General features: G+C 66.4%; 58 protein-coding genes (1 of these 58 only partly in view). 26 read left to right on the forward strand and 32 right to left on the reverse strand.

Annotated elements, in window-relative coordinates; genetic code table 11:
* Positions 1–299 precede the first annotated feature (299 nt).
* The gene (locus ACPYN4_RS13010; protein WP_424446582.1) at positions 300–869 is read left to right on the forward strand and encodes a hypothetical protein; all 570 of its coding nucleotides are present in this window, start codon (positions 300–302) and stop codon (positions 867–869) included.
* A 9-nt stretch (positions 870–878) separates the two neighbouring features.
* Positions 879–1280, forward strand: a complete 402-nt coding sequence (locus tag ACPYN4_RS13015; protein WP_424446583.1) for a hypothetical protein — start codon at positions 879–881, stop codon at positions 1278–1280.
* A 10-nt stretch (positions 1281–1290) separates the two neighbouring features.
* Here ACPYN4_RS13015 and ACPYN4_RS13020 read toward each other — a convergent pair whose 3' ends face one another.
* The 7 genes from ACPYN4_RS13020 to ACPYN4_RS13050 all read right to left on the reverse strand — a co-directional run bounded on the left by ACPYN4_RS13020 (position 1291) and on the right by ACPYN4_RS13050 (position 8157).
* Positions 1291–1689 carry a hypothetical protein gene (locus ACPYN4_RS13020; protein ID WP_424446584.1) on the reverse strand — a complete coding sequence of 133 codons (399 nt, stop codon included), beginning with the start codon at positions 1687–1689 and terminating at the stop codon, positions 1291–1293.
* Between the two features lie 6 nt (positions 1690–1695).
* Complete coding sequence (locus ACPYN4_RS13025; RefSeq protein ID WP_424446585.1) at positions 1696–3189, reverse strand: type IV secretory system conjugative DNA transfer family protein; 1494 nt, start codon at positions 3187–3189, stop codon at positions 1696–1698.
* A gap of 2 nt (positions 3190–3191) precedes the next feature.
* Positions 3192–3722, reverse strand: a complete 531-nt coding sequence (locus ACPYN4_RS13030) for a hypothetical protein (RefSeq protein ID WP_424446586.1) — start codon at positions 3720–3722, stop codon at positions 3192–3194.
* Positions 3723–3760: 38 nt separating this feature from the next.
* Positions 3761–4816, reverse strand: coding sequence for a PP2C family serine/threonine-protein phosphatase (locus ACPYN4_RS13035; protein WP_424446587.1), 1056 nt, complete (start codon positions 4814–4816; stop codon positions 3761–3763).
* The gene (locus ACPYN4_RS13040; protein ID WP_424446588.1) at positions 4746–5444 is read right to left on the reverse strand and encodes a vWA domain-containing protein; all 699 of its coding nucleotides are present in this window, start codon (positions 5442–5444) and stop codon (positions 4746–4748) included. Before ACPYN4_RS13040 ends, ACPYN4_RS13035 begins: the two co-directional genes overlap by 71 nt.
* Before the next feature lie 110 nt (positions 5445–5554).
* Positions 5555–6562 carry a hypothetical protein gene (locus tag ACPYN4_RS13045; protein WP_424446589.1) on the reverse strand — a complete coding sequence of 336 codons (1008 nt, stop codon included), beginning with the start codon at positions 6560–6562 and terminating at the stop codon, positions 5555–5557.
* A gap of 575 nt (positions 6563–7137) precedes the next feature.
* On the reverse strand, positions 7138–8157 hold the full coding sequence (locus tag ACPYN4_RS13050) for a hypothetical protein (protein WP_424446590.1): 1020 nt from the start codon (positions 8155–8157) through the stop codon (positions 7138–7140).
* Positions 8158–8537: 380 nt separating this feature from the next.
* On the opposite strand from ACPYN4_RS13050, the gene ACPYN4_RS13055 reads away from it, so the two are divergent.
* Positions 8538–9455 carry a hypothetical protein gene (locus ACPYN4_RS13055; RefSeq protein ID WP_424446591.1) on the forward strand — a complete coding sequence of 306 codons (918 nt, stop codon included), beginning with the start codon at positions 8538–8540 and terminating at the stop codon, positions 9453–9455.
* Between the two features lie 81 nt (positions 9456–9536).
* Positions 9537–10541, forward strand: a complete 1005-nt coding sequence (locus tag ACPYN4_RS13060; RefSeq protein WP_424446592.1) for a hypothetical protein — start codon at positions 9537–9539, stop codon at positions 10539–10541.
* Positions 10542–10576: 35 nt separating this feature from the next.
* Here ACPYN4_RS13060 and ACPYN4_RS13065 read toward each other — a convergent pair whose 3' ends face one another.
* The 5 genes from ACPYN4_RS13065 to ACPYN4_RS13085 form a co-directional block, all read right to left on the reverse strand.
* Positions 10577–11824, reverse strand: a complete 1248-nt coding sequence (locus ACPYN4_RS13065; protein WP_424446593.1) for a DUF2201 family putative metallopeptidase — start codon at positions 11822–11824, stop codon at positions 10577–10579.
* Positions 11821–12954: an AAA family ATPase gene (locus ACPYN4_RS13070; protein ID WP_424446594.1), complete on the reverse strand. Its 1134-nt coding sequence runs from the start codon at positions 12952–12954 to the stop codon at positions 11821–11823. Before ACPYN4_RS13070 ends, ACPYN4_RS13065 begins: the two co-directional genes overlap by 4 nt.
* 28 nt (positions 12955–12982) lie before the next feature.
* A complete protein-coding gene (locus ACPYN4_RS13075; protein WP_424446595.1) occupies positions 12983–13669 on the reverse strand; it encodes a hypothetical protein in 687 nt (228 codons plus the stop codon).
* 403 nt (positions 13670–14072) lie between these two features.
* Positions 14073–15038: a hypothetical protein gene (locus tag ACPYN4_RS13080; protein WP_424446596.1), complete on the reverse strand. Its 966-nt coding sequence runs from the start codon at positions 15036–15038 to the stop codon at positions 14073–14075.
* A gap of 275 nt (positions 15039–15313) precedes the next feature.
* Complete coding sequence (locus ACPYN4_RS13085) at positions 15314–15769, reverse strand: hypothetical protein (RefSeq protein ID WP_424446597.1); 456 nt, start codon at positions 15767–15769, stop codon at positions 15314–15316.
* A gap of 129 nt (positions 15770–15898) precedes the next feature.
* Here ACPYN4_RS13085 and ACPYN4_RS13090 point away from each other — a divergent pair, with 129 nt between their 5' ends.
* From ACPYN4_RS13090 to ACPYN4_RS13100, 3 genes are all read left to right on the forward strand, one after another.
* On the forward strand, positions 15899–16195 hold the full coding sequence (locus ACPYN4_RS13090; RefSeq protein WP_424446598.1) for a hypothetical protein: 297 nt from the start codon (positions 15899–15901) through the stop codon (positions 16193–16195).
* A 96-nt stretch (positions 16196–16291) separates the two neighbouring features.
* On the forward strand, positions 16292–16747 hold the full coding sequence (locus ACPYN4_RS13095; RefSeq protein ID WP_424446599.1) for a hypothetical protein: 456 nt from the start codon (positions 16292–16294) through the stop codon (positions 16745–16747).
* 10 nt (positions 16748–16757) lie between these two features.
* Entirely contained in the window at positions 16758–16943 is a 186-nt protein-coding gene (locus tag ACPYN4_RS13100) for a DUF4177 domain-containing protein (protein ID WP_424446600.1), read from the forward strand.
* A gap of 58 nt (positions 16944–17001) precedes the next feature.
* On the opposite strand, the gene ACPYN4_RS13105 is transcribed toward ACPYN4_RS13100, so the two are convergent.
* The 19 genes from ACPYN4_RS13105 to ACPYN4_RS13195 all read right to left on the reverse strand — a co-directional run bounded on the left by ACPYN4_RS13105 (position 17002) and on the right by ACPYN4_RS13195 (position 34439).
* On the reverse strand, positions 17002–17565 hold the full coding sequence (locus ACPYN4_RS13105; protein WP_424446601.1) for a hypothetical protein: 564 nt from the start codon (positions 17563–17565) through the stop codon (positions 17002–17004).
* 377 nt (positions 17566–17942) lie between these two features.
* The gene (locus ACPYN4_RS13110; protein WP_424446602.1) at positions 17943–18494 is read right to left on the reverse strand and encodes a hypothetical protein; all 552 of its coding nucleotides are present in this window, start codon (positions 18492–18494) and stop codon (positions 17943–17945) included.
* 216 nt (positions 18495–18710) lie between these two features.
* Positions 18711–19268, reverse strand: a complete 558-nt coding sequence (locus ACPYN4_RS13115) for a hypothetical protein (protein WP_424446603.1) — start codon at positions 19266–19268, stop codon at positions 18711–18713.
* An 11-nt stretch (positions 19269–19279) separates the two neighbouring features.
* On the reverse strand, positions 19280–19705 hold the full coding sequence (locus ACPYN4_RS13120; protein ID WP_424446604.1) for a single-stranded DNA-binding protein: 426 nt from the start codon (positions 19703–19705) through the stop codon (positions 19280–19282).
* 55 nt (positions 19706–19760) lie between these two features.
* Entirely contained in the window at positions 19761–21533 is a 1773-nt protein-coding gene (locus ACPYN4_RS13125) for a type IV secretory system conjugative DNA transfer family protein (protein ID WP_424446605.1), read from the reverse strand.
* Positions 21530–22105 carry a hypothetical protein gene (locus tag ACPYN4_RS13130; RefSeq protein ID WP_424446606.1) on the reverse strand — a complete coding sequence of 192 codons (576 nt, stop codon included), beginning with the start codon at positions 22103–22105 and terminating at the stop codon, positions 21530–21532. Before ACPYN4_RS13130 ends, ACPYN4_RS13125 begins: the two co-directional genes overlap by 4 nt.
* Positions 22102–23595 (reverse strand): ATP-binding protein, encoded by a 1494-nt coding sequence (locus ACPYN4_RS13135; RefSeq protein WP_424446607.1) that lies wholly within the window; start codon positions 23593–23595, stop codon positions 22102–22104. The genes ACPYN4_RS13130 and ACPYN4_RS13135 overlap by 4 nt, the downstream gene beginning before the upstream one ends.
* 566 nt (positions 23596–24161) lie before the next feature.
* The gene (locus ACPYN4_RS13140) at positions 24162–25622 is read right to left on the reverse strand and encodes an SCO6880 family protein (RefSeq protein WP_424446609.1); all 1461 of its coding nucleotides are present in this window, start codon (positions 25620–25622) and stop codon (positions 24162–24164) included.
* Positions 25619–26986, reverse strand: a complete 1368-nt coding sequence (locus tag ACPYN4_RS13145) for a conjugal transfer protein TrbL (protein ID WP_424446610.1) — start codon at positions 26984–26986, stop codon at positions 25619–25621. The genes ACPYN4_RS13140 and ACPYN4_RS13145 overlap by 4 nt, the downstream gene beginning before the upstream one ends.
* Before the next feature lie 32 nt (positions 26987–27018).
* Complete coding sequence (locus tag ACPYN4_RS13150; protein ID WP_116193375.1) at positions 27019–27288, reverse strand: DUF6112 family protein; 270 nt, start codon at positions 27286–27288, stop codon at positions 27019–27021.
* Positions 27289–27365: 77 nt separating this feature from the next.
* Positions 27366–27632: a DUF6112 family protein gene (locus ACPYN4_RS13155; protein ID WP_424446665.1), complete on the reverse strand. Its 267-nt coding sequence runs from the start codon at positions 27630–27632 to the stop codon at positions 27366–27368.
* A gap of 5 nt (positions 27633–27637) precedes the next feature.
* A complete protein-coding gene (locus tag ACPYN4_RS13160; RefSeq protein ID WP_424446611.1) occupies positions 27638–28813 on the reverse strand; it encodes a M23 family metallopeptidase in 1176 nt (391 codons plus the stop codon).
* Between the two features lie 12 nt (positions 28814–28825).
* Positions 28826–29455: a hypothetical protein gene (locus ACPYN4_RS13165; protein ID WP_424446612.1), complete on the reverse strand. Its 630-nt coding sequence runs from the start codon at positions 29453–29455 to the stop codon at positions 28826–28828.
* Positions 29456–29505: 50 nt separating this feature from the next.
* Positions 29506–30507 carry a ParB N-terminal domain-containing protein gene (locus ACPYN4_RS13170; protein ID WP_424446613.1) on the reverse strand — a complete coding sequence of 334 codons (1002 nt, stop codon included), beginning with the start codon at positions 30505–30507 and terminating at the stop codon, positions 29506–29508.
* A 2-nt stretch (positions 30508–30509) separates the two neighbouring features.
* Positions 30510–31334 carry a hypothetical protein gene (locus ACPYN4_RS13175; RefSeq protein ID WP_424446614.1) on the reverse strand — a complete coding sequence of 275 codons (825 nt, stop codon included), beginning with the start codon at positions 31332–31334 and terminating at the stop codon, positions 30510–30512.
* A 78-nt stretch (positions 31335–31412) separates the two neighbouring features.
* The gene (locus tag ACPYN4_RS13180) at positions 31413–31823 is read right to left on the reverse strand and encodes a hypothetical protein (protein ID WP_424446615.1); all 411 of its coding nucleotides are present in this window, start codon (positions 31821–31823) and stop codon (positions 31413–31415) included.
* Entirely contained in the window at positions 31820–32455 is a 636-nt protein-coding gene (locus ACPYN4_RS13185) for a DUF2637 domain-containing protein (RefSeq protein ID WP_424446616.1), read from the reverse strand. Before ACPYN4_RS13185 ends, ACPYN4_RS13180 begins: the two co-directional genes overlap by 4 nt.
* Before the next feature lie 17 nt (positions 32456–32472).
* Complete coding sequence (locus tag ACPYN4_RS13190) at positions 32473–33354, reverse strand: bifunctional DNA primase/polymerase (protein WP_424446618.1); 882 nt, start codon at positions 33352–33354, stop codon at positions 32473–32475.
* Positions 33354–34439, reverse strand: a complete 1086-nt coding sequence (locus ACPYN4_RS13195; protein WP_424446619.1) for an ArdC-like ssDNA-binding domain-containing protein — start codon at positions 34437–34439, stop codon at positions 33354–33356. Before ACPYN4_RS13195 ends, ACPYN4_RS13190 begins: the two co-directional genes overlap by 1 nt.
* Before the next feature lie 238 nt (positions 34440–34677).
* Between ACPYN4_RS13195 and ACPYN4_RS13200 the strand changes: the two genes are divergently transcribed.
* The 15 genes from ACPYN4_RS13200 (at position 34678) to ACPYN4_RS13270 (ending at position 52588) form a co-directional block, all read left to right on the forward strand.
* Positions 34678–35313 (forward strand): helix-turn-helix domain-containing protein, encoded by a 636-nt coding sequence (locus ACPYN4_RS13200; protein WP_424446620.1) that lies wholly within the window; start codon positions 34678–34680, stop codon positions 35311–35313.
* A gap of 91 nt (positions 35314–35404) precedes the next feature.
* Complete coding sequence (locus ACPYN4_RS13205; RefSeq protein WP_424446621.1) at positions 35405–35920, forward strand: hypothetical protein; 516 nt, start codon at positions 35405–35407, stop codon at positions 35918–35920.
* The gene (locus tag ACPYN4_RS13210) at positions 35920–36876 is read left to right on the forward strand and encodes a hypothetical protein (RefSeq protein ID WP_424446622.1); all 957 of its coding nucleotides are present in this window, start codon (positions 35920–35922) and stop codon (positions 36874–36876) included. The genes ACPYN4_RS13205 and ACPYN4_RS13210 overlap by 1 nt, the downstream gene beginning before the upstream one ends.
* Complete coding sequence (locus tag ACPYN4_RS13215) at positions 36873–38006, forward strand: alpha/beta hydrolase family protein (RefSeq protein WP_424446623.1); 1134 nt, start codon at positions 36873–36875, stop codon at positions 38004–38006. Before ACPYN4_RS13210 ends, ACPYN4_RS13215 begins: the two co-directional genes overlap by 4 nt.
* A gap of 194 nt (positions 38007–38200) precedes the next feature.
* On the forward strand, positions 38201–39346 hold the full coding sequence (locus ACPYN4_RS13220) for a hypothetical protein (RefSeq protein WP_424446624.1): 1146 nt from the start codon (positions 38201–38203) through the stop codon (positions 39344–39346).
* Positions 39343–41298 (forward strand): AAA family ATPase, encoded by a 1956-nt coding sequence (locus tag ACPYN4_RS13225; protein ID WP_424446625.1) that lies wholly within the window; start codon positions 39343–39345, stop codon positions 41296–41298. The genes ACPYN4_RS13220 and ACPYN4_RS13225 overlap by 4 nt, the downstream gene beginning before the upstream one ends.
* Entirely contained in the window at positions 41295–41939 is a 645-nt protein-coding gene (locus ACPYN4_RS13230) for a 4Fe-4S cluster-binding domain-containing protein (protein WP_424446626.1), read from the forward strand. Before ACPYN4_RS13225 ends, ACPYN4_RS13230 begins: the two co-directional genes overlap by 4 nt.
* 53 nt (positions 41940–41992) lie before the next feature.
* Positions 41993–42514 (forward strand): FHA domain-containing protein, encoded by a 522-nt coding sequence (locus ACPYN4_RS13235; protein ID WP_424446627.1) that lies wholly within the window; start codon positions 41993–41995, stop codon positions 42512–42514.
* Entirely contained in the window at positions 42511–43362 is an 852-nt protein-coding gene (locus ACPYN4_RS13240; protein ID WP_424446628.1) for a PP2C family protein-serine/threonine phosphatase, read from the forward strand. The genes ACPYN4_RS13235 and ACPYN4_RS13240 overlap by 4 nt, the downstream gene beginning before the upstream one ends.
* Before the next feature lie 308 nt (positions 43363–43670).
* The gene (locus tag ACPYN4_RS13245; RefSeq protein WP_424446629.1) at positions 43671–45647 is read left to right on the forward strand and encodes a protein kinase domain-containing protein; all 1977 of its coding nucleotides are present in this window, start codon (positions 43671–43673) and stop codon (positions 45645–45647) included.
* A gap of 2 nt (positions 45648–45649) precedes the next feature.
* A complete protein-coding gene (locus tag ACPYN4_RS13250; protein WP_424446630.1) occupies positions 45650–46471 on the forward strand; it encodes a hypothetical protein in 822 nt (273 codons plus the stop codon).
* Positions 46472–46483: 12 nt separating this feature from the next.
* Positions 46484–47464 carry a KH domain-containing protein gene (locus ACPYN4_RS13255; protein WP_424446631.1) on the forward strand — a complete coding sequence of 327 codons (981 nt, stop codon included), beginning with the start codon at positions 46484–46486 and terminating at the stop codon, positions 47462–47464.
* A gap of 144 nt (positions 47465–47608) precedes the next feature.
* On the forward strand, positions 47609–51085 hold the full coding sequence (mobF, locus tag ACPYN4_RS13260; RefSeq protein ID WP_424446632.1) for a MobF family relaxase: 3477 nt from the start codon (positions 47609–47611) through the stop codon (positions 51083–51085).
* Positions 51086–51167: 82 nt separating this feature from the next.
* Positions 51168–51524: a sulfate permease gene (locus tag ACPYN4_RS13265; RefSeq protein ID WP_424446633.1), complete on the forward strand. Its 357-nt coding sequence runs from the start codon at positions 51168–51170 to the stop codon at positions 51522–51524.
* A gap of 140 nt (positions 51525–51664) precedes the next feature.
* Positions 51665–52588 carry a hypothetical protein gene (locus ACPYN4_RS13270; RefSeq protein WP_424446634.1) on the forward strand — a complete coding sequence of 308 codons (924 nt, stop codon included), beginning with the start codon at positions 51665–51667 and terminating at the stop codon, positions 52586–52588.
* 420 nt (positions 52589–53008) lie between these two features.
* Here ACPYN4_RS13270 and ACPYN4_RS13275 read toward each other — a convergent pair whose 3' ends face one another.
* A complete protein-coding gene (locus ACPYN4_RS13275; RefSeq protein ID WP_424446635.1) occupies positions 53009–54160 on the reverse strand; it encodes an ATP/GTP-binding protein in 1152 nt (383 codons plus the stop codon).
* A 279-nt stretch (positions 54161–54439) separates the two neighbouring features.
* On the opposite strand from ACPYN4_RS13275, the gene ACPYN4_RS13280 reads away from it, so the two are divergent.
* The 4 genes in view from ACPYN4_RS13280 to brxC are tightly spaced (at most 4 nt apart) and all read left to right on the forward strand, a layout consistent with a single transcriptional unit that may run on beyond the window.
* Positions 54440–54643, forward strand: coding sequence for a helix-turn-helix domain-containing protein (locus tag ACPYN4_RS13280; protein ID WP_424446636.1), 204 nt, complete (start codon positions 54440–54442; stop codon positions 54641–54643).
* Between the two features lie 3 nt (positions 54644–54646).
* Positions 54647–55324 (forward strand): DUF1819 family protein, encoded by a 678-nt coding sequence (locus ACPYN4_RS13285; RefSeq protein ID WP_424446637.1) that lies wholly within the window; start codon positions 54647–54649, stop codon positions 55322–55324.
* On the forward strand, positions 55324–55935 hold the full coding sequence (locus tag ACPYN4_RS13290) for a DUF1788 domain-containing protein (RefSeq protein ID WP_424446638.1): 612 nt from the start codon (positions 55324–55326) through the stop codon (positions 55933–55935). Before ACPYN4_RS13285 ends, ACPYN4_RS13290 begins: the two co-directional genes overlap by 1 nt.
* A 4-nt stretch (positions 55936–55939) precedes the next feature.
* Positions 55940–56907 carry the start of a BREX system P-loop protein BrxC gene (brxC, locus tag ACPYN4_RS13295; RefSeq protein ID WP_424446639.1) on the forward strand. The gene runs 2515 nt beyond the window's last position, so 968 of the gene's 3483 nt are visible here — the first part of the coding sequence; its start codon is at positions 55940–55942; its stop codon lies beyond the right edge, outside the window.

Below are 56907 nucleotides of genomic sequence, written 5' to 3' on the forward strand. Positions count from 1 at the left end.
CGTCGGAACGCTACCGTATCCCCGCACGCACGCTACCGGATCGTTACACCGGCGCTACCCGAAGCGCCGGCTTAACAACCGGCCCGCCGGACGCCAGCGCCGGTACCGCCAACCCCAATTTCGAAGTCGAAGATGCCCTGCCAACTACTTGACGCGCGACATCGCGTCACGCGGACTGGCACGATTGACGCGTGCCGACCTGCTCAATGAATCCCGCGCACGTCTACCCGGCGAACAACACGAGCTGCCCGTGGTGCGCTGCGTCCTCGACGGCCGTGCCGGCGCCCAAGCAGGTTGCAATGCCCGCAGTGACGAACCCGCCGCCGGCCAAGGCTCCGTCACCGCAGGCGCAGCCGACGGTGACGCCGCCACCGCGCATCGCAGCCCAGACGCCGGTGGGTACCACTCCTTCCGCTCGCCCCCGTCGGGCTTCGCGCCACAATCCGAAGGAAGCCTTCAAGACGTTTGCGATGATGATCGGCGGGTCGATCCCCGTGTGGTTCCTCACCCCCGTCGTCGCGTCATTCGTAACGCTGTTCATGCCCAACCTCTCCTCGGCTGTCTTCGCGGCCGACGAGAACAACGGACGGACCGCAGGCGACAGCCCGGACATGCTATACACCCACCTGGCATGGGTCCTCGTTGCGTTCTGCGCTGCGATCCTCGCAATGAACCTCGTGTTCGGGACCGGAACGAGGTACATGTGGCTGCTGACGCTGGCCTTCATCGGGGGCGTTGTTGCGTTCGTCTGGCAGGTCATCAGCGCAGGGGGCGCGTTGTGGCAGTGGGACATCCTCCCTGCGGCGCTTGCTAGCGCGTATCTGATCGCACAGCTCCTGACGACACTGACCAGCCCACGGACGCCATAGCGGCGTCGGATGATTCGCGCAGACAGGCGCGACCATGCGGTGAGCGACCGAGTGGAGGAAGAGAGGGCCGGCGCCGGTCAAGTCAACAGGCATGAGGAGGGCTCGATGTCGGCCGAGCCTGGACCGAGCTCGTGGGAAGACGCAGATGATGACGACTTCCTCGGGCGCAGTTACCCTACGGCGCCCGTACCCGCCGGACAGCGGGAGCCTCGGCGCATCCTCATCGAGATAGCTCCGTTCGTCGCCGGTTTCCCGGAGAGAGCACACAGCTTGGGTGAATTCACGAACCGGATCAATGCAGAGCTGCTCAGACACGACGCCACAGCCGTCGTGGAGCTCTCCCTGCACGGCGAGGCGATCGCGGTTCCTGGCTCCCCGATCCGGGACGGCGAGCCATTCGGGTCGGAGTGATCGGGCCCAGCTACCGCCGAGTGCGGGCAAGCAGGACGAGAGCGATGATCATCGCAACTACCGCCACGATGAACGGGGTTGATACCAGCGCAGGGACGACGCCCGGGTCGGTCGTGTTCCCGAATACCGCCAGTTCGACGACGAAGATCCCCACGAACGCGGCGACGGCGAGTCCAAGCGCGATCCAGACCGATGCGGCGGCCGAGACGACAAGCCGACGTCGCCCCGGTGCCGGTGTCGCCGTGGAGCGTACAGACGCGCCGGGGACGAGTGGGGGGCTCGTTACGGCGGGCACCGCCACCTGCTGCGGCGCCGGCGAAGGCACTGCGGTCGTCGCGACCGCGCACCACGGGCAGCTCTTGTTGTGCCCCGGGTAGACGTGGCTGGGGTCACGCGCGCAGACGGCCATACGCTCTCACGGCGCCAGGAGGTCGACGCGGGTCAGGTCGACAGCGAAGGGCGCGCCGGACAAGGGGCGGCAGTGCACGAGGGCGGAGCGCACGCCCCACGGGGGGTCCATGATCTCTCGCTTGCCGAGCACCGGCACCGTCGACAATGCCCGCGAATACTGTGTGCTCGACGGCGCGTTGAACCCTCCCATGGTTCGGCTCTCCGTCAGTGTCGAGACCTCCCGCGTCCCGAGCCTGGAGGCGAAGTATGTCGCGGACTCATCCGAGGGGGATGGGAGCGCGACATACGTCGCACAGTTGTCGAGGATCGTCGCCCGCTCGTTCTTGTCGGCGAACTGCGCCACATTCTGCGCCGCGAGAACCACAGAGATGCCGGCCGCACGCGAGACCGACAGCAGCTCCTCGAAGTCGATGCGATCCGTGAGCCTCGCAGCCTCGTCGATGAAGTAGAAAACCTTGCGCGCGTTTCTTTGGCCGAACCTTGTGTACAGCTCGCGCGTGAGCATCGCGATCATCAACGACGACAGGCTAACCGATGTGCGCGAGCCGCTCAGCGGCGCGCCAATGATGAGCAGCGACGGCGCATCCATGAGTGAACCGAGCGTGATCCCGCCACCCCGCGTGACTGCCTTCACACCAGCGTGGCCGAAGATGTCGAGGGCGTTGACGACGCCGCTCATGGCACGACCGAAATCAGCGGCCGGGAGACCGGCCACTTCAGCGAGCCGATTGCCGATCGCGGGGCGGAGCGTTGCCAGCCTGCGAAGCAGGGATTGGTCGCTCGCGCTCGTGAGCAGCGTGTCCAGTGACGGCGAGGCGGTTGCGAGCACGCCCTCGATGAGGCCGCGGAGCACCCGCCTATCACGTTGCATGAAATACGGCTGCGGGTCGTTCGGCCTATCACGGCCGATGAGCGCCTCGACAGCCGCCACGACGGCATCCTCTGTCGCCAGGTCTTCCAGCCAGCTCCAGGTGACGGAGTTCGCCGGATGGGAGAAGTCCCAGACCGCCACTCTCGCGCCAAGAGGACCTGTGTTCTGCGCGTACTCCCGGATCTTGTCGAAGAGGTTCCCTGTCACGTCGACGGCGATCACCGAGTGGCCGTCGCGCAGTGCGCCGGCGATCCACGGCACGATGAGTGAACTCGTCTTCCCGGCGCCCGTAGGGCCGATGATCGCGGCATGCTGCTCAAGAACCTCTGCCGGTACACCGATCGGCGAGACCGGCCCGCGGCGAGGCTCGATCGCATATCCCAGAGGGAATGCGCCAGCAACGTTGCGGAGCTGGCGTGCGGAGATGAGCCCGCGGTAGTCGTAGATGTCGCCCGAGTTCGGCGGAGGAGAAGGGTCGCCAGGGCCCAGGATGCCCGACCGGGCAGCGAATGCGCCGCGGTTGGCGATCGCGGACTCAACCTGCCCGCCGACAGCCCGACCGAGAGCGGTACTTGCTTTCGCCGTCCCCTTGGCGAGGGCGGAGAAGATCTGCCAGCCGGTCCCCATGCCTACCGTTCCCGTAGGCGTTCTTGCGTGCGCTCAGTCTCGAACCCACGCTCACGCTCGCCCGAGACCTGAGTGCGGACCTCGCCGCGGGCGATCTGGTGGGCTTGGTCAAGAGTGCGCTGCTGCTCAACGACCTCGGGCGCGACGCGACGCATCTCCGCCTCCAGCTGCGTGCTGATCCGGTCGAGAGTCTGCTGGTCAGCCGCACGAACGTGCACCGGGAGGAAGGGGGCACCGCCATCCTCAGCAGCCGAGAACCTGTGCCGACCACGGGTGACGACCAAGCCCACGTTGTCCTGAAACTCGGCTTCTAGTCGGGACTCACGGCCGGAGGGCGAATACATCTTGGCGTAGGCGTCACCAATGATGCGCTCCTGCTCGGTGAGCGGGGCGGCGCTCATTTGGCGGAAGTCCGCCTCCGTGAACCCCGCTGCCAGTCGGCGATGAACCTCTGGGACTGCCGCGACATACGCGGCGAGCTGCTGCTGCGTGGCCTTGTCAGTCGGGGCGAGCCGCTCTCCGCCGAGGGTCATTGCCGATGTCGGCACTGCAAGGAACCGCGATGGCCACGTCACGGGGCGGACTCCGACGCAGGGGCAGGCATCGCATGCAAAGGGGGCGCGGGAGGCAGAGGAGCGACTGAGGAGCTCGGAGGTACTGGGGGTACGGGTGAAGCCAGTGCAGCAGGGAGGGTACTGTCGGCGAATGGTCCGTCCACGAGAGTGCCGGCGACGAGCGTCTTATCATCCCCCGTCTGGTCGTCAAGCGCGGCCAGCCACTCTGATAGCGCGGCGGGAGACAGCGAGCCCTCGGCGACGGCCTGCCAGATGGCGTCGAAGAACGGATCGAAGGGCACCCCACCGTCCTGCAGGCGAAGGATCTTGTACCGGAGACCATCGGTGCTGAGGGCGAATCGGGCGATCGGCTTCTCGAGGAAGCGGACGCGCAGGTGCTCCTCGAGCGCGTCCGATGCGGTCAGGAACACCGTCTCGTTGGCGTACTCGCCCTTCTCTTCGGGCACGAGCGACTCCGCTTGGGCATCGACCTCGCAGACGACGATCCCATCGCCCACTTGAGCGACGACAGAGCTCTCCGGCGTGAGTACGGCAACAGCAAGAGTCGTCGCAAGGTCGCGCACCTGGAGGCCATGCTGTCCCGCGTAGGACTCGACTGCCGCGCGCGCCGTCGCGAAGCACCGGCGGAGCACGGGCTCTGCCGAGGCCTCCGAGCCCGCCGCCACGAGGAGCGCGGAAGCTTCAGCGACAACCGCTCGACAGGCTGCGAAAGACCCGAGCGCAGAGGTTCCGCTACGGCTTCCGGCGCCGTCGGCGACTGCGATGACAACACCGTGGCCATCAGGCGCGACCATGTACGCGAACGCATCGTCGCACCCTCGACCCGAGTCAACGTGAGAAGTGCCGGGGACGCTTGCCGCGGTCACTCGCCAGGTCCGATCCGTCCCGGGAGTCGGAACACGGGCAGACTCGAACTCCAGCGATCCCAATCGCTGACGCCGAGACGCCCACTGCGGCCGCCGGAATCGCATCCGCACTCCTCTAGAGCACCGCCCAGCCCTGCGGCGAGGGCAGGGCGATCTGCTGAGTCTGGTTGGCGACGTCCGCATCATTGGCGCCGTAGTTCGACGAGTTCGAGACGGACGAAAGCGACGCCGAAAGCCACTTGAACATCTCGCCGAAAGCGAGACCATCCATGTGGACGGCGACGCGCTCCTTGCTCAGCTGGTTGAGCTTGTCCCAGTTGACGCCGCTGCCGACGCCGACACCGAATACGGTGACTTGCTTGCGTGCCTCCGCCTCGTTGAGGCGCTGGACGGCGGCGTCGAAGCCGCCCGGGTTCGGCTCACCGTCGGTGAGCAGGAATAGCCACGGGCGGAAGTACTCCAAGTGCTCAGCCTTGTACTCGGACTTCCGGGCCTCAAGCTCGTCGAGCGCGAGGTTGATAGCCGCGGCCATGTTCGTCGATCCGTTGATCTGGAACGACACGGGGGAGAGCGACCGAGCCTCCTGGAATGGCACGAGCAGGTTCGCTTCGGAACCGAACGTCACCACGGCGACCTCGGCGCGCTTTCGAGCCAACGGGTCGCCCTGGATGTCATCGATGAACGTCTTGAAGCCCCGCTCGAGGTCTGCGACGTAGCCGGACATCGAGCCCGATACGTCGACAAGCAGCGCGCAGGCAACGCGCGGGTCTCTGTTCTGTGTGTTGACCGGGATTTCCAGTTCACCAAACGCCACGTGCGACCTCCCAGAGCAATCGGCTTGACGGCCGCGCCGTCCGCCCCCAGTGACACAACGAGCCCGCCGACGACGGGCTCACCATCACCTTAGCGCCAATGAAGTGATCGTCACGTTCGGGCCGATAGGGAGCCATCGTCGCCGAGAAGCAAGTCCAGGTTCGGGCCGGAGAACGGTCTCTCAGAATTGCAGAAGAGCACATGGTCGCCGTAGTCACCAACGTAGAGGTTGGACTCGATCGGGAAGTCCGCCGGGCACTGTGCTCGCCACAGCGCGGCGCCTGTCGCGGGGTCGAATGCGGTGGCCGTACCAGCGGCAGTCTCGGGGTTCTCCAGTGCCACCATCCCGACCCCCGGGATTGCAATGGCAGCCGGGCCTCGGACTGTACCGTGCACTGCTGATACGGCGGTGAAGCGCGACGTGTACTGCCACATGACCTCTGCGGCAACCAGAGAAAAGCCTCCAGCGATTTCATACTCTGGTTGGCATTCTGACGATCCGCAGTCAGGAACTGGGCCGCGTCCGATGAACTGCACGTATGAGTCTTCAGCGCTGGTCCCGGCGACAAGCGATAGGAACCCATCACGAAGATCAGGGGTTTCCACTGTGCGGATCAACCGAAGGCCGTCCCAGATCTCTACCTGGGTACAAGCTCCGTCGCCATCGTCGTCGACCGGCGCAACTGACCAGACATGGACGACCCCCGCTGACTCAAGCGAGATCGTCGGTTCGTTCGGTTGGTCGGTAGAGCATGTGTCGGCGTGCCAAGCAGCAGTGGACGCTTCGGCGCGAGCAGTTGCCTGCTCGGCCCCCACCCAGGCCGTGGCGGACACGGGCGTTAGCACGGCGAAGGACAGAGCCACAAGTCCGACCCCGAGGAGAAGACGGCCAATCCGATGCCTGATCCGAAGCAGCGCGGCCAACACGAGAAGCGCGCCGGCGATCGCGGTTGTGACGACCAGCCCCGCCAGATAGTCCGTCAGGAAGTACGCGCCCCCGTCACGGTTGGATATCGAGTAGACCTGGCCGCTGGCCGGGCGGAACGCGCTGTCGCGCAATGCGTTCGCGCCGATGAGCCACGGGACGAGGACCGTCACGCTGGTCGCGAGCAATGACACCAACACGAATGTAACGAAACCTCGCCCGTTGGTGCCTGTGCCCGGCCTCGATCGAGTGTTCGGGACGACGGTGGGCGTGATCGCCGCCGTAGGTGTCGGCCTCCATGCCGGGGTCGGCCGCGGCGCAACTGGGGTCGCCGCGGGCCTGGGAGCTCTGACCGCGGGCAGCGCGACCTGCTTCGGCGCTGGCGTCGCGGTGGCTGCGGCCGCGCACCACGGGCACGTCTTGTTGTGCCCAGGGTAGACGTGGGAAGGGTCGCGCGAGCATACGGCCACTACGTTCTACCTTCTTCCATTAGAGGAACTTGAGGACCTCGACGGAGTACCGAACCGGACGGTCTCTGTCGACAGCGAGGTCGATCGGCTTGACGCCGCGGACAAGCAGCGTCTTCGCTGCTGTTCGCGGATCGTTCCGTTGCCGTTACTTGACGTCCCACCCGCAGTGCGGGCACTTGTAAGGACCGTTCGGGTGCATCTGGTCCTTGTACACCGTGTGGCCCTTCTCGCAGGTAGCGCGAACGATCCAGTTACCGGTCGCCGTCGGAGAAGCTTTGGTCTTGAACATTCCAGTCCTTTCAGAGAGATTTGATCATCTTTGTGAGCGCTGCGCGCCAGTCGGCACCTGAAGGCCGGGTCGCAGGGTTCTTCACGCCGACGCTGAACGCTTTCTCGAACAGCGCGAGGATGTCAGGCGGGAGGAACGTCATCGGGAGCGCGGTACGCATGGGCTTCACGGGTGACTTCGGCCCACCGGAGTAGTAGCCATGCTTGATGCGCTGCGCAGGGCTCGGACGCTCGCCCCGGCCAGTCCATTCACCTGCCTGGAAAGGGTGTGCTCCGTCGAGGAGCAGCATGTAGATGTGCACGGCGAGGGCGAAGAGGTCGGATGCCGGAGTCCGTACGACCTTGCGGGTGTCGGCGCCCTGCAGCTCCGGCGCTGTGAACTCTGGCCGGCCTACCTCGCAGAGGTATACGTCGCTGCCGTTACGGACCTGCATCGAGTCACAGTCGACAAGAGTGACGAGAGTCGTGGGCTTGACGAGCACATTGCGCTCATTGAAGTCCCCGATCACAGCACCGCCGAGATGGGTCGTCTCTACGGCGGCGGCGAGGTTCAGCGCGATGTTGGACAGGTGCCGGAAGTTCACACCGCGTCCCCACTGCGGGCCGTTCGGCATCGGGTCTGCCCGATCCGAGGGATTCGCCACCTGATGAAGCTCAAGCACGTCGGACAGGTCGATCTTCGGCATCACGAAGCCGACCACCGTGCTCCCCTCGAGCACAACATCCTCCGGCCAGGCGAGCACGATATGTCCGCCGCCGTCTCGCCAGCCGACAGGCTTCTGCTTGACCATCACTGCGACCTTGCTGCGTTTGCGCGCGAGGCCGGCTTGCTTCCTTCTGAGGTCATCCTGGCTGGCGACACCTACGAAGTCCGTGTGGAAGATCTTGGCAACAAGGGTGGGGTGACCGACGACATCCGTGACGCGACCCTCGCCCGCGCTGGCGAGCTCTCGCCCGAGCTCGACGGTCCTCCCAGAACCGAGACGATAATGCGGCATTGCCATTCCCCCAGTAGAACATGCAGATCGCACGGCTTCGCCGACCGTGCGATTCCGCTTTACCCCTGACTATGACGACGATAGCGGGTGCCTGCGCGGCGCCGGAATCGGACGCACATAGAGTGGACCTTCGAACTTGCCCGTCGAACAGCTCGACGGAGTGAAGGGCTGGGGGAGGCTCAATGGCTGTCTGCTCGCGCGACCCTTCCCACGTCTACCCGGGGCACAACAGGACATGCCCGTGGTGCGCGGCCGCAGCGACTGCGACGCCAGCGCCGAAGCAGGTCGCTCTGGTTCCCATAGCCGCCCCCTCGCCGCAGAGACCGATCCCCGCGTCCGCAGCTCCCGCCCCACCTCTGACGCGGGCTGGGGAGCTCGGCGGGAAGAGCCGCCGGAAGCGATGGCGAGCCCCCTTGATCATCGCGCTCGTCATCGCTCTCGTGGCCTACCCGATCGTCTGGGCCATGTGGGCGGCCGGGATCGGCGCGGCCGTCCGCGCGATGGCGGGGTTCGCCCCTGACTGGATCAGCGACGAGAGCATCATCACACCGTACGAGTACGTGATCGAAGGGAACGATCGACTGCTCGGCGGAGCCGTCGCAGGACTTGTCTGCGCCATGGTGATCGGGATCGTACTGTGCTTCTGGCGGCGGCTCATCGGAGCCGCGGTCGGAATCGCACTGATCGGCGCCAGCCTCCTGGCGTTCGGAGTCGGGTATCAGAACCTCGCGCCGACCACCGAGGCGTACATCATGAGCGGCGCCTGCAACGGCGGTGCCGGAAGCAGTGCCCAGCAAGAAATCGACGGGAGACTCGTGACCTATGCAATCGTTGCCGATTGTCGAGGCCTGGCTGTATGGGAAGGCGTGGAACTCCTGAAGTTCACCCCCTCGCCCACTGAGGGGGAACTCGACCTCCACCTGTCATCGGTAACCACAGCCTCCGGCGCTCACTACGCCGCCGCGCAGACCGTCTCCTCGGCTGGATCGCCCTATCAGGTCGTGATCTGGGCGCTCAGCGGGGATGAGGAGCCCTGGGTCGTTGACGTTGTGGCACCCCCGCGGTGGATGGGCGTTCTCGATGCTGCAGAGGGTCACCTGCTCATCGAAAGGCAGATCGACGGCATAGGCGTGCTCTCCGGATTCGATGTTGAGAGTCACACGTATCTCTGGAGTGTTGGATGCCCAGACGGATGGAACTATCTCACCGGGTGGGGAGATCTGACATGCACGGAGCGCAGCGACAACTCCGGAGACGGGCTGCTGCGCACCTACCGGGTCGACACCGTTGCCGGGGCACTCGGGGAGATGATCGAGGAGCGGGAGTGGTGACCCGACGCACGATCAGGCTTCGACTTGCCACTCTCCGGCGCGCGGCTGACTGCCCCACGTCCGTCCTCGGCAGGGGCTGACATGGCGGTCTGTAGTCGCGACCCGCGGCACGTCTACCCCGACCACAACAAGACGTGCCCGTGGTGCCAACAGCAGCAGTCGGCGGCCATTCCGCAGCAGACGGCGATGGCACCCGTGAAACCGACCGTTCCAACGTCGGCCCGTCAGCGCCCGCAGTCGGCGCCGGTCTCCGCGAGCAAGGCGGGTCGGCCTCGTCGAACCTTCACGGCCATCGCCTCGTTGGCGGTCGTCGGCGTCGTGGTCGTCGGCGTCGCGGTCGCCCTTGCGGCAGCACAGGATTCTCCCGGACCGAACACGGCATCCGGCGCAGCTCAATCTGAAGCGGTCGACACGACAACAGTCGTCACCGAGGAACCGGAGCCGGTGAGTCGCGCAGTGGCAGAGCCCTCCGCCGATCTTCACCGTGGCGCTGAGAGCCGATACTCCGCCGACTATGCGGCGCGCGTCGACGCCGTGAGCCACGACGGCCTCCAGGTACACGTCGACTTCTCCGCGTCCGGACGGTCGGATCTCCGCCGCCCGGAGACATCATGTCTGGTCATCACCGGGACGGATGGCCAGACTTACATCGCCCGCCCGACGCAGGTCGCACTCACGACCGACGAGCGCGGGAACTTCGCGGGCAGGTTGTCGTTCCCCGCGATTGTCACAGGCGCGTACGGGTTCCAGTACTCCTGCTCGAGCGACTACTCCACAGCCGAGATCGGGTCGGTCAACGTCCCCGCTGTCGGTGTCAGCCGCTTCAGCGAGGACTACTACGCCGTCGTGCTTGGCTTCGACGGGACTCGCATCCAGTTCGCCGTGCACGGGCGCTCAGACCTCCGAGGTCCCGGAAGCAGCTGCATCAGCCTCGACGGTCAGTCATTCACACCGGAGGTCGCAATCGAATCGGAGTGGTCGAACGACGCGATCACCCTCGCCGGGGCGATGGAGTTCTCACAGGAGGTCGCAGGATGGACGTTCGTGTACTCGTGCTCCGGCTACTCCGAGGTTCATCTCGGCTGAACGTCGACCACGAACGGCTACCAGACGCAGCCAACTCACGTCTCGACGAGACACTCCACACGCACCGCCCAGGCCGGCGTTCTCGGCAGGTCTTTCCGGTCGCGGCCGAGGATCGCGGCAATGACTGCCGCGGCGGGTGGTGGGGTGGTCGGCCACGGCGTACCGCCGTCGGTGAGCACTACGACGACATCCGGTCGTGGGCGCTCGTCGGCTGCTGCGCGTAGACCAACGCGGAGGTCTGTGCCGCCAGCGCCGACGAGCTTAGCGTCGCGTCCCCTGCGCACCTTTTCCACCGTATGCACGGCGGCGTCGACGGAGTAGACGGTCACGTTCGCACCCGGGACACCGAGGGCGGCGATCGCGCCGTCGACCTCGCCGAGGGCGCGGGCCAGGAGCTGGTCATCGACGCTCGCAGAGGTATCGACGACGATCGACAGGCGCGGCACTGGCCGGTGCTGGCCGGGCAGCACAATGCCTGGCAGGCTGCTGGCCCGGCGGGATGGGCGGGTGTAGGTGTAATCGCCGCGGCCGGCGGCCCAGCCGATGGCACGGCGTACGGCTCCGGCGAGCAGGGGCTCCCAGGGGGTGCGCGGTTCGAGTGTCTCCTTCACCCAGCGGAGCGCGTCGCCGGGGTCGGTACCGCGGCGGAGGGCATGGTCGCGGTAGTCGATGGCGACCAGTCGGCGTATCTCGGTCGCGTCGAACGTGGAGACGGCGCCGAGGTCGGAGTCGGGGCCGTGCTCGTGGCGCCGGTGGATGCCGTCGGCCGCGCTCCCGCACCCGTCCGTCGGCTCCAGCGTCCCCGGCTCGCCGCCGCCGACGGGCAGCCCGCTGGCGCGGGCGTAGTACTGCTCAGCGGCAAGGCCGGGGCGCATGGCGAAGTCGGCCGCGGTGGCGAGGTGATCGGGGCGGATCGCGTCTGGTGCGAGCGTGTGGGAGATAGTCGCATCAGTGGCCTTGTTCCACGCTCTAGCGGTGGAGCGATCGACGTCTTGGTCGCGTGCCCGGCCGGTGTGGTCGGCGAGCAGGTGCCAGACCAGGTGCGCGAGCTCTGCTCCGGCCTCGGGGATCGTGGCGCTGTCGAGCCAGGCGGGGTTGATGTACATGCGCCACCACTCGTCGCCGGTGACGCGGTGCACCTCGGCGCTCTCGACGGGGATAAGCGCGTAGAGGGCATGAGCGAGGTACGGCAGGTCGCGCGGGGCGTTCGTGTCCCGTGCGGCGACGGGCGCGCTGATGAGCCACAGCTTCGCGGCCGACAGCTTCTGCAGGTCGAGGGTCATTGCGACGCCGGGAGCAGCCCCGCCAACGCCAAGGCGGGGGCGAACGCCTTGATGGAGGATGGCACAGCGGCACCCGCGGGGCGCAGTGCCGGTCGCATCAGGGAGCGCACGACCGGGACGGCGGGGTCGATGCCGACCTGCTCGGCCGCCTTCGCGCACACGTCGATCGCCGCCTTCCAGCGGTCGGCAGTGCCCTCCCGCGACACCGCGGCGAGCACGCCCTGCAACGTCACGTACACCCGGTCCGCGCGGGCGCCCTCGAAGTCGGCGGAGGAGGGGTCGGCGAGCAGCTCCTCGGGGTCGCCGAGGTCGTGCGTCGCCGCCCACCGCAGGTACTCGTGCGCGGCGGCATCCCCGACACTGCCCGCGACGAGCAGCCGGCGCACGTCGTCGCTCGCGCCGACCGCGCGGGCGAACGCGCCCAGCCTGGCGGCGAAGTCCCAGGTGCGCGGAGTGGGGAAGGCCCTCCCGCGGTCGGCGGCCGCCTGTGGGATCGACGACAACTGTGATTCGCGTGCCCGCAGGAACCCCGCGACGAGAACCCGTTCCTCATCGAGCAGCCGCGAGAAGGCCTCCGGTGTGCCGTAGGCGGGGAGAGCCGGCCAGTGCCCTGTGACCAGGCCCTCGGAGAACACGTCGTACGGCATCCCCCACTCCAGGTGGACGAACCGGGATGCGGTCGGCGCGGCGAGCTCCCAGCCCGCGGCCGCGACGTCGGCGGGGTTCGCGGCAGCAACGAACGACACGGTGTCGGGGAGCTGGATCGACCCGACCTCATAGTGCGTCAGCGGCCGCAGCGCCGCAGCCTGCAGCGACGGGGAGGCGGTGGAGAACTCGTCGAAGAACGCGATCGACGGCCCTTCGTGCTCAGCGAGGCGCGTAGCCCACGCCGGCGGCGCGAGACGGACGGAGCCATCCGTCCCCACGACGGGGAGGCCGGCGAAGTCCGACGGCTCGCTGTGGGTGATGATGACCGTCTCGACATGCCACCCGCTGGCGCTGGCCGACTCGACAGCGGCGGTCTTGCCCTCGCCGGGACTGCCCCAGACCAGCACCGGGATGCGGGCGCTCACGCAGATGCCGAGCGCCTGGAGCGCGTTCTCGTACTCGACGCGGGTTCTGATCGTCACCTGGTTCGTCCTTGTCGTTGTATCAACATCATCTGGTCGGCCGCAGATCCGCGGCGGAGCGCACCCCGCCGCGGATCGCCGCGAGCACGCGGTGAGGGCTCGGCTCGAGCGCGAGCATGACCGCCGCCTCGGTGCGGTCGACGGCCCTGCCGGCGCCCGTGACGAGCGCGTCGATGTCCGCAGCGAGCGGGCGGGCGTGCAGGAGGCGACGCTCGGCGAGCAGCAGGTAGTGCTCCCCGGTGGGGGCGCACCCGATCCGAGCCCACGCACCCATCCATCGCGCCAGGCTCGCCGGTCGTGCCCCGGACACGTGCACGGCATCCGCGATCGCCGAGGCCGCGACGCCGCCCTCGAGCGCGGCCATCGCGTCCCGCGGTGACAACCCGAGATCGCGCAGCTCACGGACCTCGGAAGCGGTGATCCGCCCGGAGCCATCGGCGTTGCTGACGCACCAAGCGGCGAACTCTGTCACCGGGAACACCGCCGCGACCCCGGCGAGCCACACCGTGTCGATGTCGCGGCGCTCCGCCTCCACGTACGTCGCCACAGGTAGCGGGCAGACAGCGTCAGGCAGGGCGTGAGCGAGCCGCGCGACCCGCTCGGGGTGAATGCCGCGGTCCCACAGCTCCCGGTACCCGGCTTCGCCGCCTTCCAGCAGGGAAGGGTCGGCGGCCTGAGACCAGGCGTGCCGACCCGCCGCTGCGATGACCTGCACGACCTGGGGGTCGTCCCGAACGCTGCCGCCAGGTGCGACGGGCCGACCTCGTGCAGGAGCGCCTCGAAGCGCGACGTGAAGACCGACGGCGGCGTGCAGCACCCGGGCGCCCGAGATGCTGCCCACAACCCGCCGGCGGCCCGATCCAGTTCAGAGGCGCCAGACATGACGTCGACCATCCGCCGGTAGGCGGGAACCGCCGCGGACGCGAACCTCTCGCACGACGACCAGCCGCCGAACAGTGCCGCGACCCGCTCGGCCTCCAGGTCGTGCGGCACTGTGACACTCCAGTCCGGCAAGACTGTAACCGTGTGTGGCGCCCCGAACTGGTCGGCGGGCGAGATGGTGCATTCGATCGTGAGAACCAGCGGCTCCCCGCCTGGGGCGGGGCCGATCGCCGCCGTCATGCAGCGCCCCTCTCGCCGTCCTCCGACAGCCCGGCAAGCCTCCCTGCGCCGGATGAGAGGGCAGCGAGAACCGCAGGCTGCGTCCCATGAACGATGAGCATGACCCCCAGCTCAGTCCGGCTGACGCCACGGCCCAGCCCGCGCCGCTCAACCTCCGCGACAAGGCGGTCAACCCCGCCCGCGCTCGGGTACGAGTATTCGAGCCCGTGCCGTGCGAGCAGGGCGAAGTGCTCCGTGGTCGGCTCGCAGCCTGCCAGAGCCCAGCGCACGATGTCGCGCGCGACGATGCCCACGTTCCGCCCGGTCGCCCGGGCGACCTCGTGCGCCCGCCTCGGGTCGAGGCCGCGCTCCGCCGCGGTGCGCACGCCGTCTCGGTGCACCCCGAGGTCGAGCCATGCCCCCCAGAGCGCAGCGTCGCGGCCGACGGCGGGCGAGTCGAGCCACGCCAGCCATGCCGCAGTGTCGCCGTCGGGCCGATGCGCCGTGACGGCGCCCATCCACTCGCGGTCGGTGCCCGCGTACACCACCCCGAGGTAGAACGACACCGGCAGAGGCTCCGTCACCGCGGGAACCGCGGCGGCGATCCCGGGCAACTGGTCGGGGTGGATACCAGCCCGCCACAGATCGGCGACGCCGCCCTCCTCGCGCACCAGACGCCGCACCCCCGCGTCGACCCCGGGGGCTTCGTCCCACGCCCAGGCGCGCTCCGCGGCCGCGAGCAGCGCCGCCAGTTGCCATTCCCGCGCGGCATGCTGACGCGCCAGGTGGGCCGCGCCATGAAGATGCCGCGCGGCCACCTCGATCGACGGGAACGCGACCCGGGCGCAGCAGTCCCGGAACTGCTGCGCCGGCAGGATGCGCCAATCTCCCCGCTTGTCGCGGCGGATCGGCAACGGCTCCTGACGGGTCAGCCGCTCGATCGCCGCACGCAGCGCGGGAACCGCGACATCCACCAGCTCCACGCAGGACGCATACCCTCCGAAGGCGACCGCGACGCGCTCCGCATCAAGGTCGTGCGGGGTCTGCACGCTCCAGTCCGGGCGGATAATGACACGGTGCGGCTCGCCGTGGATCGCGGAGCGGCTCGTCCGGCACTCGACCGTCGCTGTCAGAGCCCGGCCACCCGGTGCCGGCCCGGTGGGCGGTGCGGGGTCGGACGCGTCAGCTGCACCCCCCGCCATCCCCATCGCCACAGAGTACCGAAGCCCCCCGACGCTGACGCGGGGGAGTGGCGACCCTAATCCTCGGGCGGATGCACCGGGACGAGCCTCACGCGGCCGACCGGAGCCTCGTCGCCTTCGGCCAGCCGTTGCACCTGCTCGGGGAGCACCTCGTTCTGCACCAGCAGGTTCATGATGCCCCCGGGCATCCCCAGCGCGCCGATCCGCACGAACGCGGTGACCCTCACCAGCACGGGCGACTTCGCGTAGCCCTCGATGTAGGCCATGCCGCTGCGACCGAACTCGGGCTCGACGTACTGCACATGCACAGTGGAGTCGAACGCCTCCGCAGCCTCGAACTCGGCGACGGCATCGCGCGTCGCACGGTCGGCGTCATACCGGCCCGGCTCACGCCCGCGAAGCCGGAGAGACCAGTCGGCGCCCTTCACGGGCAACGAGTACGCCCCGCCGTCTCGAGGCACGATGAAGAACTCCTGAATGCGGCCCGCCCGCAACTCTGCGAATGGCCCCATGCCTCGCGCCTCCCCGCGGCTGCGTGCGCTTGCGAGCGCCGCCGCCGGTCTCCTACAGTAGGTCACCGCAGTTGCAGTACCCGCCGAGCGCCTCCCACAGGGAGAGGTGTATCTCGGAGAGGGGAAGACATGGCAACTGAACACACTCCCACCGCAACGGTCGCGGTGGATCGCTTCGGCTACCTGACGACAGGCAACCTGCTCATCGACCGCCAGGCGAAGCGCCTCATCAACAAGCTGGTCGAGGAGAAGTTCCGCAACGAGGTGGACGCCTGGGCCGCCGCGGACACCGGCAGGCTCCGCACCCGCCTCGCCATCCGGTTCGAGATCGCCCGCGAACTCGAAACGCTCTGCGCGGCTCTCGGGGCCTGGGCCCTCGTCGACAGCAGCGAGCTCTTCCCCGCCGACGAGTCTTGGGAGCCGTGAGGGCACACGGGTAGCGCGCCCCGGCGTGAAGCGCGCCCCGCCCGCCGGGCCGCTGCGCCACACGGGGCTCGCCCGCGCCGGCGATAACGTAGCTGCATGGACCATGCCGCCGAGCGCCAACGAGCCATTGACCGCGGAACGACAATGTTCGCGAACGGGTCGCAATGGCTCAAGACGGTGAACGATCGACGTTTCGTGATCGAGCTGCACGGTGACGGAACACTCACCGAGTGGCTCGAAGACCACCCCGACGACTCATGGCAGGGCCGATGGCAGATCAGCCCCGTATGGGAGACCCCCGAGTACCTGGTGGGGATGCAGATACTGGTCGGCGGCTACGAAGCACGGGTCCGCGTGGTCGGCACCGAGCCCTGGCGCGGGTATGAGCTTCCGCCCGAAGGCCTGGACACAGTGCCCCACGAAGACCGGCGTCACGAATACCTGTACAAGAGCTACTTTCCCCAAGTCGTACTGAGCCGGATCAGCGCGCAACCGCCTCGGCAGGTCGCTCTGCCGCCCATCAGCGCAGTGCGACATCAGTCGAATGAATGAGAGGAAGGGCATGCCCGAGTACAAGATCGTGTGGTTCCCCGAGTTTGTCATGAACAATGGCCAGCCTGTCGAGCTGACGCAGACGTCGGCGCAGGTCAACCAGTGGGCGGCCGCAGGCTGGAGGGTCCACCAAGTGGTTCCAGGAACCAACGCTCAGACGTACGGTGGCCTGTTTGTCACCTTCGTGCACGACTGAAGTGCGACCATCAGGCCCATAGGATGCACCTCGGGCTGCGGGTCCAACGAGCGCAAGGTCAAGAACGATCTTGATCCGGGCGCGCGCTCCGCTCGTTGTCTCCCCTGGAGGCAGGCAGTTGATCGCGACCATCCCCTCCTGGATAGAGCGGTGCGCCGAGCGCGTTGAGGAGTTCCTCCAGGGCGATGCGGAGCTCTTTGTACCCCTGCATGTAGTACTTCGAGTCCATTCGCGGTGAGATGTCATCGTGGCCGGCGACGACCTCGCGGGCCTCGCGGATCGCCGCCTGAAGGCGCGTCTCGATGCCAGGGATAGCCTGGATCCACTCGTCGATGACGGTCAACGGGATCGGGGCGTAGTCGTGCGCGTCGACGCCGACGTGGAACTGATGCCCGTCGGGACCCCGATCCCTCACGTGCGTGTGGCCGTGCAGCAGCGTGTGCCGTCGTCCCATCGGGGTCGGTGCGCGGTGTGCCGCCTGCGAGTCTCCCCGGTACGGATAGTGCGAGGCGAGCAGCCGGTGCCCGCGGCGGGTGCCCTCGATCACTTCCGGCAGGATCGTCGATACACCGGTCGAGGAGAAGTTCCGCAGCGAGGTGGACGCCTGGGCGGCCGCAGACACCGGCAGACTTTGCACGCGTCTCACCATCCGGTTCGAGCTCGCCCGCGAACTCGAGACGCTTTGCGAAGCACTGGGTCCCTGGGCTTTGGTTCAGTCAAACGAACTGTTTCCGACCGAGGATCACTCTCCAGGAGAGGATGGTGCGGCAGCTATTGCGGTGGCGGGTCGCCCGTCGGAGGGCCCATGATCGACCCAGGGGGTGTTGCAGGCCGCGCCAGTCTCTCTCGCGATGTGAGCGACACCTTTCCCTCGGCGCGCGCAATGAGGGCCTCATGGATCGATGACCCCAGCCGTTTCAGTCGCCATGCCGACTCCGCCACGAAGAAAGCAGATCCGAATCGCGAACTCGGCGGATCTCTCCGGCTTCAATCGAGTGCTCAGGCGCTCATGCGCGCCTCCGTGCACCTGCGGCCGAAATCGTACCCCGCGGCGCTCTGACCATCGAGCTGTGATTGGACGCCGCGCGCCTCCATCAACGCGTCGTTGCGCCGCCGGCGGATGGCGAGATGCACGCCGTCCTGCACAGCCAGAGCGGCTCGCAGAGCCGGACGCTGGCCGCTGAAAATACCAGCAGCCTTCATCTGTGCCTCGATGCTCTGGCGCTCCCGATCTGCCGCTACGAGATGATCGTCCAGGGTTGCGGCCAGCGTCTCCCATGTCGCGAGACGGATCCTGCGTGCCCGGTCGACGATTCCGGCGAACGTAGCGCTCGCCACTTCGTCTGGCAGGGCTCCAGCATCAAGCCATGCCCGCACTTGGTCGGCGACGTCCGGCGTGAGCACGCTCGCGTACGGCGTCGTGCTGGCAAGCCCCGCCAGGTCGTCGAGGAATCGGAGCGCGTCGTCCGGCGACAGAGCGCGCGCTGTCCCGGCGATCGCGTCCAGAGATGCACCACGGAGCAGTTCGAGGTAGAGCGCGTCGGGAGTCATGCAATCCTCTCGGGACACGTAGCGCGCGATGGTGGCGCCTGTCGACATTCATACCGCCAGCAGCATGAACCTCGCAACTGCGACCGTGCCGCGCGGGGGCGTGGGCACATGCGCGGCCTTCCAGTGGTTCGATGAGCAGAATGCCTGCCGCTGGCGCGGTACCCGTGCGGTTCGGCGTACCGCCAGTTCACCCGCGTTATCGACCCAGTCCGATCGTTATCCTGCGGTCGACACGTAGGCATCCTCGAACGCCCTACGACGAGCGACATCCTCGACGACGAAGCTGCGGAAGTCTGCAGCACGATCATGGATGGTCGCTTCGGCGATCGTGGGCGCGGGATCCTCTCCTGGCCACGCAGTCTGTCGGGTGGCGCGGTCGCGGTCGAGGCGGGAGCCGCAGGCGGCAACCCAGTCGTGCAGGCGTTCGCGGGCCTCGGCGAAGTCCTGGTGCCAGCCGAGTGGGGCGGAGCCGTTCTGCTGCTCGTCGTATGCGCAGAGCCAGTGGAGGTGGAGGGCGGACAGCTCCCAGACGAGCTCGGGGTGACGATGCCATAGAGGCGGGATGATTGATGGTCCGAGGCCGTAGGTGCGGCGCAGCCAGTTCACCCATCGGTCGAGTTCGACCCACTCGAACGCGGCCTGGTCCGAAGTAAGGATGTTCCAGTTCACCGGACGCGGAACCGAGGGAAGGCCTTCTGGCTCGGCATCCGGCGCATCAGCAGGCGGCGGGTCGAACTGGTAGCCGGGGATGTGCAGAGGCTCGTCGGCGGGCATCTGAAGGACTTTCAGAGGGAGACGGGCCGGACTGCGGACTTGGAATTCGACGGTGTCGCCGGCGCCAGCGGCGGCACGATGCGCCGGCGTTGCAGGGTGTAGTTCGTCCGAGCGGAATCGTGGCCGAGGCGCTTGGCGACGAACTCTTCGACCTCGACCGCTTCTCCGTCGCGTTGTCGCGAGGAGGTGTGGGTGTAGCCCTCGGCGATGAAGGCGTCGCCCTTGTTGAACATGGCGTAGGCGCGTTCGGCGTTGCGGCGAAACATGACGAGGTCGTGATAGGTCGTTTCGGTCTGAGTGAAGGTGCCGTCGTGGTTGCGGTCGAAGTGCTCCTGCCCGATGCGCACCCAGAATCGGGCCTCGCCCTTGGCGTTGAAGGCGAGCTGGGGCTCCGACGCGATGAAGCCGGAGAGGGACTGCTGGGTCTGGATCGTCATCGGATGCTCCTAGGGCGTCGGCCGCGGTTCGGCCATCAACAAGTAGGTGGGTGCGCTATCCCCGGCGCAGCTGATCTTCAACATGCGCGCGGTCTGCGCGCAGTTGAGCGCTGTCGGGCCGGGTCGTCCACTCCCGCAGCTGCGTGACTATGGGCGGAGCGGCCCTCAGCATAAGCAGCGCAGTGCCGTACGGGAGCGTCCGGATCACGTCGGGGGGCATGATCGGGACTCGTCGCGTCGAGCGCTGGTTCGAGCGCAGTCCGCGCTCGCCGACGGTGATCGAGTCGGTGACCTCGTCGCGATCGCCGATCAATGTCGAGATGTCTTGGAGGTCGCGAGATCCCGAAGCTCCGCCGAGCACGATCTTGGCGATGCTCGCGTCCCAGATGGCCGTCGCAGCGTTGTCGCCCCATCGCTGCCGCGCCTGCGCGAGCGACTGAAGCACCGGCATCGTGGTTACCCCGGTGCCTCCACCTTCTGCCATGAGAACGGGGAGCGACGGCAGAGGTGCGAGGTTTCCGATCTCATCGAGTGCGAGGAGGAGGGGTGGGTCGAGGCGTGCGCCGGGGGCGCGCGCGGCGACCCGTCGGGCTGTTTCGACGAGGTCCTCGACGAGTGCGGTGACCAGGGAGGACGAGGCGCCGGCTCCGGCGCCGGTGGCCAGGAGGTAGAGGGTGCCGTTGTGGCGGAGGAAGGCTTCGGGGTCGAAGTCTTCGTCTTCACCGGGACTGACGGCATCCAACACCCGTGGGTCGGCCAGCGCTGAGAGTGCGAGCGATACGCCTTGCCAGATCGAGTCGCGCGTCCGCGGGTCGGCGTCGATCATCGCCTCGAGGGACTCGGCCCAGCCGGTCGCCGCGCCGGGCCTCGAGGTGAGAATCGCCACAGCATCCTGAGCCGCCGCAGGATCGAGCGTCCACCGATACAGCTCGGCCGGAGAACGGCCATCAAGCGCGGCCGCGTGGAGGAGTGCTTGGAGCGCGGTCCGTGTCTTTCCTTCCCAGAAGCCGCCGTTCTCGACTCCGGCGCTCGACAGACCGGTGCCGGCTGCGAGTCCTGCCGCTCGGATCATTGCGGTGAGTGGGATCTCGCACCCGCGCACCGGTGACCACCGCAAGCCGGCCGGGACTCCCGGGGCGAGCTGCTGCGGGTCGAACACAGCGACCGGGCCGCGTCGCATCCGTGCGCGAATGGTCGCGGTGAGGTTGTCCGGCCGGGTGGATGTGGTCACGACCGCGCCCGGGGCGTCGAGGATCGAGTTGATGACGATGTGCGCACCCTTACCCGACCGGGGCGGGCCGATCACGAGGATGGAGTCCTCGACCGACGTCCACACTTTCGTGCCGCGCGCCATCCCGACGAGGTATCCCACGTCGCTGGGTTGGGGCCTGGTGACGGATGCCCTCAGATGCGCCGCCCTCGACAGCAGCGCGCGGTCTGAGGCTGCGCGGCGCACGTCGGCCGATGTCGCGATCCCGGCGATGCGGTTGGGATCGGAACGAGTGTGATCCGTGATGTTGCGGATGACTCGCCAGATCCACCATGCGGCTGTCGAGATCAGAGCGACGAGCACGGTGACGGCTGCCCAATAGGCAAAGGGATTGAGTCCTGCGGAGCCGAGGGCAGCCCCGGGGTCGCCAGGTGAGCCGAAGACCCTGAGCCCTGCGGCCAGACCACCTATCGGCAGATCCGCTCCCGTCACGAACGCGGCAACGTGGCCGGCCACGCGGAGGACGCCCGCGATCACGACAACTCCGCCGAGGGCGAGCAGGGCGAGGTTGGTAAGTGCGTCGGGCCCGGAGACATCGAGGCGGTTGTTGGCGGTCATGTGAGTCCCGCGATCACGCACGTTCCGGAGATGCGCCCAACGAGGATGACCTCGCCGTCGGCGCTAACCCGACAGATGCCCGGTTCCAGCAGCGCTCGCGCGGAGCCGTCCGTGGATGCCTTGGTGTGTCGCAGGATGATCGCGACGGCGACCTCCTCGCCCGGGATGAAGCCGTCCTCGCCGAGTACGACGCGCGGCGGCGCGACGAGCGGTGCGGCATCGATGAGACCCTCCGTGTCGGGCGTCCCGCCCGCATCGTCCCGACATGGCGGCTGAGCGGTGGGGTCGAGGACCCGTTGCAGCGGTCTCGTGACGAGATCTGTGAAGACGGTGCCGTCCGCTTCGTAGACGAGTACCCGCACCGGCAAGCCGCGTTCCGCCAGCACCGAGTCGATGACTGTCGCAAAGGATGACCGCACCCAGGGCGGCCCGAATCGAGGTGGCTCGTACGGCGTCCCGTCGACCGCGACGGTCATCGTGCCGTCGGCGGCGATCGTCATCGCGATCACGGGAAGGACCGGCGGTACGGTCATCACATCGGTCGCGGGTCGTGCCGCATGAATTGTGCTCATTTCACGCCCTCCGTCATCCGGGTGGTGGTGTCAAAAGCTGCGAGTTCGGCCGGGTGCAGCTGGTGCTGAACGACGAAGCTGCGGTCCTTGATGCGCCAGAGCCCCTGCCCTGTGCCGAGGCCAGGCAGCAGGCCCTGCTCCGTGCCGGTGAGTCCCAACGCACTGGCTGTGGCGCCGAGTTGGTCGGCCTCTTGCCGGTAGATGATCCGTGTCTCGGCGTTCGCGAGTAGGGATGACGCGATCGCCCGCATCGCGGATCCTTGGTCGCCGACGTTGTCGAGGTCGGAGAGCTTGTGGAACACCAGCAGGTTGGCGATCCCGTAGTGGCGCGCGAGGCGCCACTGGGCGTCCATCCGTCTCAGCAGCGCCGGGTGCGACATGAGGCGCCAAGCTTCGTCGTAGATGACCCATCGTTGCCCGCCCTGCGGGTCGAGCAGTGCCGACTCCATCCATGCGGACGAGCACGTCATCAGTACGGAGACGAGCGTCGCGTTCTCTGCGACCCGCGAAAGCTCGAGGGAGATCATCGGGAGGCTCGGATCGAACGTGACAGTGCTCGGTCCGTCGAAAAGTCCCGCGAGGTCGCCGGCGACGAGTCGGCGGAGCGCATGGCCGACGACTCTGCCGTCTTCGACGAGGCGATGGTCGGCCTGGTGAGACTCGTCGGGGGAAAGGATCCGGTCGACGACCATGGGGAGGATAGGTGTGTCGCACGAGCGGACGGCGTCGGCGAGCGCCAGGTCGATCGCAGTGTGCTCCAGTGGGCTCAATGGTCGCTCGAGCACGGTTTCGGTAAGTGCTCCGATGAGGTCGCGGCGCCGAGAGGCGACTTGGCCGGCCCAGCTATCGTCGCTGAGGCCGGAGGGTCGGTGCCCCTCGTCGAGCGGGTTGAGACGATTCGCCATCCCGTGCCCGAGCACGATCGCCTGCCCGCCCACCGCTTCCGCGACCGCGGTGTGCTCGCCCTTCGGGTCACCCGGCACGTAGACGCGCCGGCCGAAGGGGATCGATCTCGTGTAGAGGCTCTTGACGAGGGACGACTTGCCAGAGCCGACGATCCCGGCGAGCACGATGTTCGGCGCGGTGATCATCCCGCGGGAGTAGAGCACCCAGGGGTCGTAGACGAATGATGCACCCGAGTAGAGGTCCTGTCCGACGAAGACTCCCTGGGAGCCGAGTCCGCCTTCGGCGAGGAACGGGTAGGCGCCTGCGAGCGTCGCGCTGGTGTCCTGGTGGCGGGGGAGGCGGAGGTGTCCAGGGGTACGCAGCGCAGCGGGCCTGGATTCGCCCGGTGCGGGGAGATAGGTGGTTGCTCGCTGATCGGCGCGCAGCGCCTCGAGCTCGGTGCGCTGGGCGGCGGTGGCGGCAGCTCGGGAGTCAGCGGTGAGCTTCTGGGATGCAGCCCGCCTGGCGCGACGATCCTTTCGCCGTTCGCCTGCGGGGTCCACGAGAACGGCCGTATGAAGTCGCTGGTCCTCGCGCCCGCTCATAGCGACATCCCGCTGTGTCGGCGGCTCGCGACCCTCGATCCGGGGGAGGAGAAGGGGAAGGCGCGCAGGAAGGAGTCGTCTGCATTGATCCTTGGCGCTATCGCCTCGGTGAGGGGTAGCAATGCGCCTGGAGAAGCGGACCCCCAGACGATCCGACCCGAGTGCTGAGATGCACGATCCACGGCCAATTCCGCCCGGGCGACAAGGGCGGATGCCCGCCGTAGCGCGGTCGCGGCCGCGTACGCTTCCTCGATGCCCGCCTCGAGATTGCCGTCTTCGGCGCGGGGGATCGCGCTCTCGCTCGTATGGGCGGATGCGAGCTGACTAAGTACCTGCCCCAGTGATCTGAGGCCTCCCAGCACTTCTCCCACCACGGCGTAGGTCGCGGCCGGCTGGTCGAAGGATCGGGTTGCATGCGCGAGTGCTCGGAGCGCCTGGCACGCTTCCTCGCCATCCACGACGGGATCTTGGAATGTAGGCATTTCGCTTCCCTTGCAACGGAGTCTCTGAGGAGGTGCGTGTGGGGTCCCCGGGGTGAATGCGGCGTCACTCTCTGTCAGTTGAGGTCAGATGGTTCGGCAGAGGGGCAGCGCGGCCGCGGCGAACGATTGCGCCTGCTGTCCGACCAGCCGACGCGTCTCGCAGGCCGCCTGCACCGCGGCTTGCTCGATCGCGGCGACCGCAGCCTCGAGTTCATCCGCTGACGGGGCGGATACCGCAACGAGGCCGGTGTAGCGCAGCACGCCGTGCCCCGCGGTCAGGTCTGACTCCTGCTGGACGACGTCGTTGTATTCGGCTGTGCGCGCGGCATCCTCGATCTGACCGATCTTCGCCCGCTGCGCGGCATCCGACAGCAGCCCCACCTTCTTCCTGCGGATGTCTCGCGCGGCGATGTCGGCGCGGACCGGGGTGCAGATGAGCGAAAAGGTGCGCTGGATGCCGGAAGTCAGCAGCAGGGGGGAGAGAAAGCCCGGGAACACCTGCGACCGCGGCCATTCCGAGATCCAGAGGACTGCATGGTGGGCGGAATCGGTGCGAAGTCGATCCCAGGACTCCGTGACGGCGATCGGCCCCGCAGTGGCGAGCGACCTGCCGATGTCGCCGTGCCGCTCGAGGGCGGGGGCGGCTGCGGGGTCGTATGCGGAGCGGAGTGTGACGGCGACGTCGCCCGGTGTGAGCCATCCGGTGGAGGTCAGGTCGGCGGCACGCAACGCCGTCGCGAAGGTGGTCATCTCCTGCCGGAGGACGCTCGCCGCGCCCTTCATCCCGCCGCCGGCGGCGCGGATCGGTCGGGCGGCGGCGCGCAGGTCAAGTGCGAGCGAGATCGTGGTCGCGTGGCGTTCACCGGCGGGGCCCGCGCGGTCGATGAGCTCCTTGTACGTCACCGCCGGCCAGGTGCTGTCGTCGATGCCGTGCCGGGCCCACCATTCGGCGAGGCCGCTGCCGGAGCTGGGGACGGTGCGTTCGGAGACCTGTACGCGCGCGATGCGGCCGGATCGGCACACGGTTGCGAGCACGCGACCCCAGCCCGCGACCCGCCGTTCCTGCTCGCCGCCGTCGAGGAGGACGAACGCGGGATGTGTGATGCCGACGACGGCGGTCAACGTCTGGGCGTGTGGATCCTGGATCATTGCGGCGCCGGTCTCCGGATCCACCCATTCGCGCAGCGCCGCGGCGTCTCCGGGGAGAGCGAGCGTCCCGGCGGGACGTGGTCGCACGACGTCCGCTCGGAATCTCAGCTGGCCTCCGACGCTCCGCCAACCCCACTGCAATGCGATCGGCACCCATTCGATGATCTTGCGTCCGCCGACAGGGACGAACGAGAACACGAGGCTGGTCGCCCAGATCGGTGAGGTAACGCCGAACAGGATGCCGCCGCCCATGTACACCGCGGTCGTGAACGCGATGAGTCCAATGGCGAGTGTCACGAGCTGTGCGAGCGACAGCCCGAGCAGTACGCCGCGCTTGGGTAGCCGGGAGAACTGAACCGGGCGGAGCTGATTCGTGCGCGTACTTGTGGCGGTCATGCGGGGGTCCTCTCGCGCGGAGTGGGAATCGGACGCGGCGGAGCAGCTGTAGGCTTCGGCTGCGGGGCCGGAATAGCGCCCGCCGGCGCACCCGTCATTGTCGGCAGCTCAGTCGGGACGGCGCCCTCGGCATGTCCGGATGCGGCGTGGCCGGCGGCAGCGCCCAGCTTCGGGCCGGCGGTCGCCGCCTTGCTGACCACCTGACCACCGATGACAATGGCTGCTGCGGGGCCAGCCGCCGCGGCCGCACCGGCTCCGCCGGCGCCCGTGGCTCCCGCTCCGGTAGCTGCCGTGCCGGCGGCCCCCGATGTGCTGGCGCTGGCCACCGCACCGCCAGCGCCAGGTGCGGTGGACGTGGCGCCCGCTCCCGAGTCCTTCGATGCGCCCGCACCGTCGAGAATCGATTTCGCCGCCCGCCCCGTCGCCGGCGTCACAGGCACAGGAACGGGACGGTTCATTGCGCCTTTCGCCTCCTGTTCGGTGGACATCGCGTGGTACATGTCGACGCCGACGAACGAGATGAACTTGTAGGTTATGTACGGGGCGAAGGCTGCGACGAGCATGAGCACCACTCCGGCGATCGGGTCGCTGATGGACGCGAGGTCGAGATCGATCGGTGCTGCAGTCTGGTTGACGGCGACGAGGAAGAGGACGACGAGAACGAGCTTCGAGAACACGAGTGCGACGACGAACGCGACCCACTTGCCGAACCAGCCTCGCGCGGCATCCCACGAGAACCCCGCCAGCGCGATCGGTGCGAACACGATCGCGACGAGCAGGAGCGCCTTTCGGATAAGAAGCGAGAACCAGACGATCGCTGTCGCCGCTATCGCGAGCCCGGCGAGGAAGATCGTCAATATCGCACCGACACCGGGACTCGCGACGTTCACCGCCATCAGTCCGGTCGCCATGAGAGCAATGCGATCGCCCATTCCCTCCATCGTGTTCCCCGTGGCTTGGACGATCCCTATCGCCAATCGATCGGTGATCTCGAGGAGCGTCGCAGTGAGCGTGATCGCGACGAACGATCCAAGAACGGACTTGCCCAGCCCGATCGCGGCGCGCGAGAGGGCGGTCGGATCGCGGTGCGCGAGCCCTGTGATCAGCTGGAGGCAGAAGAAGACGAGCATGACGAAGAGCGCGACGCCGAAGAGGAGGTTGTACACCTGCACGTACTGCGCTCCCGTCACATCGACGAGGGTTGTCGTGTCGAAGACCGTCCACACGGCCTCGAAGAACCACGCAGCGGCGCCGCTGAGCGTGTGAGCGAGCCAGTCGAACGGCGCAGCGACGAGGGAAGCGACGCCGGATCCAACGGATTGGCATACGTCGGCGATGACCGGGATGTCGCACACGCCAGCCACTCGGTCCGCCTCTCTTCGCAGATCAGGTCAGGTCAGACGGACTGGCCGACGCCCCAGAAGAAGTTCACGAGCGTGACGGACGCGCCGCAGATCACGGCAGCGCCGCAGGCGACAAGCACACCGAGCTTTCCCCTCGACGCGAGATGAGGGTTCGACGAGTTCGCTCCGTACCCCCATGCGACGGCGGCGATGATGAGTGCGAGCACGGCGAGGATGAGGCCGACAGTCATCACGGCGCCGACGATGACGCGGAGCTGCTCGATGCCGGGAAGTCCCGAACCGTTGGGTGCGATATCAATCACGGTCTTGCTCCTTGTCTGGGCTGAAATGAACCTGCGTACAAGGTGCGCGCGGCGTCCCCGCAATCGCGAACAGACGGTTACAGCTGCTGACCGATCCCGATGAGGAAGTTCATCCACGCAACGCCAGCGCCGGCAAGTGCCGCCGCGCCTACGGCGACGAAGAGACCGGCACGGGATCGCATGGCTGACTGGTAGTTGCCGCTCGATGCAGCGATCGCCCAGGAGACCGCGCAGATCAGAGTTGCGAGCACAGCGAAGACCAACACGTACATGAGGAGAGCACCCACGATCGCGCGAAGGTCCCCCGCGCCTCCGACGGCACCGAAGTCAGGGAATACCTCCACGACGATCACCTCGCGACTGTCGCGACGCACGTTGAGGCGTCGGATTCGGCGGACTCGAGCCCCGCAGCACGGTGATCGGAGAGCCAGGATGCCGCGTCGATCGCCGGCTGGAAGGTGCCGCCGGGACGGATCTCCAGGTGAAGGTGAGTTCCGGTCGACTTGCCGGCAGTGCCGACATCCGCGATGTGCTGGCCGGCTTCGACTCGCTCGCCCACGCTCACATGGATTCCGGTGGGCCACATATGCGCGTAGGTGGAAGCGACGCGCATCCCGTCGATCGTGTGCTCGATGATCACCAACTGGCCATACCCGGGAGATGGGCCGGCAAAGCTGACGACGCCGTCGGCTACGGCCATGATCGCTGTTCCGTCGGCGGCGGCGTAGTCCGTGCCAGCGTGAAACGCCCGCTGTCCCGTCACCGGATCCGTCCGCCACCCGTAGCCGCTGCTACGAACCCAGGTTCCGGTGGCGAGCGGAAATACGACTCGTGTTGTCTCCGGAACCGATGCGAGCGGGGAGTCGTTCGCGCCCGCGCTGATGGCAGGTTTGGTGAGGGCCGCGATGATGGCCTCTGCGACGGGCTGATAGTTCTGGTACCGGTCGGGGAAGGCCGAGTGTTCGACCGCCTGCGCAGCGGATCCGGGGTCTGCTGTTTGCCACCCCGCGATATCAAGGAGTCCCGCCGGCGACGGGTAGTTGGGGCCGTCTATGCCACCGAAGAACGCGCGCGCCTGGTAGTTCGGGTCCATGAGCTCCTCGACGTCGCCCCACCCGGAAGTTGGTCGCATCTGGAAGAGACCGAGCGAGTCGTGGTCGCTAGCGACGCCGTCGTTGGGCATGTCGAGCGATGCGGGGTGCGCGGCGTTCGCCAGCATCCTCAGTGTCGACTCCGTGAGCGCCGCCATCAATGCGATGATCACGCCTTGCCTCCCGACGCCCTCGACTCCGCTGCCGACGGTGATGATCGTCGCTGCGTGCGTGAGCTGTGCACGGCGAAGGGTCACGGACACGCCGTCGCTCGTGGCCGCTGTGAGCTCGTCTGGCACCTCGGAGACGACGAGCTGGCCGGATGCCTGGCATGCCGCAAGAGCAGCAGGAGAATAGACGAGCGGCACCGCGAGCATCCCCGCTAGGGGGAGCAGAAACAACGCCAGGACGAGGCCGATGATGATCTTCTTCATGTTCGGTGCTGGTCATCGAAGCGGGTTGTCGACTTCGGAGAGCCGAAGCAGATGGCATTCGTCGAAACTGGGCTCGCAGGCGATGAAAAGCGTGAACGCGATCGGTCGAGACGTCTTTTGCGCGTCTGTGCCGACGGTGCCTGCTCGGTGGCGCGTCCCCGAGATCGTGTAGGCGACCGTGCCGGGCAGCATGTCGCCTTCCGCGGCCTGGGCGAGGGCGACGTCCCAGGATGCCGGGACGTAGATGTCGTCGATCGTCAACCACTGGCGGGTTGCGTAGGTGCGCAGCTGCGCCCAGGCATCCGCCGTCGGGAAGTAGGAGCGCACGTCGGACGCGAGCGCCGCCGTCTCGAAGCCGGACGGATCGCCCGCGTCGACGATGACCTGTGCGTAGTCGGTCAGCTCGAACTCCGTCGTGTCCCACGTGATCAGGGCATCAGCGGCGTCACGAGCGAAGGCCTCAGCATCCGTCGTGGAGACAATCGCGGGGAGCGCGCTGTGCGACGGAGCCGGCGTCGAAACACCTGGCGCGGACGCCGGAGTTGTCGGATCGTTCGTCGGCGTGACTGCGTTGGGGGAGGGGGCGAGGACGAGGCCGTAGAGTCCGACCCCGACCAGTGCAGCGACTACGCCGAGGGTCACCGCGAGCAGGACAACGAGGCGTCGACGATGTGGACGCTGTGAGGGTGCCATCACGCGATCTCCCGTCCGAGCTGAGCGCGTGCGCTGCGCAACTGAGTGAAGAACTCGACCGTGAATGCGAGGGTCTCCTCGAACTGCGCGAGTTGCTCGTCGGTCAGCTCGGTGGCGACGGCGGCGACGTCGAAGTGGGTCCACCACTGGTCGAGGTCCTCCCACACGCGCACGAACGCGCGCACCGGGAAGACATGAGTGGACGCGCTACGGGCCTTACGGGCGTTGCGACCACGCTTGGCGTCCTTGACTCTTGCGAGCGCGGCGTTCGCCAGCTGCTCGAGTTCGTCGGGAGGGTCGAAGTCTTCGGGTGTTTCGAAATCCTCGATCGTTCGCGGCGTCGGACGAATGACTTCACGTATCCGTGCGTGGGCGGCGGTGACGCTGCCGCCCTCGTCGATGACCCGCAGCTCCTCGATCGCCATTTCCCTCAGTGCGGGGTCGGTGACGGGGCTTGCCACGAGCCGCTGAAGCTCTGCGATGCGATCGAGCGTCGTGTACGACGCCTTTCCGGTCACCATCAATGCTGCCTGCAGCCGGCTCTTTCCCGGCTTGAATTGCGGTGGTGCCACGGTGGCACCGCCGTGGTTTCCGCCTGGATCCCCCTGCCGGCTGAACTGCGTCACCGCCTGGCGCCGCTGCGCGTCTTCTGAGATGTACTCCTTCAACTCGGTGTAGAGCGTCGTGGCTTCGGTGGGGGTGAGCGGCTTGTGGAGCACGTTCTCCGCTTGCTCGGCGAGCAGCTCTGCCAGCCGATCCGACACACCGGATCGCACCCAGACCTTGATGGTCTTCTCTCCGAGCTGCTTCAGTGCCTCGAGTCGTCGGGCGCCGCAGACCAGGATCCCCTCGGGCGTCACGGTGACGGGCTGCAGCAGTCCGTCGCGGGTGATGGACGCGGCGAGTTCGTCGATGTCGCCGTACTCCTGGCGATGCCGGTTTCCGACGACGATCGACGCAATCGATCGTTCGAGCTCGATGTGGCCGATTCGCGCGTTCACGGTCACTGCCTCGCCTTCTCGGCGGGCGCGGAGAGACTGACGGCAAGAACAAGGTCGTCATCGGTCAGCAGCGACCGAAGCGGTTCGCCGATGAGCAGGCGCAGCAGGATGCCGCGACCCGCGGTCGTGCGGGCGACTTCTGGCTCGGGGTTCCCGAGCACGGCACGAAGCAGCCCGTTCCACGACGTCGACGACAGGTCGAGGAGGGTTCTGCCGTGGATGTCGCGCCGGAGCGACTCCCATGCGGTCGCGCGGGAGGACACCTCGCTCAGGCGCGCGCAGACGTACTCCATTGCGGTGCGCGCGGGCGTGCGGGGCCAGCCGAGGAGGGTGAGGAATGCGATCGCGCTCTCGACGGCCTCGACGATGCCGGTTCCTTCCTGCGGATCCTCGGCTTCGTCATAGTCACCGAATGACTCCACGCGCAGCGCTGGGTGGTAGTCGCTCAGTGGGTTCTCCCGATCGCTGAACCGCTCGGGGTCGTGGAACGTGGAGAACTCGGGGCGACGGGCCTGATAGACCGAGCACAGCAGCCCGTTCGCGCGCTCTTCAGCGATCATCGTCACCTGGACGGCACGCGTCACGACCGCCCACGGATCATCCGCGTTCCGGACCGCGGCCGAGCGCATGGCATCGAAAGCGGCGGCTCCGGCATCCCAGGGGTCCAGGCCATGCTTGCGGGCCAGCTTGGCGTATCGCTTGACCACATGCGCCATGAGCGCCTCGGCTTCCCGGTCGTGGCGCCACGCGCCGTGATCCTGCGCGGCGAGGCGTTCCAGAAGCGCGCGAAGTCCCTCCGAACTCTCGAACTCGTCGCGCTCGCGCACCGGCTCGTCCCCGGCGTCCGTCGGAGATGACGATGCGCCTGTCGCTGACCCTGAACGCTGGCTGACCATGGCAACCCGCTATCGACCGATCCCGGAGCGCCGTACAGCGCCGTGCACGTGGCGACCACTGCCGAACGCAGTGACGGGTGGCAGATGGAGCGCGCGGTCACGAATGGCACGTCGTGTCGCCGCCACCCCCTGGGTGGGCAAGGCGCGGGCGCGGCGCGCGATCGACGATTCGAGGTCGATGCCCTGCCCGGCGACCCGGCCGGTGACGACCGGTACGAGTTCAGTCGGCCGCATCCAGACGACCTCGCTGCGCACGCGCTCGGAACCCGACAGGCTGAACGGCTGCCGCTCCAGCGAGGGGTCGCCGTGTCGCGCGAACTCGGACACCTCGTCGCCGGCAGACCGGGCGGAGCGCGCAGGATCGTCGGCTGAGGCGCGGAATCGCACGTCGGGCCGGTGGTCCCGGTCGTACTCGTTCATGGCGTGGCCCCTTTCTGAAGGTCAGGTGTGCCGAGCGTCCCCGCGAACCATCGACCGACTGTCGAGGGGTGGACTCCCGTGGCGCTCGCAATCTCTTTGTTCGACATCCCGCGCTGACGCATCAGCGCCGCGATGTCTCTACGCGCACCCTTCCCCGGAACGTCCGGATGCGGGTGGAGTTGCACGACTTCTGTGGATGGCGTCCGAGCGGCGGATGCTGTGGAGGAGTGAGGCATCCGGAACCTCTGGGTGAGCACGACGGTGAGGTGCGTGATCGCGAGCAGGACCAGCGGCGGTACCGCCGCGACCGATGCAGCGAGCACCGGTGGGACGTCCGCGTCTGCGGCGACGACGGCGTGGATCGCGTTCGCAGCGACGGAGACCGCCGCGCCCGCGATCAGGAGCATCCACGGGTACCAAGCCTCCCGGCCACCTGCGAGCGCGACGACAGAGACCGTCCCCACGACGATGATCCCGTCGACGATCAGCGGCCACGCCCAGGCTTGATTGGTGGCGATGCCCGACCGATGTGCAAGATCGGCGAGGGCAGTGAATGACAGCCAGAAGGCACCGATCGCGATGAAGACGGTGCCCGCCACCGCCGTCCACACGGCGAGGCGCCCCGATCGCATTGGCGCATTCTCCGAGATCATGAGATCACGCGGCCCTTCATCGATGGCGCGGTTGCGCGGGTGCGAAAGGGCGGTGTCGTCCCCACCACCGTCCGATACGCGGATCGGATGGTGGTGAGGATCTCGGCTTCCTTCAAGCCGACGCGGACTGCGGCCGGGCCGAGAACAGCTCGAGCGTTGTCATCAGGCACGCCGTTCTCCGCCAGACGGCACGCCGCCCAGTAGAGCGCTCGGTTGCGCTCGCCCTCCATCCGGGTGGCGAGCCAGCCAGCGATCCGGTCTGTGTCGACATCCCGATGGGCAGAGTCGGCAGTGCTCGTCGGGGGAGCCGGCCGGGGGTCGAGGAACTGCCGAAGGGCGACCGCGTCGAGCGGCACTGCGCCGGGGCGCCCAACGCCGATCATCTCGTAACTCGACCTGTTGCCTTCGAACATCACCCGCGACGGTGGGACGATCACGTAGCCGCCTTCGCCGCGGAAGTCGATGCCACACCTCGCCGCTTGCCAGGACGGCTGTGGTCGCTGCGGGTCGGCGGGGTAGTAGGCATGCATGCCGCCGGATGCTGTCTTCACCAGAACCTGCCAGCGGTCGACCAGTCCCTCCCGGCGGGCGAGTTCGAAGGGACCGAACCCGCGCACCCGACCGTGCACATCGATGTCAACGACCTCGAGTCCGGATCGGGAGCCGGTCGGCATCCCGATGTTCGCGTCGGGCCATCGCGCCCACCACCCTCTGACCTGCTCGACATCTGAGGTCGCGTCGTGGAAGCCGTGTTGGGTCAGCGGACGCTTCTCAGCGGCCCTGCACGGAAACACCGGCACCCCGGCGTCCGCGAATCGTGCGGCTCCCTCCGCGGGCGGAACCCCCAGTACGGATGCAAACAGCGCTGCGGTGTCCATCAGAGCACCGGCCCAGCCGTCGTGGAACGCGCGACGTGTCGCCGGTGGGATCCCGTGTGGGGGCTGGCGTCGAGGCTTCGCTCCCACGGTCGCCCTTGTGCCGATTGCCTCGATAGGCCCGGCGGATCGCCGGCTCCCACCTGAGCCGTATGCAGCTGCGAGAGAATCGCGACAGCGGTCGACCGCACACGTTCACCCGTCGCCTGAACGACCTCGACCGGCGTCTTCCCTTCGACGGAGGTCGCCCACGTCGCTACGTAGGGGATCGTGTAGCTCGACGTGTCGAGCCCGTGCGCCGCGCCGATCATCAGCGCGACAGACTCGGCCTCGACCTCGCCGATTCCCCGATGGAGGGATGCCTCGGGGTGATCGGGGCCGTGGAGCTCCACGTGGGCAAGCTCGTGCGCGAGCGTCTTCACGCGCGCTGCCGGATCGATGTCGCCTCGGACGGCCACGCTCCGAGTGAGGTAGTCGGTCATGCCGTTCGCTCCTCCCAGGTCCCGATCACTGTCGACAAGGCGCAACGAGTACCCCCGTGCGCGCACCAGCGTCGCGAGGCCGTCCCACATCCCCGGCGGTGCCTCACCCTCCAGCAGCCGCGGCCGAGGTTCTTCCGGAATCGGCGCACCGCTGGTCTGCGAGGCATCCCAGACGTATGCCGGGCGCACGCCGACCAACCGGGACTGCACAGCCTCGCCCCGCTGAGGGGCCTCGCGGGGCGCGAGCATGCGCCACGACTCGGCGACCTGCGGAGTGCGCGAAGCGAATCGGCGCACGACGGGCGCGAGGATCATGTAGCCGGGCTGGCCGCGATCGACGGACCGGCCCAGTCGCAGCCACTGCCGGAAGCCGGCGACGTATGTCGGCGTGGGGGCGGAGACCCTACCCTGCTCGAAAGCTGCGGCGTGCTGCATCCAGATGAGCAGGGTGTTGTTGAACGATCGAGAGCGAAACCGGGCCGCAAACGCGAGAGCGCGGGTCCAGTCCTCACCCGTCACAAGATCGGCTACCGCATCAGCGAGCTGAGCGTGCAGCCGGTCGAGCTTGGCCGCTGTGACATCGTCGCCGGATCTCTGGTGAGCCATCGTAGGTCCCCTTCGTCGCAGCCGCGTTTGGCGGCTTCGACAGCAGAGGTACGTCTTGACTCACCGTTGCGGTCGTCTATGTGGCGGCGGCAAACGGGGGAGTGCGCAAGATCTGTATGCGTACATAGGTGCAAGATACGCCCGATGTGCTGAAATAGATAGCAAACGAGCGCCATGTGCGTAGCGATAACCTGTCGTCGTGGGTAGACGTTCCCAGGGCGAGGCCGGCGCGTGGTCGATGGACCTGGTGCGCGCTATTTCGACTCTTCGCGACGCCGCCGGAATGACGAACCAGGAGTTGATCGAGCGCTCCGAAATGTCGGCGAGCTACTTCTACGGTCGACTGCGCGGCGCCGCACCCTTCGACGCGAATGACATCGAGAAGCTCGCCTGGGCTCTAGGGACCCATCCCCACGAGATCTCGCGCGTCGCAGCATCCATCGGCGACGCTCGAGAGATCGAGCCCATCCTCGACGCGGACGCGACGGAGCTTGCGCGCAGGTTGTCAGCGGTTTCGCGTGCGCCTCGCCTCGACGGATCCGCATTCGATATCGACGGTCTCGTCAGCGAGCTTGCCGAACGTGGGGTTTCGCTGGACCGCGACGAGTGGGCGACCCTGCTCACGGGGGACTCGAGTGCACCTATTCGTGTGAGGGTGCTTGAAGGCGTCGGGGCTTATGCCGGCGTCCCGACGGCGTACTTGCTCGACTTGGATGACGCTGCCGCTGTGGAAGCCGCGGAGGCGAACTTCGAATTCCGCGAGGCGCTGAATGCATCCGGGGCGGATTCCGTGTCAGCGCGGGCTGTCGGTGAAATATCGCCTGCCGCGCTGCGCGCGATTGCACAGACCCTTCGTTCGATCTCTGCGCAATAAAGTATTCACCTGACCTCGACTGCGCATCGGCGTACAGTGGGGACCATTCGAGCGATCGCTGTATCGAGATCGTGATCGGAGGTCAGGCGTCATGAGCTACCGCGCTTCTCGAGATCATGAAGAACTGCGCGCCCACGCCGAGGCGCAGCTCGAACGCCTCAACCTCCCCGGTGACGTCGAGCTGGAAGACATCGTCCGACAAGTCGCCAGAGCCACCGGCAAGAGGATTGACGTCGAGCCCGTCGGCGATCGCGACTGGGAGAACATTACCGGCCTGGTCCTGTTGACGGCCGACTCGGCGAAGATCCTCGTGCGCAAGTCCGACCCACGTTGGTACCAGTTCCACACGGTGTTGCACGAACTGTCGCACGTCGTGTTCGAGCACACGGGATGTGCGACCCTGCCCGTCAAACATCCCGGATCTCGCCACGTACGCGCCGGTCAGACCGTGCTCGCGCGAGGCATCGTCACCCCGGACTTCGAACTCGACCTGGACTTCGCCGACACCGAACTCGTCATGGAGGCCGAAGCGGGGAAGCTGTCGCAGCTCTTGTCGAAGATGCTCCTTCAACCTCGCCACGGACACGACGAGGCGGTGTTCGGCTGATGACGCTCACCATCGAGGCTGTCGCTTTCCTCGCGCTGCTGCTGCTCACGCTTATCCGACTGCCGTCCGCCATCCGTGAGCCCTCGAGCCGGCTCACCTGGATCGCCACGATCACGGGACTTGCAGCCGTCTTCATGGTCGGAGTCGTCATCCCCTTGCCGATCGTCGACGGCTGGCTCGGCGGAACGAATGTAGCGAACCTCATCCAGAATATCCTCGCGACCACGGCATTCTGGTTCGTCATGCAAGCGGCGCTCACGCTCGACGGCAGCAGGTTCAAGCCGCGCAGCCTCTGGGAGCTGCCCGCGATGTACCTCACCTTCACCGTCCCCTTCCTGCTGATCGCCGATCGTGGATCGACAACGGACGAGTTCATCAAGGAGACGGCAGATCAGATCGGCCTGTGGGCATACGCATCGCTCTATATGGGATGCGTCGTCCTGATCATGATCCGGATGCTGCGCGGAGTTCGCGGACGGAAGCCTCGGCCGTACATCCTGATCCGTATCGGCGCGTGGGCGATCCTCGGGGCGAGCCTCATCGAGATCGTCTACCTGAGCCTCCGCGTTGCCGGCCTGGGGCGGACGCCGAGCGTCGAAGCGGTCGGGGCGCTGTTCACAGTTCCGTTCTACGGCGGGGTCGTGCTGGTGTGCGCCGGCATCATCGTGTTCGCCGTCGCCCGCGCCGGCCGGAGGTCGATGAACGCGACACTCGGGCGGCTCCTCGCCAAGGCGAGCCTCGATCGCGGGATGATCGTCAAGCCCATCCCTGATGAGGATCCCGTGCACGAGACATACCGGTTGGCGGTCCGGCTGACGGACATCGCCAACGGTCAGGAGCTGACAAAGCGTGAGCGAGTTCTCCTGCGCGCCGCGACCGAGATGCTCGATCGGCAGATGAGGGCGCCAGCGGTGGTCCGGATGTCGAGCGCTGCGGGGGCGGTGAGCGCACCTTGAAGGTGTTCGGCGTTGTTGCCGCGATCCTTGGCGTGCTCGCAGCGACTGCTGCAGTAGTGATTCGGATGCTGGCACGCCGCGTGGTCGGCGTTGAGCCGCGCCGCAAGACCGTGACCGTCCGTCGTGTCGGCGACGCGATCGAACTCCCGCGGAGCGACCTCACGATTGTCGACGGGAACTATGGCCTCTGGTTTGGGGAGCGATTCGAGCACCACGCGCTGATCGGGCCAGTGGTGTCGGCGGATGGCAATCGCGTCACCCGACGCGTGCTCAAGACCACCGCTCCAATCAGCACGCAGCCGTTCGAAGCTCAATGGACCGGCCACACAATGAGCGGGCCTGCCGAAATCGATCCCGATTGGGAGGACGTGACGGTACCGTTGCGCGATGGCGGCTCGGCGCCGGCATGGCTCTTCCGGGGTGCGTCGCTCGATGCGCCGTGGGTGATCCACGTTCAGGGCATCCGCACCTCGAGACTCGTGACCCTGCGCTCCGTCGAGGTGGCGCAGAACGTCGGTCTGACTTCGCTCGCCATAACCTATCGAGGTTCCGGGGATGGGCCGCCGGCGTCAGCGTCGACGCTCGGGCAGCGCGAGTGGACGAACCTGGCGGACGCAGTCGCCTACGCGCGTTCACAAGGAGCTACCGCGGTCTACGTTGTGGCGTGGTCGATGGGTGCGGGGCTCGCGCTTGAGCTTCTTCGCCACGACCCTATGGCGTTCGATCGGCTTGCTCTGATCGCGCCGGCGACGAACTGGCGAGGATTGGTCAGGCAGGGTGTCAAACGCGCGGGCTTGCAGAGGTCTCTCGCCTCCGTCGTGATGTGGGCATTGGGCACGCGCGTCTTGAGTCGGCTACTCGGGATGCCGGCGTCGATCGACTTCGATCGGCTCGACTGGGCCCACGATCTTGCGATTGCTGTGCCAACCGTGGTGGTCCATTCGAGCGGGGACGAAGAGGTCCCGTTCGAGCTCACGAAGGGCTTTGTCGCTCGGCACCCAGGTGTGGCTCTCGTGGAGACAGCAGCGGCCCCTCACGGGTGGGAGGCGAATGTCAATAGGGACGTGTTCCTGTCTGCTCTCAGATCGTGGCTCGACACGTCTGCTGAGAACGCGCGCGGGGCGCGCTAGCGCTGACTCTGGCTCGCCTGTCGCGTGCCATCGCTGAGGCCTGCCCGACAGTACAGACCTTCCGCGAGTCGCAATGCGCTTCGTCCAGCTAGTCGCGGTGCCGGCTCGCGCTCCGTCGATCACATCTCCTTTCCGCGGTTGAGGGTCGCCGGTGGCGGATAGGCTTCCGCTCAAGAGTGTCTGGGGAGATTCGTATGAGCGGCCCGAAGGGGTATGGCTATTCGGTGGTCTCGGAGGCGGAGATGCGCCGACGGGAGGATGAGGCGCGTGCCGGGCGCTGCGAGCAGCATGTCGTCACGCTTGCTGGCTTGACCGGTCAGCTGCGGTTCTACGAGGCGTCCATCCCACAGCCGCTAGCTGAACCGGCGCAGCGGACACATGAAAGCTTGATCGCGTGGGAACTTGCGCTGCAGAAGGCGATCGGTCATTCGGAGTCCCGCCTGCGCGAAGCAGCCGCAATTGCGATCGATCGACGACTGAACTCATCGAGACACGAGGTTGATGCCTCAGGTGTGACGCTTGGTGCTCGAAAGCCCGCCTCACGCCCCACCGACACTCCTCTCGCTCGCACTCCAGACGTCGCAATCCTTTCGAACGAGATCGACAAGGTTGTCCAAGTCATCGCACAGCTCCAAGATCAGGTGGTTCGTGACGAGCTGGCAGCGAGCGCCGAACGAATCGTCGCGATGTCCGATGTCGCTCAGGCAAAGGGCGATCTGCTGACGCTCAAGACAAGGACGGCGAGCGCGCTTCAGACGCAAGATCTCCGAAGGCTCGCTACCGAAGCCGTGCTTGACGTCGCGCATGTAGCATCCCCGGAGGCCGACGCGCTCCGCGCCCGCGCGGAACAGGTTGCCTCGACTCAAGACGTCGCTGACATCCGTAGGGGCGTGACCGAGACGCTTTCCGCCGTTGTCCGCGCGAGCGACGCGGAATTCGTGGAGGCGGCGCTGGAGGCTGTCCTGGACGAGCTTGGGTTCACCATTGGCGCCGGGTTCGAGCTGGCAGACCTCGGGCGCTCTGTCGCGGTCGCGAATCACGCGGACCACCCCGGGTTCGGTGTCCGCGTTCAACTCAATCCTGCCAACGGCATGATCTACACCCGACTCGTATCTCAACGCGCCTCAACTCCTGAGGAAGACGCCCGAGCGGAAGACGAGACTTGCGTGAAGGTTCACTCGCTCGCTAAGAACCTGGCCAAGCACGGCGTCGCGGCCGACCTGAAGTCGGAACGACTCCCCGGCGAAGCCCCAGTAGAGCGTCAAGAAGATCGATCTACGAGCACTCGGCGCAAGCGACCGCGTGCCCACACCTCCCCGCAGACGAGGACAGCTCGATGACGCACCCGATCCCCGAGCCATCTTCGGGTGCGCCTGCGTGGCTCGCTCCACGCGAGCGCTCCACGCCCATGTGGTTGCGCACCCTCTACGCGTCACTCCCGGTCGCTGCAGTGTGCGTCGTCCATGGGGGGATTCACGATCTCCACGCCATTCCTGTTGGCGGCCAGCTCCGGCCCGACACGACAGTCAATGCGATCTGGCAAGTGCTCAGCGAGAGTGGCTTCCACGCCTTGCTTACCTTCGATCCCCTGAACGGGCTGGAAATCAGGAAGCTAGCCCCTGGTTGGAGTCGGGAGACGGTTGTCGAGTCTCTCGGGCGTCGAACGAAGGCGAAGCTCGTCGAGAACCTGCTGAGGTCACCTGCCGAGCGAGCGCTGCAGGCGGCAGAGGACCCTGCCATCGCGGATGTCAGCTTCATGGGCATGGACGCCATAGCCGAAGCGGTCGCTACGACGCACGAGCCCGCGATGGCACTCGTGATCGATTACACGTCTCAAGTTCGCGCTGAAAATGCACCCGACGACCCGGGGTTCCGGCAGCTGATGCTGGCTTCGCTCGTGCTTGCGAACAGCCACGCCACCGTGCATGACCAGCGCGTGCGGTTCCCTCGACCAGGGCAGTCCGGCTTGCTGCGGCACCCCGTTATCTGGCTGGTTGATCGTGCCGACGATCTTCCGCCGTGGCTGACGCACGGCGACGGCATCCGACCGATCCCGATCAGCACTCCTGATGTCGATAGCCGCCAGAGCGTTGCGGAACTTCTCCTTGCAGGGCAGGTGGAGGAGGAGCAGATCGGCGCGGTCGCAAAGCGGTTCGCGGAGGCGACAGAGGGCCTGTCAACCCGTGGAATGTTCGAGGCAGTCCACCTCGCGCGTGGGACCGATTCAGTCTCGACCGACATCGAAAGCGCTGTCCGCACATACCGCGAGGGCCTCTCCGAGAATCCCTGGCAGAGCACCCGCCTGCGTGAACAACTCGCGGACGGTGAAGCGGTGCTCCAACGTCGCGTCAAGGGGCAAGATGAGGCAGTCGGGCGCGTTTTCGACATCCTTCGCCGTTCAACCCTGGGCCTCACCGGAGCACATCAGTCGAAGCCTTCCAGCGCACCGCGCGGTGTGCTCTACTTCGCCGGACCGACCGGCGTCGGCAAGACAGAGATGGCGAAGGCGATCGCCGAACTCGTCTTTGCAGACGAGCGAGCACTGCTTCGCTTCGACATGTCCGAGTTCCAGGACGACCACGCGAAGATCCGTCTCGTTGGCGCGCCGCCCAGCTACGTCGGATTCGGAGCTGGGGGCGAGCTGACCAACGCGATCCAGGAGCGTCCTCACTCGATCTTGCTTTTTGACGAGATGGACAAGGCCGGCCGCGAGGTATATGACCTGTTCCTTCAGATCTTGTCCGATGGGCGACTCACGGACGGTGCCGGCCGCACGGCATCCTTCACGGAGTCACTCATCATCTTCACCTCGAACCAGGGCGTCGCCGCCGCCGGCGACCTGCTCACACTCAACATGGGCAACCCGGATGAAGCGGCCCTGTACGAGAAGACGATCAAGCAGGCCGTGCAACATCACTTCCGCGAGAACCTCGGTCGTCCCGAACTGCTCGGACGGCTGGGCGACAACATCGTCGTGTTCCGCCCCATGCAGGGCCAGTTCGCCACCGACCTCGCGGGGCACTTCATCGATACGGCACTCGCGAACGTGCGCCGACGCGTGGGAAACACGGTGATCCTCACTCATGACGCAAGGGACCTGCTCATTGCGGCGATCACGACTCGCGACGACCTCGCCAACGGTGGCCGCGGAATCACCACTGCCCTTGAGAATCGGCTGGTAAACCCACTGAGCCGCGTCCTCTTCATGGTCGGCCCTGATGCCAGCCTCACGATCACCGGAGTCGGGCAGGATGACGCCGGTCAACCGACTCTGAACGTCGAGCCGACATGAAGATCCAGGTGAACCGCATCGCACACCCCGTCACCGTTCTCGGTCCGGGGCGTCGGATCGGCGTATGGGTACAGGGGTGCCACATCGGCTGCCCAGGATGCGCATCCGTTGACACATGGGACGCTGAGACAGGCGAGACGCTCGATACTGCGGCACTCGCATCCGAGTTGGCAACGATTATCAAGGCAGACGACCTGACTGGTGTCACCCTCACAGGCGGCGAGCCGACCGAGCAAGCCGCCGAGCTGACAGATCTGGTGATCCGCCTGCGGGACGAAGTCAAGGACCGCCAGCTCGATGTCCTCATGTTCACGGGTCGGACTGCAAAGGCTGCCGAACGTACCGCGCCGAATCTGTGGGCGGTCGTGGATGCCGCGATCTGTGGGCCATACCGTGAAAGTCGGCCCGGTACCGATGCGCTCATTGCCAGCGCAAACCAGACTCTGGTGGTGCGCACTGAACTTGGCGCCGAGCGCATGGGTGAACTCGAACGCACTACGCCGACGATGCTTCAGGCCCGCGTCGGCGAGGGTGAGATCACCCTCATTGGCTTGCCTGGCCCTGGGGACTTGCCGCGGATCGAGGCGGCGCTGCGGCAACGTGGCGTGGTTATGGAGGGGCGATCGTGGCTGACTCCATGACGTGTCCCGCATGCATGCAGCAGCATCCCGTCGGCACCACTTGGTGTCCCATCATGTACACCGACATCACCAGCATCCGCGAGGCACCTGAGCCCTCGCCCGACACGTCGCCCTCTGAGCAACCTGCACCTGCCCGCCAGTCGGTCGACTCGAACGCGACCTGTCCGAATTGCGGCGCGTCAGGCCGGGGCGGCTCGCCGTGTATCCAGTGCTTCGAGCTGATCCCGAGCATGGCACCTGCGACAGCCGGTGCAGTGTTCGCGGTCCTGCCGTCGCTCCGAGCTGTGTCTCTTCCGCGCGGGCGTGACGTTATGGTCGGGCGCCAGAGCAGCATCCCTGAGATCAGTACCGAACTCGAGTTGTTCGACGGGGTATCTCGTCAGCACTGCATCCTCAACATCGATACTGACACTGACACCGTCACCATCCGTGATCCTGGCTCGCTCAACCGCACGTGGGTCGACGACGATGACCGTGAGATCGGTGACGGCGAACTCCGGCGAGCAGATCTGCCCGTGCGGATCCGACTCGGTCAGACGGCGTACCTGACCATCACCACGGAGGTGACTCGATGAGCGATCAGTTCCTACCCATCGATGCCCCCAAGTACAGGGTCGAGGCCGAGATCTGTGGTCGCACCGAAATTGGACCCATCAGGACCGAGAACCAGGACGCTGTCATGGTCGCCACCGCAGTCGGAATGGCTTCAGGCACGCGCCTCTCCTGGTCGGGGGTGGTGCCAGACCGGGGCATCTCTGCTGCCGTCATTGATGGGATGGGCGGATACGCGGGCGGAAGCGACGCCGCGGCGATGGTTGCCACCGAACTCGCGAAGACCGCACTCGACCACAACTCCGAGCGCTGGGACGAGTGGTTCTCATCTCTATCGTTGAAGATCGCAGCTGCCGGCGAAGCCTTGGGAACTCCCGACATGGGAGCGACTGCCGCGTTGATCGGCTTCACCCCGACGGGCCTCGTCGTGGTCAACGTCGGCGATTGTCGCGTGTACCGCGCCGTTAGCGGTCATCTCGGGCAACTCTCCGTCGATGACCGAACTGATGATCCAGAATCATCCTCAGTGACGCAGGCACTCGGCGGACGTCGCCGACTCGACGCCCACGCATGGCAGCAGACCTATGCCGGCGGGAAGGAGCGCTTCGTACTGTGCTCCGACGGAGTGTGGTCGACGCTAGACGCCAACATGTTGCGCGACTACTGCACTGCCGATGCGACTCCCGGGCACATCGTCGATGCGATTGCCGAAGCGGTCTACGAACAGGAGTCGCGAGACAACGCGTCGATCATCGTCATCGACCTCACCGCCACTGCAACTTTCAGTGGAGAGAACCCGGACGCGGGCAAAGTACACACGTCGTCGGTGAGCGTCGAGGCGGGCACGATTGAGGAGACGACGGGACCGTGAGCGATACGCCGACCGCCTACGAGGGACGCACACCCCCCACAAGACGCGAACCGACCGCGAACTCAACCCGCCGCGAGACCCCCGGCGGCGGTCGCGGAGACGCACCCACCCGACGAGAAGGCAACGGCGAGCCCCGAAAGACTCGACGGCTCAATCTGCCCGCTGCAGTCGCCGGTCACTACGACTACCTCCACGACCTCCCCACAGCTGGCGGGGAAGCCGACATTGCGCTCCTTCGATCCCGAGCCACGAAAGAAGAGGTCATCTTCAAGTCCTATCGCGCGGGTCTGGCTCCCGACCCTGTCGCGATGGACATCCTGCGCACGGCTGATACTCGCCACATCGTTCGACTCATCGACCTGAACGACGGTGACGACGGTGTCTGGGAGATCCAGGAATACTGCTCCCTCGGATCTCTCCGCGACTGGGTCAGCGCGCGGGGCGGGCGACTCCCGAGTGATCTACTCACCGCTGTCGTCAGCGAGATCGCCGCTTCGCTTGAGTATCTCCATGAGCTCAGCACGGGCGTTGCCCACCGCGATCTCAAACCTGCGAACGTGCTCGTCCGCTCAGCGGAACCTGTCGACCTGGTCCTTACCGACTTTGGACTGGCCAAGGCACACCAGGCGTTCACCCATTTGACGACGACAGTCAAGGGCACCTGGCACTATGCCGCCCCCGAGGTTCACTCCAAACAGTCATCTCCCAAGTCGGACTGGTTCTCCCTCGGTGCGATGGTTTACGAGTTCTACACCGGCCGCAAGCTCTTCGCGCTGGCAGACGGCACCGACGTCTCAGAGGACGACGCCAAGTCTCGCAGCGTCTCCCGCAACTACTCGACCGACCTCATCGACGACCCGCGCTGGAAACTCCTCGCCGATGGACTGCTGACGTGGGACAAGGACAACCGCTGGGGTGCCGCGCAGGTTGAGGCGTGGCTGCGAGGGGAATCTCCCACAGTCTTCGACGATCGCGCCAAGTCGACACGTTCAATCGGATACCGCCCCAACTGGAGCCCCACCCTTGTAACCACGCCGGAACAGCTGGCCGAACAACTGCGACAGCATTGGGATGCGGCTGCGACGGAGCTGGCGGGCCGCCCCGATCAGAAGATGACGCGGTTCCTGGAAAGCTTCGGGTATCTCGAAGACGCCATCCGAACTATCAACTCCAACGAGTCGCCGGGCACCAAGCTCGTCCGGCTGCAGGGCATCCTGGACGCGGACGGCCCGATACACTTCAGGGCCGTTTCGCTCGACGATGAGTCAATACGCGACCAGATCAGGGCTGCGTCGGCGAATGACACACGGGCGCTGGATTGGCTCGAAGCCGTTCTGAACGAGCACATTCTCACCGCATTCGCAGAGGTCACTGGAGCTGCGGAGGCAGCGAAGGCGGACTACTTGCTGAACAGGTGGCTCGTACAAGCAGCGGAAACGATGCGGCCGTTGCCCCGCGAATATCAGGAGATTGCTCGGCGGGAGTTTCGGGCGGCGCTTCCCATGCTTTTCGCGCGGGCACTCGGCGAGGAACCGCCGCCCGCATCACGGGAAGAAGCACCCAATGCTTCCGATGCGGTGGCAAGCCCGGGTGTGCAGACCGCCGACCGCCGCGGACTTTGGTCGCGGTTGTTCTCCAGCCGAGCGAAACGAGAAGATCCAATCCCTGTGCCGAGCAACACCACGGGCCTGTCGGATCGTGTTGAGACACCGGATATCGCAGCATCTCCAGCTCCGAAAACAGGTCAGGGCACGACAACGCCGCCGCGACGCACCCAGGCGAGCAACACCGTAGCGCCCACGCACACGGTGACCTTTACGATTCCACGCCACGCGATTGGGCGAGTCATCGGAACGGCTGGGAGAACGATTACGCAGATTCAGCACGACACTGATAGCCACATCAGCATCGACGACGATGGCACCGTCCGAGTCACCGCACGCATGGCCGCCGACGCCGCCCGAGCGCGTGAGTCCGTTGAGGCGATGGTCGAGCCCCGACCTGTCGGCGGAAAGCCAACCGCGCCCATCCCAAAGCTCGGTGACCGGTATTCCGCCACCGTGAAGAGTCTCGCTGTCTTTGGCGCCTTTGTCAGCCATCCCGCGGGCAAAGACGGTCTCATCCCCATCAAGGAGCTACGAGTCCTCGCGGGTGGACAGCGGATTGAACAGGTCGGCGACGTAGTTCACGTCGGGCAGCAGCTCGAAGTCGAGGTGACGTCGGTCAAGGCGAACGGGGACTTCGGGCTTGCGATCGTCCGTGGGCCTCGTAGCGGGGCGAGCTGAACATGGCGACGACAACGCTGGGCGAGCCTGGTTGGGTGCGTGAGACTCGAGGGTTCGCGACGCGCGATCTCGGTTCAGCGACATGGGTTTCGGGGCTCGTGACTGCAGTCAGTCACGCGGCCGATGATGATCTCGGAACGCTGCTCGTGGCACGATCGGCCTTCGAGAAGGCAGCGACGGATCGTGATGCTGAACTTGCCCGCCAGCGTGCAGCGCATGCCGCGCAGCTTGAGCGCGATCGTCAGCGTGCGGAAGCCAACGCCCGTGCCGAGCAGGAACGTGAGCGAGAACGGGATCGCGCGCGGGCGGCAGCCGCGACCCTTCAGCGCGAACGACAGCAGGCCGAGGTCGCACGTCAGGAGGAACGTGCGCGAGTGGAGCGTGCGCGCACCAAGCAGGCAACAGCCCAATCCTGGCGTGAGAGCGTCATGCCAATGTACGGCTATGGGCTAATCGCGAGCGTTCTCTACAGTCTCTACGCCGCCACTTCGCTGCAGGGGTACTGGGGCGGTTTGGGGCTCTCGTCCGCTGGCCCTATTGACCGGACCATGACTATTGAGGAGTCCGTCGGCCAGGCATGGGAGTACGGCTGGCCCATCCTGCTGACATGTCTTGCGTCGATGGCGATAGCGCTCTTGCTCGACTGGAACGCGGCCGAGTATCTGAGGGGCACGTGGAGGATGCTCACCGTCCCAGCAGGACTCCTCGCCGGACTGATCGGGTGGAGTGCGAGCAATCCCTACGTCATGCCCTGGGCTGTCGGTATTGGCTGGATGCTCGGTGCTCTCATCGAGCTTGTGACGAGTCCACGGCTCCGGGCATAAGTGGGTCCAGTCTTGAGCGGTACCAACGATTGGGTCATCGACGCGCGGCGCATTGCGCAACGCGACCTCGGGAGCGCTCCTTGGATCGCACAACTCAAGCAAGAACTGGCCGACGCCGCCGAAGACGATCTTGGCGTCTACATCGTCGCACGAGCCGCCATGACCCAAGCTGCGTCCGAACGTGCTGCCGAACTTGCACGACAAGACGCGGAGAGGGCGGCGGTAGGCAATTGGTGGGATGGAAGGATCGCGGCAGAGCAGGCCACACGACAGGAGTCAGCCAACCAGGAGGCCGTCCGCGTCGTCGCCGCAGCGCGCGAAGAACTGGCATCCCTATCCAAGAAGAGCGGCGACCGGGAACGCTGGGACAAGGTGTTCGGGCCTATCGCCGTGACGGTGGGCGTGATCATCGTCGCGTTCGCCCTGATAGTTGGCTTCATTGCGGCACTCGAGAACTCCTACGGCGACGTCGGCGATGCTCTCTTCGCAACATTCCTCGGTGCCGCATTTCTCGCTTTGCCGCTCATCCCAGCGATCGGAGCTGTCGCGTACGGCATCGCGTGGATCCTTGCGGCATTGATCGTTGGACCCGTTCTCCTCGTCTCGGGCAGTACAGTTCGCGCGGAGAAGGCACGGGTTAATGAGCGCATCGCCTCCACTCGCCCCTCGACGGTGCGTCTCGTGCGTATTCCACAAGACGACGTCGGCAAAGTCATAGGTAAGGACGGGGAGGTGATCAAGCGCATTCAACAAGCGACCGGAACACGGATCGAACTGGAGGAGTGGCACGCCGACCTTCGGTCAACGACAAGCCGTTTCGGCGCGAGGCCAACTCGCACCGAACGATCCTTCTATTCCGAGTCGCCCGCCCACGTGCGTGGGTCACGGATCGGCGTGGCCTGCATCAGCGGCAAGACCGCAGCGGCCGCCGAGGCGGCCCGTCGATCGCTCGACGCGCTTGTCTCCGGACCCGCTGACGACATGCGGCGCTGAACTCCGGCACCTGTCAACTCCACACGTCTTGCAGATCGAGGGCGAACGGGCATCATCGCGACGGATGTCACGGCTCCCGTGGGGGCCGCCACACACCTCTCTGACAGAGGGAGGCGGTGGCGGGTGTCGGTGTCGATGCGGGTGATGAGCGCGGGGGATGGGTACAAGTACCTCCTCCGCACCGTGGCAGCCGCCGACGGCGACCGACCGCTCTCCACACCGCTGACCCGGTACTACGCCGAGGCCGGCACGCCGCCGGGCCGGTGGCTCGGGAGCGGACTTCCTGGGCTCGCTGACGGACGCATCGATGCGGGCTCACGAGTGTCCGAGGCACAGCTTGAGCTGCTGCTGGGAATGGGGCGCGACCCCGGAACGGGAGCGCCGCTGGGCCGCGCGTATCCGGAGTACGGAGCATTCGCCACGGGAACGGATCGGCAGCCCGACGGCACTCCCGCCCCGGCTCGCCGCCGCGCCGTTGCCGGCTACGACTTCACGTTCTCGCTGCCGAAGTCGGCGTCCGTTCTCTGGGCTGTCGCCGACGCCAACACTCAAGCCACGATCGCTGCCGCGCATCACAAGGCGATCGACGACGTGCTGGCCTTCATGGAGCGGGAACTCGCAGCGACTCGTGCGGGCGAAGCCGGCCGTGACGGCGCCGTCGCACAGGTCAACGTGACGGGACTCATCGGCGCCGCGTTCGATCACTTCGACTCCCGCGCAGGCGATCCGCAGTTGCACACGCACGTCGTCGTGAGCAACAAGGTGAGCACTGTGTTCGACGGCAAGTGGCGGTCGCTCGATGGACGTCCGCTGCACGCGGCGACGGTTGCGCTGTCCGAGCTGCACACGGCCGTGTTCGCCGACCACCTGTCTCGTGCGCTCGGCGTTCAATGGGAACGGCGCGAGCGCGAAGCCGACCGCAACCCGGTGTGGACGATCGCAACCGTTCCCGAGCATCTCGTCGCCGAGTTCTCGTCCCGCTCGCGCCACATCGATATCGAGAAGGACCGGCTCATCGACGAGTACGTCGCCGCCCACGGCCGCGCACCGTCGAAGGTGACGATCATTCGCCTGCGTCAGCAGGCGACGCTCGCGACGCGTCCCGAGAAGCAGCTCCGATCGCTTGCCGATCTCACGCACGAGTGGCGTACCCGCGCGAGCCGACTGCTCGGCCGCGTCGCGACCGCCTGGTCGCGCACCGCAGTGAACCACCAGTACGCTCCGAAGCCGTTGCGTGCCGAAGACATCGAGCGCAGCATCCTGAACCAGTTCGCAGATCGCGTCGTCGAAGCCGCGAGCGAGCGGCGTTCGACGTGGACCCGCTGGAACCTCTACGCCGAGGCCGCGCGGCAGACCATGGGGTGGCGCTTCGCCACGACCGAGGACCGTGAGGCGATAGTGGGCATGATCACGGATGCTGCGGAGCAGCGCTCCACGCGCCTCACGCCACCCGAGCTAGCGGTCTCGCCCGGCGAGTTTCGACGTGCCGATGAGACAAGCGTCTTCCGCCCGCGCAACTCCGCGCGCTACTCATCGATTGCGCTGCTGGATGCGGAGGAGCGACTGCTTGCCGCGACGCACGCGACCGATGCGCCGGTGGTCAGTGCTGCAACCCTCGAGCGCGCGGAGCGGGCGCGCCGCAATCACGGGATCGTCCTCGGGGAGGATCAGCGCGCGGCGCTCCACTCGATCGCAACCTCCGCGCGATCGCTCGACGTGCTGATCGGACCGGCTGGTGCCGGCAAGACCACCGCGATGCACGCGTTGCGCCTCGCGTGGGAGCACGAGCACGGCCGCGGCTCAGTCATCGGGCTCGCACCATCGGCAGCGGCGGCACGCGAACTTGCCGACGACCTCGGCATCGCGACCGAGAACACGGCCAAGTGGCTGCAAGAGTACAGCCATGGGCGCGCAACCGTGCGCGCATCACAGCTCCTGATCATCGACGAGGCATCCCTCGCCGGCACGCTCACGATCGATCGCATCAGCACGCTGGCGACGCAGGCAGGCGCGAAAGTCCTCCTGGTGGGGGACTGGGCGCAACTGCAATCAGTCGACGCCGGCGGTGCGTTCCGGATGCTCGTCGAAGCACGCCCCGATGCACCCGAACTCGCCGACGTGCACCGCTTCCGCGATGCGTGGGAGAAGGAGGCATCCCTCGACCTCCGCAACGGGCGACTGCAAGCCCTCGACGCGTACGGCGCGCACAATCGGATCATCGGTGGCGACGCCGACGCGATGGCCGATGCCGCCTACAGCGCCTGGCTCCGAGACATCGCCGCCGGCATGTCGTCGGTTCTCGTCGCCGAGACGGGCGAGGCGGTCGCCACGCTCAACCGGCGGGCGCGCGCCGAGCTGATCCTCTCGGGCGTCGTGGATGCCTCGGCCGAGGCGTCGCTGCGCGACGAGTCCGCGGCATCCGTCGGTGATGTCGTCATCACGCGAAAAAACGACCGCCGCCTGCGCACAGGACGCGACTGGGTACGCAACGGCGGGCGATGGAAGGTCGTCGCCGTTCGTGGAGACGGCTCGCTGCGGGTGCAGAACACCGACCGTGCCGGCGCCCGACCGATCACGCTGCCGGCCGACTACGTGGCTGAGAACGTCGACCTCGGCTACGCGGTGACCGCGTATCGCGCGCAGGGGATCACGACCGACACCGCGCACGCCGTCGTCGAGCCCGGAACGACGCGCGAGAACCTGTATGTCGCGATGACGCGGGGGAGAACCTCGAACACTGCGTATGTGGTCGTGTCGAGCCCAGACGACAATCACTCCGCTCGGCATCCTGGCGAGCGTCCGGATGCCACCGCCCGCGACATCCTCGCGGGCGTGCTCGGCCACATCGGCGCCGAGCTGTCGGCCCACGAGACGATCGCCGCCGAGCGGGAGGCGTGGGGTTCTATCGCGCAGCTTGCCGCCGAGTACGACACGATCGCGGCATCCGCACTGCGGCCACGGTGGACCCGCCACATCCACTCCTGCGGGCTGCCTGCCGATCTGGCCGGCGCGGCGATCGAGTCGGATGCCTTCGGTGCTTTGACCGCGGGCCTTCGACGCGCCGAGGCGCTCGGTCACAACGTCGAGACGCTACTCTCACGGATCGTCGCAGCCCGCGGATTCGAAGATGCTCAGGATGCCGCGGCCGTGCTTCACGAGCGCCTTGAGAGAGTCCTCGCGCAGCCATCGAGCGGCAGCTCGCGGGGGAGTGGGCGCCGTCTGATTTCTGGCCTCATCCCGGCGGCGATGGGGGAGATGGATGCCGAGATGCGGCGTGCTCTCGACGAACGGGCACATGTCATCGAGGAGCGCGCGTCGGTTCTCGTCGCTTCTGCAGTGGCATCGGGGGAGAGGTGGGTCGCTTCGCTCGGACGCATCCCCGTCGATCCGTCGAGAGCGGGTGCTTGGCGGCAGCAGGCGCGGATTGTCGCCGCGTACCGTGACCGGTACGGCGTTTTCGAGGATGACGTGCTCGGCGCTCCCGCCACGTCACCGAACCAGCGAATGGATGCCGCGGCCGCAGCCGTGGCGCGGGATCGTGCGATCTGGCTGTCGCGGGCGGATGCTCCTACACAGCCGCAGCGGGCGCCCTCGCGCATGCAGGCCGTCCACAGCCTGTAGCGGATGGTCCTATCGATGTCGGAGGGGCGGGCGTAGCCTGTGCCCAACCGCAAGCCCCGGCGTCTGGAGGAGGGTCTGGCTGATGTTCCAACTGCTGATCGCCTTCGTAAGTCGTATCTACGCGTTCTTCCAGCGGACCATGCCGACGAACATGATCATCCGCGCCACGCACACGCGCGGGGGCTTGAAATGGGGCGTGCCCGCGATGCTGCTGGCGGTGGTCTACGTCGTGATCGCCGCAGCTCTCTCGCAATGGGTCGCCGGCGGAGCGCCCGGCTGGATCAACCTGCTTGTGCTGGCGTGCCTCTGGAACGCAATCAAGTTCGTGGTGAACGGGCCGGTCACGCTCGTGCGGCTGGTGCGCGTGCGGGCAGTCGAACGGCGATACCGCACCCGGGGAGCGGCGTCGAACGAATCGCTCCCGGTCGGCCAGAGCTAGCAGACTCAACACCTGGTCGACGGTCTGCGTCGCGCTCCCAGTCCGGCGAAGGCTCACACCATGTTGCGGGTCCTCCTTCCCATCACGTCTCGGCTCCGTCGTCTGGAACCGCTAGAGTCGCGCATGACGAAGGAGGTCAGGTGTCGAGCAAGAGCCGGGCAGGCCTGAACTTTCCCGACGAGTTCGGCTCAGAGATGGATCGGTTCGCTGAGATTTGCGACGGATTGATCGCCGCCTGCCTCGAGGTGGCGACTGGGAGCGGGGACCTTCCAGACCCAGCCTCTCAAGTTGCGACCGAGTCGGCCCTCTTCCGGACGGCCTACCCCCACGCCGTCAAGAACCTCGAGTTTGCGCCGGTGCAAGCGGCTACCGCCTACGCCGACTCGGCGAGGCTCCAACTTGCCTCGATTTCGGCTCTGCTGCGAGCACGGGAGGTCGTGGGAACCCTTTGGCCAATCGTGCGAGCGGAACTTGAGATCGCCGGACGCGTGGCATGGCTCCTCGACCCCACGGTTGGCCAGCCGGCCGGGGAAGTGCGCGTGGCACGATACTTCCTTGAATCGATCTCGTCGCTGCAGCGCGCTCGCTTTACTACCGGCAAGTACGACCGGGCGGCGGAGAAGAAGTTCAAGGCGCATCGGGACGCGACAATCGCGACCGCGAAGAGTGTGTTTCCCGAGCTCGAACTGGAACTGGGGACACCAGATGTCATCGCCGGGTGGACGATTCACGGCCAAACGATTCTCGGACTCGGGGCGAGCGCGAACCTGTTCGCCCAACTCTTCCTGTCAGGCCCGGGCAAGGCGATGTACGACATCCTCTCGGATTACTCCCACCCGTCGCTCGTGTCGATTGACCTGCAGACGCGCCTGGTCGACGACGGTAAGGTCGCGTCGCATCCGTGGGTGGTCACTCCGGAAACGGTTGAGCATCAGTGTCGGTGGGCATGCACGATTCTGTACAAGACTTGCCATCTCATCTGCGCGTACCTTCGTCTAGACACCGGCCCTCTCGAGAGGTGGGCGGACGGGGTCCCAGAGAGCTGGTTCGATCCAGCCGCGTAGCTCGTTCATCGCAGAGGCTGCGATAGAAGCTTTGCGATAGTGGCGTTTGATCGATCGCACCAACTTGGCTGCGCAGCTACGGCCAAGGTGCGACATCCCACAAGCGGTCGTATTCGGCCGATACCGACTCCCATGCGACTCGTGCTGCCTGATCGATTGAGGGCAACTCGGCCGTCTCAGTCGCGCGGATTACGAAGTCGTGGGAGATGACCCGTCGTGCGTGGTCCTGTCGTCCCTTGGGGTCGGGAAAGCGGAGCACTATCGCGTCGCCGACTCGCTTGGCCACCTCGCGCTGCTCAGCGACTCCCGCGAACGCCGCCTCGTAGATTGGAAGCGGATCCGCGAAGCCGCCGTCGCGGAGAAATCGAAACCCCCATCGGAGTCCTCGGGTCGCCCAGATGAAGGACCCTGATTCCAGAGTCACTTGAGGCTCCGGAGAAGAATCTCATCTTCCTCTCCCTTGTCCAGATCCAACTGGAAGCGAGTCAGCGTGGCGGTTACATAGTTCTGCTTCGCAATCGCCTCCTCGTTCACCGCACGCAACTTGTCGCCGGCCAGTTGGGCGGCTTCGTCGACGACGTCGGGGCTGATGAGCGCGAGGATTATGCCGAGCGGACCGGGTTTCGTCTTGCCCAGGAGCGCCGCGGCAAGGAGCTTGGCGCCGCCGTTGATGATGCTTTCCCCAACCTTCGCGGGGAGTTGCTGGAGCCTGGCCCACTTCGCGTGGCGTTCGAGCGGCAGGATGGCGGCGACCGGTAGAAGCAGGTCGAGCCCGACGCGCTTGGAGACCTCGATCTTCTCCGGTTCGAACTTGGCCGAGGACAAGAGGAGAAAGTCTTCGGCGACTGACATTGCGCTCGGGTCCTGCACGAAACCAGCCAGCACCTTGCGGAGTTCGTTGAGATCGTCAGCGGCCTTGAGGTCGAGCAGATCCCTGAACTTGAAGGCGTCCATGTCTGGGAAGAGGTCGGCCTTGGACAAGGCCATGATCCAGATTCGGGGGAACTGGACGAGCGGGGTTCCATCGTCGAGGAGCTCGTCCTTGAGGGAGACGAGGCCGTTGGAGAAGTTGCTGAAGAGTGACTTGAGGTATCGCTCTTCCTCGCCCGCGTGGTCCAACAGACGCTGGCCGTCGACAAGAAGCAAGGCGACATCCGATCCAAGGAGCGAACGGAAGGTGTCGACGCGGCGCTGAGCTTCCTCCTCGCCACTGACTCCCTGCTCGAACCAGTCGCCCGGGTAGTCGTGCCAGACGAGGCGGAGAGCATGAAAAGGCTGCGCCTTGACGGCTTTCGGGTTAGGCGGATCCTTCAACTTGATCGAGAACGCATACGAGGTCGCCGCAAAGCGTGTCACATCCGGGGTCATGCCCTCGTCCCGCATGCCGAGGTAGTTGCGATTGAGTCGAGAGCCTTGGCCAATGTCGTCCGCGACCACGCGATACAGACTTTGCTTCAGGAATGACGCCTCCTGGGCCGCGCCATAGAACGACGACACCAGTACTGTCTTCCCGCTCCCGCTTTCACCGAACACCGCGATGTGCTGTTCAAGCGCAGACTTCTTCTCTTGCATAGGCACCAACGTAGGGCACGGTGGCGACCGTGCCCTACGAGCGGCGCGTCAAGTCGAGTTGAGCCTGTCCTCCAGCATGGGCACCGCTGGGCTTCCGAAGGGCGAGCTCCAGCCCACCCCGTGCTGGTCCTCGCCCTATAGACAACCGGCGACGCCTGCGTCAGCGCCGGACCGGGTCTAGCCGGGTCACTCCGGGCGTCGCGGAGCGAGGTCAGGAATCAGCGGCGATAGGGTGACATTGTGCGCGCCTCGCGCACTCGACGCTTGGAGGTCTGCGACGTGGCTGAGCCCTGGCTGTCTGCTGAGGAGATCGCCGCTCACCTCGGTATTACAAAGGACACCGTCTACGACTGGATCTCCGAGAAGAAGATGCCCGCCCACCGTGTCGGCCGGCTCTGGAAGTTCCAGGTCAGTGAGATCGACGAGTGGGTGCGCAGCGGCGGGGCAGCCCCCGAGCCTCGGGACGAGGAGGGCGACACGTGACGGTTGCTCGGCGACGTCGGAGGGTCGACGTATGCTGATCGACTTGCCATTTTTCAAAGGGGGTGTCCTGTGAGAAGCAGCAATTCGGCTGCCCCGCCGCGCTATGCGTTGTCGTTCACGACGGGCGGCCTCCTGGAGCGCGAGGCCGCGTTCTTGGCGCCGATCTATGTCGAGCATCGTGACTGGGTGAAGGTCCGAGACATCGCCGTTGAGAAGAACCTCCTCCAGGCGCGAACCCACAGCACGGGTGTCCGTCGCGTGCGCGAGACGGTCAAAAGGATGTCGGCACTCTCCGATCATGAGGTGGATATCCTCGCCGACGTCCCTGCCTCCGAACGCGGCCACCTTATGTGGGCAGCCGCATGTCGTTGTTACGACCTCATCGGCGAGTTCGCCGAGGAGGTGCTCCGTGAGCGTTTCCTCACCTTGGCGGGCAAGGTCTCCTACGAGGACTACGACTCCTTCTACCGCACCAAGGCGATGTGGCACGACGAACTCGACGCCGTCTCGGCCGCGACGTACAAGAAGCTCCGGCAGGTGCTCTTCAAGATGATGGTCGAGGCAGGGCTGCTGACGGCCAAGGGCGCTATCGAACCCGCGATGCTCTCCGGCCGCATTGCCAAGTGCTTCAACGAACGCACGCCGAGCGACATCCGCTTCTTCCCGACGAGGGTGGCCTGATGCCCCTACACTCCAAGCCCACACTTGCTCAGCAAGAGGAGCACCTGTTCAAGGTGCTCAGCAGTGAACGCTTCCTGAGAATGGAGGGCCTCGGCAACGAGGTCGCCCACTTCATCTACGACTACGACCCCACGTGGGCGCTCGATGTCGCCCAGGCCAAGAAGCGCATCAAGACCAAGCTCGACACCGAGCGGGGCATCAAAGTCCTCGAGATCAACCTCTACGACCTGTGCGTCGAGCTGCTCAAAAAGCGCAACGTGTGGGAGCGCGTTCTCGCCGCCGAGCCGACGATGGACAAGCTCGACTTCCTCAAGATGCTTCAGAACATGCTCGACCCACAGATGCACCTCGCTCCGGCAATCAAGGAACGCATCGCGGGCGAGTCGTTCCAGATCCTCTTCCTCACCGGTATCGGCGAAGTGTTCCCGTTCGTGAGGTCGCACACGGTCCTCAACAACCTGCAGACCGTCGTGTCCGATAAGCCAATGCTGATGTTCTTCCCCGGGCGATACGAGGTGTCAGCCACGCAGGGCTCGGCATTGGTGCTGTTCGGTCAGCTCAAGGACGACTCCTTCTACCGAGCCAAGCGCATTCTCGACCAGGAAGCATGACCCGATGAAACTCAACCAGATCTTCCTCAAAGATGTCACCCGCTCGATCGAGGGCGTCGTCAAGGCCGACGACGTCGACCACCTGGGCATCGAGGTCGAGGAATACGTCTTCACCAACGACGCCGCGAAGGGTGTCGCGCCGCTGCTGGAGGAGTACACCAACTACACGAACGCCAACGGCGTGTGGATCTCCGGATTCTTCGGTTCCGGTAAGTCCCACCTGCTCAAGATGCTCGCGCACCTGCTCGGCAACGTGGAGGGTCAGGCGTTCCCTCGCGAGAAGGTGAGCGAGGCCCTCCTCAGCAAGACCGACGACGCGATGCTCATCGCTTCGCTGAAGAAGGCCGCGGCTATCCCGGCGAAGAGCCTGCTGTTCAACATCGACCAGAAGGCAACCCTGATCGCCAAGGACCAGACCGACGCCCTGCTTAAGGTCTTCGTCAAGGTCTTCGACGAGAGCCGCGGCTACTTTGGCAACGATGGCGCCGTCGCCCGTTTCGAGGAGGACCTCGACAAGCGCGGCCAGTATGAGTCGTTCAAGGCTGCGTTCGCCAAACATGCCGGAATCGACTGGTCGCAGGGGCGTGAGCAGACGGCCCTGGAAGGCCACAACATCGACAAGGCGTTCGCCGAGGTCAACGGTGAGGCGAATTCCGGGATCATCGCGCAATACCAGCAGTCCTACGCCGTCTCGATCGAGGATTTCGCCACCTCCGTCAAGGCGTGGATCGACAAGCAGAAGCCGGGCTTCCGGCTCAACTTCTTCGTCGACGAGGTCGGCCAGTTCATCGCCGACGACGTCAAGCTCATGCTGAACCTCCAGACGATCGCTGAGTCACTCAACACGAAGTGCAAGGGGCAGTCGTGGGTGTTCGTCACCTCGCAGGAGGACATGGACAAGGTCATCGGCGACCGCACCAAGCAGCAGGGCAACGACTTCTCCAAGATCCAGGCGCGGTTCAGCGCCAAGGT

The organism is Microbacterium sp. CH-015 (genome assembly GCF_049707015.1).
In the GTDB taxonomy this organism is placed as follows: Bacteria; Actinomycetota; Actinomycetes; order Actinomycetales; family Microbacteriaceae; genus Microbacterium; species Microbacterium aurum.

Coding starts and splice junctions, on each gene's coding strand:
- ACPYN4_RS13010 (WP_424446582.1), top strand. CDS start 300: ATGCCCGCAGTGACGAACCCGCCGCCGGCCAAGGCTCCGTCACCGCAG.
- ACPYN4_RS13015 (WP_424446583.1), top strand. CDS start 879: ATGATTCGCGCAGACAGGCGCGACCATGCGGTGAGCGACCGAGTGGAG.
- ACPYN4_RS13020 (WP_424446584.1), bottom strand. CDS start 1,689: ATGGCCGTCTGCGCGCGTGACCCCAGCCACGTCTACCCGGGGCACAAC.
- ACPYN4_RS13025 (WP_424446585.1), bottom strand. CDS start 3,189: ATGGGGACCGGCTGGCAGATCTTCTCCGCCCTCGCCAAGGGGACGGCG.
- ACPYN4_RS13030 (WP_424446586.1), bottom strand. CDS start 3,722: ATGACCCTCGGCGGAGAGCGGCTCGCCCCGACTGACAAGGCCACGCAG.
- ACPYN4_RS13035 (WP_424446587.1), bottom strand. CDS start 4,816: ATGATGCGGACGTCGCCAACCAGACTCAGCAGATCGCCCTGCCCTCGC.
- ACPYN4_RS13060 (WP_424446592.1), top strand. CDS start 9,537: ATGGCGGTCTGTAGTCGCGACCCGCGGCACGTCTACCCCGACCACAAC.
- ACPYN4_RS13065 (WP_424446593.1), bottom strand. CDS start 11,824: ATGACCCTCGACCTGCAGAAGCTGTCGGCCGCGAAGCTGTGGCTCATC.
- ACPYN4_RS13085 (WP_424446597.1), bottom strand. CDS start 15,769: ATGGGGCCATTCGCAGAGTTGCGGGCGGGCCGCATTCAGGAGTTCTTC.
- ACPYN4_RS13090 (WP_424446598.1), top strand. CDS start 15,899: ATGGCAACTGAACACACTCCCACCGCAACGGTCGCGGTGGATCGCTTC.
- ACPYN4_RS13095 (WP_424446599.1), top strand. CDS start 16,292: ATGGACCATGCCGCCGAGCGCCAACGAGCCATTGACCGCGGAACGACA.
- ACPYN4_RS13100 (WP_424446600.1), top strand. CDS start 16,758: ATGCCCGAGTACAAGATCGTGTGGTTCCCCGAGTTTGTCATGAACAAT.
- ACPYN4_RS13110 (WP_424446602.1), bottom strand. CDS start 18,494: ATGACTCCCGACGCGCTCTACCTCGAACTGCTCCGTGGTGCATCTCTG.
- ACPYN4_RS13115 (WP_424446603.1), bottom strand. CDS start 19,268: ATGCCCGCCGACGAGCCTCTGCACATCCCCGGCTACCAGTTCGACCCG.
- ACPYN4_RS13120 (WP_424446604.1), bottom strand. CDS start 19,705: ATGACGATCCAGACCCAGCAGTCCCTCTCCGGCTTCATCGCGTCGGAG.
- ACPYN4_RS13125 (WP_424446605.1), bottom strand. CDS start 21,533: ATGACCGCCAACAACCGCCTCGATGTCTCCGGGCCCGACGCACTTACC.
- ACPYN4_RS13130 (WP_424446606.1), bottom strand. CDS start 22,105: ATGAGCACAATTCATGCGGCACGACCCGCGACCGATGTGATGACCGTA.
- ACPYN4_RS13135 (WP_424446607.1), bottom strand. CDS start 23,595: ATGAGCGGGCGCGAGGACCAGCGACTTCATACGGCCGTTCTCGTGGAC.
- ACPYN4_RS13140 (WP_424446609.1), bottom strand. CDS start 25,622: ATGACCGCCACAAGTACGCGCACGAATCAGCTCCGCCCGGTTCAGTTC.
- ACPYN4_RS13160 (WP_424446611.1), bottom strand. CDS start 28,813: ATGAAGAAGATCATCATCGGCCTCGTCCTGGCGTTGTTTCTGCTCCCC.
- ACPYN4_RS13180 (WP_424446615.1), bottom strand. CDS start 31,823: ATGAACGAGTACGACCGGGACCACCGGCCCGACGTGCGATTCCGCGCC.
- ACPYN4_RS13185 (WP_424446616.1), bottom strand. CDS start 32,455: ATGCGATCGGGGCGCCTCGCCGTGTGGACGGCGGTGGCGGGCACCGTC.
- ACPYN4_RS13190 (WP_424446618.1), bottom strand. CDS start 33,354: ATGGACACCGCAGCGCTGTTTGCATCCGTACTGGGGGTTCCGCCCGCG.
- ACPYN4_RS13195 (WP_424446619.1), bottom strand. CDS start 34,439: ATGGCTCACCAGAGATCCGGCGACGATGTCACAGCGGCCAAGCTCGAC.
- ACPYN4_RS13200 (WP_424446620.1), top strand. CDS start 34,678: ATGGACCTGGTGCGCGCTATTTCGACTCTTCGCGACGCCGCCGGAATG.
- ACPYN4_RS13205 (WP_424446621.1), top strand. CDS start 35,405: ATGAGCTACCGCGCTTCTCGAGATCATGAAGAACTGCGCGCCCACGCC.
- ACPYN4_RS13210 (WP_424446622.1), top strand. CDS start 35,920: ATGACGCTCACCATCGAGGCTGTCGCTTTCCTCGCGCTGCTGCTGCTC.
- ACPYN4_RS13220 (WP_424446624.1), top strand. CDS start 38,201: ATGAGCGGCCCGAAGGGGTATGGCTATTCGGTGGTCTCGGAGGCGGAG.
- ACPYN4_RS13225 (WP_424446625.1), top strand. CDS start 39,343: ATGACGCACCCGATCCCCGAGCCATCTTCGGGTGCGCCTGCGTGGCTC.
- ACPYN4_RS13230 (WP_424446626.1), top strand. CDS start 41,295: ATGAAGATCCAGGTGAACCGCATCGCACACCCCGTCACCGTTCTCGGT.
- ACPYN4_RS13235 (WP_424446627.1), top strand. CDS start 41,993: ATGTACACCGACATCACCAGCATCCGCGAGGCACCTGAGCCCTCGCCC.
- ACPYN4_RS13240 (WP_424446628.1), top strand. CDS start 42,511: ATGAGCGATCAGTTCCTACCCATCGATGCCCCCAAGTACAGGGTCGAG.
- ACPYN4_RS13245 (WP_424446629.1), top strand. CDS start 43,671: ATGGACATCCTGCGCACGGCTGATACTCGCCACATCGTTCGACTCATC.
- ACPYN4_RS13250 (WP_424446630.1), top strand. CDS start 45,650: ATGGCGACGACAACGCTGGGCGAGCCTGGTTGGGTGCGTGAGACTCGA.
- mobF (WP_424446632.1), top strand. CDS start 47,609: ATGAGCGCGGGGGATGGGTACAAGTACCTCCTCCGCACCGTGGCAGCC.
- ACPYN4_RS13265 (WP_424446633.1), top strand. CDS start 51,168: ATGTTCCAACTGCTGATCGCCTTCGTAAGTCGTATCTACGCGTTCTTC.
- ACPYN4_RS13275 (WP_424446635.1), bottom strand. CDS start 54,160: ATGCAAGAGAAGAAGTCTGCGCTTGAACAGCACATCGCGGTGTTCGGT.
- ACPYN4_RS13290 (WP_424446638.1), top strand. CDS start 55,324: ATGCCCCTACACTCCAAGCCCACACTTGCTCAGCAAGAGGAGCACCTG.